This is a genomic window from Paraburkholderia sp. LEh10, assembly GCF_017814945.1.
Lineage (GTDB): Bacteria > Pseudomonadota > Gammaproteobacteria > Burkholderiales > Burkholderiaceae > Paraburkholderia.
Map to the genome: position 1 here is coordinate 1 of NZ_JAGIPX010000062.1, position 47,659 is coordinate 47,659.

Annotated in this window: 46 protein-coding genes and 1 pseudogene; 12 read left to right on the top strand and 35 right to left on the bottom strand. The window is 64.9% G+C overall.

The features are described from left to right. The 10 genes from J8I87_RS34465 to J8I87_RS34510 form a co-directional block, all read right to left on the bottom strand. Positions 1 to 560, bottom strand: a 560-nt coding sequence (locus J8I87_RS34465; protein WP_209936751.1) for a glycosyltransferase family 4 protein, incomplete at its 3' end; no start/stop codon positions are given. Beyond that, positions 557 to 1,846 (bottom strand): glycosyltransferase family 4 protein, encoded by a 1,290-nt coding sequence (locus tag J8I87_RS34470; RefSeq protein ID WP_209936752.1) that lies wholly within the window; start codon positions 1,844 to 1,846, stop codon positions 557 to 559. The genes J8I87_RS34470 and J8I87_RS34465, both read right to left, overlap by 4 nt. Then, positions 1,847 to 3,307, bottom strand: coding sequence for a glucose-6-phosphate isomerase (locus tag J8I87_RS34475; RefSeq protein ID WP_209936753.1), 1,461 nt, complete (start codon positions 3,305 to 3,307; stop codon positions 1,847 to 1,849). Positions 3,308 to 3,310: 3 nt separating this feature from the next. Next, on the bottom strand, positions 3,311 to 4,543 hold the full coding sequence (locus J8I87_RS34480; protein WP_209936754.1) for a glycosyltransferase family 4 protein: 1,233 nt from the start codon (positions 4,541 to 4,543) through the stop codon (positions 3,311 to 3,313). Beyond that, positions 4,540 to 5,502 carry a glycosyltransferase family 2 protein gene (locus tag J8I87_RS34485; RefSeq protein WP_209936755.1) on the bottom strand — a complete coding sequence of 321 codons (963 nt, stop codon included), beginning with the start codon at positions 5,500 to 5,502 and terminating at the stop codon, positions 4,540 to 4,542. The genes J8I87_RS34480 and J8I87_RS34485 overlap by 4 nt, the downstream gene beginning before the upstream one ends. A 72-nt stretch (positions 5,503 to 5,574) precedes the next feature. Continuing rightward, a complete protein-coding gene (locus J8I87_RS34490) occupies positions 5,575 to 7,797 on the bottom strand; it encodes a polysaccharide biosynthesis tyrosine autokinase (RefSeq protein WP_409518861.1) in 2,223 nt (740 codons plus the stop codon). Between the two features lie 146 nt (positions 7,798 to 7,943). Beyond that, the gene (locus J8I87_RS34495) at positions 7,944 to 9,116 is read right to left on the bottom strand and encodes a polysaccharide biosynthesis/export family protein (protein ID WP_209936756.1); all 1,173 of its coding nucleotides are present in this window, start codon (positions 9,114 to 9,116) and stop codon (positions 7,944 to 7,946) included. Then, positions 9,110 to 9,553 (bottom strand): low molecular weight phosphotyrosine protein phosphatase, encoded by a 444-nt coding sequence (locus J8I87_RS34500; protein WP_209936757.1) that lies wholly within the window; start codon positions 9,551 to 9,553, stop codon positions 9,110 to 9,112. The genes J8I87_RS34495 and J8I87_RS34500 overlap by 7 nt, the downstream gene beginning before the upstream one ends. A gap of 35 nt (positions 9,554 to 9,588) precedes the next feature. Next, complete coding sequence (locus J8I87_RS34505; RefSeq protein WP_209936758.1) at positions 9,589 to 11,001, bottom strand: UDP-glucose/GDP-mannose dehydrogenase family protein; 1,413 nt, start codon at positions 10,999 to 11,001, stop codon at positions 9,589 to 9,591. A 77-nt stretch (positions 11,002 to 11,078) separates the two neighbouring features. Further along, positions 11,079 to 12,476, bottom strand: coding sequence for an undecaprenyl-phosphate glucose phosphotransferase (locus J8I87_RS34510; RefSeq protein ID WP_209936759.1), 1,398 nt, complete (start codon positions 12,474 to 12,476; stop codon positions 11,079 to 11,081). Between the two features lie 561 nt (positions 12,477 to 13,037). On the opposite strand from J8I87_RS34510, the gene J8I87_RS34515 reads away from it, so the two are divergent. Next, positions 13,038 to 14,567, top strand: a complete 1,530-nt coding sequence (locus J8I87_RS34515) for a mannose-1-phosphate guanylyltransferase/mannose-6-phosphate isomerase (protein ID WP_209936760.1) — start codon at positions 13,038 to 13,040, stop codon at positions 14,565 to 14,567. Between the two features lie 249 nt (positions 14,568 to 14,816). Here the strand turns inward: J8I87_RS34515 and J8I87_RS46095 are convergent, their stop codons facing one another. Both J8I87_RS46095 and J8I87_RS34525 read right to left on the bottom strand, forming a co-directional pair. Beyond that, positions 14,817 to 16,001 (bottom strand): transposase, encoded by a 1,185-nt coding sequence (locus tag J8I87_RS46095; RefSeq protein ID WP_209936761.1) that lies wholly within the window; start codon positions 15,999 to 16,001, stop codon positions 14,817 to 14,819. A 545-nt stretch (positions 16,002 to 16,546) separates the two neighbouring features. Further along, positions 16,547 to 16,843: a YciI-like protein gene (locus tag J8I87_RS34525; RefSeq protein ID WP_209936762.1), complete on the bottom strand. Its 297-nt coding sequence runs from the start codon at positions 16,841 to 16,843 to the stop codon at positions 16,547 to 16,549. A 247-nt stretch (positions 16,844 to 17,090) separates the two neighbouring features. On the opposite strand from J8I87_RS34525, the gene J8I87_RS34530 reads away from it, so the two are divergent. The 3 genes from J8I87_RS34530 (at position 17,091) to J8I87_RS34540 (ending at position 19,065) form a co-directional block, all read left to right on the top strand. Continuing rightward, positions 17,091 to 17,387 carry a PsiF family protein gene (locus J8I87_RS34530; protein WP_209936763.1) on the top strand — a complete coding sequence of 99 codons (297 nt, stop codon included), beginning with the start codon at positions 17,091 to 17,093 and terminating at the stop codon, positions 17,385 to 17,387. Between the two features lie 272 nt (positions 17,388 to 17,659). Next, positions 17,660 to 18,106 (top strand): hypothetical protein, encoded by a 447-nt coding sequence (locus tag J8I87_RS34535; RefSeq protein WP_209936765.1) that lies wholly within the window; start codon positions 17,660 to 17,662, stop codon positions 18,104 to 18,106. A gap of 371 nt (positions 18,107 to 18,477) precedes the next feature. Further along, on the top strand, positions 18,478 to 19,065 hold the full coding sequence (locus J8I87_RS34540) for a YSC84-related protein (RefSeq protein WP_209936766.1): 588 nt from the start codon (positions 18,478 to 18,480) through the stop codon (positions 19,063 to 19,065). A gap of 270 nt (positions 19,066 to 19,335) precedes the next feature. On the opposite strand, the gene J8I87_RS34545 is transcribed toward J8I87_RS34540, so the two are convergent. From J8I87_RS34545 to mltG, 10 genes and pseudogenes are all read right to left on the bottom strand, one after another. Continuing rightward, positions 19,336 to 20,406, bottom strand: a complete 1,071-nt coding sequence (locus J8I87_RS34545; protein WP_209936767.1) for a glycosyltransferase family 4 protein — start codon at positions 20,404 to 20,406, stop codon at positions 19,336 to 19,338. 355 nt (positions 20,407 to 20,761) lie between these two features. Further along, positions 20,762 to 21,001: pseudogene (locus J8I87_RS45170) on the bottom strand (AAA family ATPase); the annotation flags it as partial. A 77-nt stretch (positions 21,002 to 21,078) separates the two neighbouring features. Further along, entirely contained in the window at positions 21,079 to 22,512 is a 1,434-nt protein-coding gene (gene otsA, locus J8I87_RS34550; protein ID WP_209936768.1) for an alpha,alpha-trehalose-phosphate synthase (UDP-forming), read from the bottom strand. Between the two features lie 320 nt (positions 22,513 to 22,832). Further along, positions 22,833 to 23,189 carry a Rap1a/Tai family immunity protein gene (locus J8I87_RS34555; RefSeq protein ID WP_087735719.1) on the bottom strand — a complete coding sequence of 119 codons (357 nt, stop codon included), beginning with the start codon at positions 23,187 to 23,189 and terminating at the stop codon, positions 22,833 to 22,835. Between the two features lie 96 nt (positions 23,190 to 23,285). After that, positions 23,286 to 24,071, bottom strand: a complete 786-nt coding sequence (locus J8I87_RS34560; protein WP_209936769.1) for an ankyrin repeat domain-containing protein — start codon at positions 24,069 to 24,071, stop codon at positions 23,286 to 23,288. A 50-nt stretch (positions 24,072 to 24,121) separates the two neighbouring features. Next, the gene (locus J8I87_RS34565) at positions 24,122 to 24,913 is read right to left on the bottom strand and encodes a TatD family hydrolase (protein WP_209936771.1); all 792 of its coding nucleotides are present in this window, start codon (positions 24,911 to 24,913) and stop codon (positions 24,122 to 24,124) included. A 39-nt stretch (positions 24,914 to 24,952) separates the two neighbouring features. After that, positions 24,953 to 25,459, bottom strand: a complete 507-nt coding sequence (locus J8I87_RS34570; protein WP_209936772.1) for a GNAT family N-acetyltransferase — start codon at positions 25,457 to 25,459, stop codon at positions 24,953 to 24,955. 75 nt (positions 25,460 to 25,534) lie between these two features. Then, positions 25,535 to 26,575, bottom strand: a complete 1,041-nt coding sequence (locus J8I87_RS34575; protein ID WP_209936773.1) for a DNA polymerase III subunit delta' — start codon at positions 26,573 to 26,575, stop codon at positions 25,535 to 25,537. A 93-nt stretch (positions 26,576 to 26,668) separates the two neighbouring features. Then, positions 26,669 to 27,289 (bottom strand): dTMP kinase, encoded by a 621-nt coding sequence (gene tmk / locus J8I87_RS34580; RefSeq protein ID WP_209936774.1) that lies wholly within the window; start codon positions 27,287 to 27,289, stop codon positions 26,669 to 26,671. Further along, positions 27,289 to 28,299, bottom strand: a complete 1,011-nt coding sequence (gene mltG, locus J8I87_RS34585) for an endolytic transglycosylase MltG (RefSeq protein WP_209936776.1) — start codon at positions 28,297 to 28,299, stop codon at positions 27,289 to 27,291. The genes tmk and mltG overlap by 1 nt, the downstream gene beginning before the upstream one ends. Positions 28,300 to 28,377: 78 nt before the next feature. Here mltG and J8I87_RS34590 point away from each other — a divergent pair, with 78 nt between their 5' ends. Both J8I87_RS34590 and J8I87_RS34595 read left to right on the top strand, forming a co-directional pair. Then, complete coding sequence (locus J8I87_RS34590; RefSeq protein WP_209936777.1) at positions 28,378 to 29,427, top strand: YgfZ/GcvT domain-containing protein; 1,050 nt, start codon at positions 28,378 to 28,380, stop codon at positions 29,425 to 29,427. Between the two features lie 97 nt (positions 29,428 to 29,524). After that, positions 29,525 to 30,346 (top strand): NRDE family protein, encoded by an 822-nt coding sequence (locus J8I87_RS34595; protein ID WP_209936778.1) that lies wholly within the window; start codon positions 29,525 to 29,527, stop codon positions 30,344 to 30,346. A gap of 31 nt (positions 30,347 to 30,377) precedes the next feature. Here J8I87_RS34595 and J8I87_RS34600 read toward each other — a convergent pair whose 3' ends face one another. The 5 genes from J8I87_RS34600 to J8I87_RS34620 all read right to left on the bottom strand — a co-directional run bounded on the left by J8I87_RS34600 (position 30,378) and on the right by J8I87_RS34620 (position 34,269). Further along, a complete protein-coding gene (locus J8I87_RS34600) occupies positions 30,378 to 31,337 on the bottom strand; it encodes an alpha/beta hydrolase (protein WP_209936779.1) in 960 nt (319 codons plus the stop codon). An 88-nt stretch (positions 31,338 to 31,425) separates the two neighbouring features. Beyond that, complete coding sequence (locus J8I87_RS34605; protein WP_209936780.1) at positions 31,426 to 32,295, bottom strand: SDR family oxidoreductase; 870 nt, start codon at positions 32,293 to 32,295, stop codon at positions 31,426 to 31,428. A 112-nt stretch (positions 32,296 to 32,407) separates the two neighbouring features. Beyond that, complete coding sequence (locus J8I87_RS34610) at positions 32,408 to 33,406, bottom strand: NADP-dependent oxidoreductase (protein WP_209936781.1); 999 nt, start codon at positions 33,404 to 33,406, stop codon at positions 32,408 to 32,410. A gap of 71 nt (positions 33,407 to 33,477) precedes the next feature. Beyond that, a complete protein-coding gene (locus J8I87_RS34615; RefSeq protein ID WP_209936783.1) occupies positions 33,478 to 33,963 on the bottom strand; it encodes a PaaI family thioesterase in 486 nt (161 codons plus the stop codon). Positions 33,964 to 33,969: 6 nt separating this feature from the next. Continuing rightward, positions 33,970 to 34,269 carry a Dabb family protein gene (locus J8I87_RS34620; RefSeq protein ID WP_245254368.1) on the bottom strand — a complete coding sequence of 100 codons (300 nt, stop codon included), beginning with the start codon at positions 34,267 to 34,269 and terminating at the stop codon, positions 33,970 to 33,972. Positions 34,270 to 34,693: 424 nt separating this feature from the next. Here J8I87_RS34620 and J8I87_RS34625 point away from each other — a divergent pair, with 424 nt between their 5' ends. Continuing rightward, a complete protein-coding gene (locus J8I87_RS34625; RefSeq protein WP_209936784.1) occupies positions 34,694 to 34,987 on the top strand; it encodes a GYD domain-containing protein in 294 nt (97 codons plus the stop codon). A gap of 127 nt (positions 34,988 to 35,114) precedes the next feature. On the opposite strand, the gene J8I87_RS34630 is transcribed toward J8I87_RS34625, so the two are convergent. Then, positions 35,115 to 35,738: a trimeric intracellular cation channel family protein gene (locus tag J8I87_RS34630; protein WP_209936785.1), complete on the bottom strand. Its 624-nt coding sequence runs from the start codon at positions 35,736 to 35,738 to the stop codon at positions 35,115 to 35,117. A gap of 294 nt (positions 35,739 to 36,032) precedes the next feature. On the opposite strand from J8I87_RS34630, the gene J8I87_RS34635 reads away from it, so the two are divergent. After that, positions 36,033 to 36,524, top strand: a complete 492-nt coding sequence (locus tag J8I87_RS34635; RefSeq protein WP_209936801.1) for an LEA type 2 family protein — start codon at positions 36,033 to 36,035, stop codon at positions 36,522 to 36,524. A gap of 198 nt (positions 36,525 to 36,722) precedes the next feature. On the opposite strand, the gene J8I87_RS34640 is transcribed toward J8I87_RS34635, so the two are convergent. The 6 genes from J8I87_RS34640 to J8I87_RS34665 all read right to left on the bottom strand — a co-directional run bounded on the left by J8I87_RS34640 (position 36,723) and on the right by J8I87_RS34665 (position 43,920). Next, on the bottom strand, positions 36,723 to 37,571 hold the full coding sequence (locus J8I87_RS34640; protein ID WP_209936786.1) for an SH3 domain-containing protein: 849 nt from the start codon (positions 37,569 to 37,571) through the stop codon (positions 36,723 to 36,725). 227 nt (positions 37,572 to 37,798) lie between these two features. Continuing rightward, the gene (locus tag J8I87_RS34645) at positions 37,799 to 38,977 is read right to left on the bottom strand and encodes an acetyl-CoA C-acyltransferase (RefSeq protein ID WP_209936787.1); all 1,179 of its coding nucleotides are present in this window, start codon (positions 38,975 to 38,977) and stop codon (positions 37,799 to 37,801) included. 124 nt (positions 38,978 to 39,101) lie between these two features. Then, a complete protein-coding gene (gene pncA / locus J8I87_RS34650) occupies positions 39,102 to 39,728 on the bottom strand; it encodes a bifunctional nicotinamidase/pyrazinamidase (RefSeq protein WP_209936789.1) in 627 nt (208 codons plus the stop codon). Between the two features lie 38 nt (positions 39,729 to 39,766). Then, entirely contained in the window at positions 39,767 to 41,851 is a 2,085-nt protein-coding gene (locus J8I87_RS34655) for a 3-hydroxyacyl-CoA dehydrogenase NAD-binding domain-containing protein (protein ID WP_209936790.1), read from the bottom strand. Positions 41,852 to 42,022: 171 nt separating this feature from the next. Next, complete coding sequence (locus J8I87_RS34660) at positions 42,023 to 43,732, bottom strand: 3-(methylthio)propionyl-CoA ligase (protein WP_209936791.1); 1,710 nt, start codon at positions 43,730 to 43,732, stop codon at positions 42,023 to 42,025. Next, a complete protein-coding gene (locus J8I87_RS34665; protein ID WP_209936792.1) occupies positions 43,729 to 43,920 on the bottom strand; it encodes a hypothetical protein in 192 nt (63 codons plus the stop codon). Before J8I87_RS34665 ends, J8I87_RS34660 begins: the two co-directional genes overlap by 4 nt. A 37-nt stretch (positions 43,921 to 43,957) precedes the next feature. Between J8I87_RS34665 and J8I87_RS34670 the strand changes: the two genes are divergently transcribed. The 4 genes from J8I87_RS34670 to J8I87_RS34685 all read left to right on the top strand — a co-directional run bounded on the left by J8I87_RS34670 (position 43,958) and on the right by J8I87_RS34685 (position 47,399). After that, the gene (locus J8I87_RS34670; RefSeq protein ID WP_245254369.1) at positions 43,958 to 45,475 is read left to right on the top strand and encodes a protein adenylyltransferase SelO; all 1,518 of its coding nucleotides are present in this window, start codon (positions 43,958 to 43,960) and stop codon (positions 45,473 to 45,475) included. Positions 45,476 to 45,765: 290 nt separating this feature from the next. Next, positions 45,766 to 46,296, top strand: a complete 531-nt coding sequence (locus tag J8I87_RS34675) for a septation protein A (RefSeq protein ID WP_209936795.1) — start codon at positions 45,766 to 45,768, stop codon at positions 46,294 to 46,296. A gap of 1 nt (position 46,297) precedes the next feature. Continuing rightward, positions 46,298 to 46,609 carry a BolA family transcriptional regulator gene (locus J8I87_RS34680; RefSeq protein WP_209936796.1) on the top strand — a complete coding sequence of 104 codons (312 nt, stop codon included), beginning with the start codon at positions 46,298 to 46,300 and terminating at the stop codon, positions 46,607 to 46,609. Between the two features lie 10 nt (positions 46,610 to 46,619). After that, complete coding sequence (locus J8I87_RS34685; RefSeq protein ID WP_209936797.1) at positions 46,620 to 47,399, top strand: peptidylprolyl isomerase; 780 nt, start codon at positions 46,620 to 46,622, stop codon at positions 47,397 to 47,399. On the opposite strand, the gene J8I87_RS34690 is transcribed toward J8I87_RS34685, so the two are convergent. After that, positions 47,386 to 47,659 (bottom strand): hypothetical protein (locus tag J8I87_RS34690; protein ID WP_209936798.1); only part of this gene is annotated, 274 nt, incomplete at its 5' end. The genes J8I87_RS34685 and J8I87_RS34690 overlap by 14 nt on opposite strands.

Sequence of the window (47,659 nt, forward strand, 5' to 3'; positions counted from 1 at the left end):
AGATTGAACTGGTCGACGTTCACGCAGCCCGGCACGACGCGGATGCGCTCGGCGGGAATGCCGTAGCGTGATGTGAGGATCCTGCCGAATGCATCCGACAGCACGATCAGCCGCGACGAACGCGCATACACGGCCTGCTCCAGGTAACGCTTCGCGCGCTGACCAAGCGAATCGGCGCCCTCGACATGGCTCTCGTCGGCCCACGGCCCCTGAAAATGCGAGACCTGTGGAATGCCGCGCGTCACGTCGAGCCCCGGAAACGTGTAGAGCGCGAAATGCGACGAGATCACGTCGGGACGCCGCTCGCGAATCTCGCGGCGCAACGCGCGGCGCGCGGCCATCAGGCGCAGCGGCAGCGATTGCGCGGCGGAACCGAAGCCCTGGATCGCGCCGTTGGTGTCCTGCGCGACACGCTCCGAGCCCGCGACGACGCCGCGCACTTCGACGCCCGCGCCCGGCAGCGCGCCGATCAGCGAGTAGTACATGCGGTCGAGGCCGCCCGCGCGCTCGGGAAACCAGTGCATGCCGATTTGCAGCGACTTGATGGAACGAGTGGTCATGGGTGTGCCTTCCTTGTCGTTGTCGATTGCGCAGTGACGCCTTGCGTCACGCGGTCCGCGCGTTGCGGACGGGTCAATGCATTCGAGATGTTCGAGACGTTCGACGCCAGCGTGTCGTTGTCGTTGCGCCTGTTCGCGCGGCGCCCGTCTTCACGCTCGTCCATGAGCTGGCGATACAGCGCGATGTACTGCTGCGCCATGCGCGCCCAGCCGAAGCCCGTCGCGAGCTCGTTGGCCGCGCGGCCCATCGCGCGGCGTGCTTCATCGTTCGATGCGAGCTGCGCGACGGCTTGCGCGAGCGCCTTCGGATCGTCGGGATCGTCGAGCACGATGCCGCACTCGGGCGTGATGATCTCCGCCCCACCCGCCGTGCGCGCCGTCACGACAGGCAAACCCGCCGCCATCGCTTCGAGCAGCGACAGGCTCATCGCTTCGTAGCGCGACGGGAACACGAATGCATCGACGGAATGCATCAGCACGGGCATTTCCTTGACGAGCCCCAGAAAATGCACGCGATGCGCAATGCCGAGCGCCTTCGCTTCATCGGGATACGGACTGCCCGGCAGATAGCCCGCCACCGCGATATGCACGTGCTCGGGCAAATGCTGCAATGCGCGCAGCACCGTGCCGAGGTTCTTGCGCGGCGTGCGCAGATCGCCGACGAAGAGCAGCAGGAACGTGTCCTCGGGCAGCCTGAAGCGCAGACGGTCGCCCTGCGCCGCCGCAAAGCCCTGCGTATCGACGCCGTTGTAGATCACATCGAGCCGGTTGCGCGGCGTGAGCCCGATCGCGGCGATCTCGGCGGCGACCTTCTGCGACACGGCCGTGATCACGCGCGAACGTCGATACGCCCAGCCTTCGAGCACGGCATTCGCGCGCGTATAGACGAACTGATACGCGGACCACAAACCCTTGCTCAGGCCGAACGGGTAGTACTTGCTCCTGTACCAGCCGCTATGGACGAAGTGCGCGGTGTTGACGTCCGCTGACATCCACGTGATGAAGCCGTTCACGTGCAGCACGTCGTATTCCGCGCGATGCGTGCGCAGCCACCACGCGCTTTTCAATGCGAACACCTGCTGGCGCAGCAGATTGGTCGGCCAGAAGCGGCCAATCCTGATGGGCGCCCAATGCACGAGAGGATGCGCGAGCAACTCGGGCGCGACATGCGAGGCAACCAGCGTGACCTCGATGTTTTCTTCGAGCGCCGCGCGCGCGATTTCGTGATTGACACGGCCCTGCCCGTCGTTATGACGCACGACATGCGTGACGATGGCGACTCTCAATCAGTGGCCTCCATGAAAGAATGAATGGCGGCGCCCGTTCAGCTTCTGCCAGTGCGCCGCGGAAAGAATCGAAAACGCGCCCATGAAGAGCAGCAGGCCGCCCGTGCCGACGAGCGAATTGGTGAACACGAGCATCGCGAAGATCGCGAGCGACAGCGACAGCGAAGCCGACGCGAACTTGTCGTCGCGCAGCCGGAACGACGCGCGCAGCGCGCGCACGAGCAGCCAGATCACGCCTGACATGTAGAGCAGTGTCCCCGGCCAGCCGAGCACGAACGGAATGTTCATCACGCCGCTGTCGAAGTTGCCGTACTGGCCGAGCTGGCCGCCGTCGTTCGACAGCTTCGTCGACGTGCCCGTCGCGCCCAGCCCCTCGCCCGTCACGTCGGTGAACGCGGTCTTCGCGAAGCTCGCGTAGAACTCGTTGCGCGCGGCGTAGCTCTGGTCGTCGTGCAGATTGACGATGGTATCGAGGCGCGCCTGCATCCGTTGCGCGACAGGGCCGATGGCGAGCAGCGGCACGCACAGGCCCGCGAGCACGATCGCGCTCGCGACGATGCGGATGCGCACCTTGTTGTTCGACTTCACCAGTTGAATCAGCATCGCGATCACCCAGCCGCCCCACGTCGAGCGCACGAGCGAAAGGCAAAAAGACAGGAAGCCGAATGCGCCCGCCATCCAGCGCACGCGATGGTTCGCGGCCATCACGTAGACCATCGCGCCCATCATCGCGAGCGCGAACGGGCCTGACGAGTTCATCGTGCTGAACACGCGCACGCCGAACGGCACAGGGTCGCCCTGCGAGTTCATCTGCGAGCCGAGCATCCACAGCGCGTCCCACTGCGGCATGATGAAGAACTGCACGAGCCCGTAGCCGCCCATCAGCAGCATGCCCCAGATGAACGTGTTGACGATGGTCTCGCGGTAGTCCGGGTACTGCCGCGAGTGCGCCATGATGTGAAAGCCGATCAGGATCGGATAGACCCAGTTCGCGAGGTCGTACAGGGCGGCCAGCGGGCCGCTGGAGACGACGCCGATCATGAATGCATACCCGAGCCCCGCCAGCATCAGCAGGACGGGCAAACCGCGTTTTTGCGCGAGCACGGGGTAGAAGCGGATCAGCGAAAGCCCGCTGATCATCGTGACCGCGAGAGGCGCGACCTGGATCAGGCTGGTCGGCGTGAACGCGCCCTTCGACCAGTCGGCGAGACGCCGCACCTCCGGGCTCAAAAACCACAGCCACCACATATAGCCGACGTATTTCGCCGGGCTCTTGAAGTACAGCCAGAAGCCGACGGCGATCGACAGCACCGGGAACGCGAGCGTGAGCACCGTGCCCTGGTGCGCGACGATCAGCATCGCCGTGATGAGCCACAGCAGCGCGGGCGGCAGCCACTCCTTGCGCTCGCGTTTGACGTCGCGTGCGGCGCTGTCGATGCCGGCTCGTGCAATCGACGACATCGCTTACATCCCTCCGCGGCTTTGCGACGGCACCCGCGCGCGGGCGTTCGCGTTGGCCTTGGCCTGCGGCGCGGCGTCGCCCTGACGCTGGCCGCGGAGGGTCGTTTGCGCTGTATGCGTCGTTTGCGTCGTGTGCGCCGTTTGCGCCGCTTGCATCGTTTGCGCGCGGCGGCGCAGCAGATCACGCGTGATCTTCACATGCTGTTGCGCGTAGTGCTGCGTCGTGTGATCGCGCGACAGGAGCTGCGTCGCGGCCGCCTGCGCCTGTTGCAGCGCCTTGTCGGGCGACGTCGCGAGACCTAGCAGCGCATCGCGCAGTGCGCCGGCGTCGAACGGCGGCACATAGGCGGCTGCACGCGCCGAGAAATAGTCCTGCAGTCCGCCGACGTTCGTGACGACCATTGGCTTGCCGACAGCCGCAGCCTCGAGCATCACCGTGATGCCGGACGCGTGCGAGTTCGGCCGCAGCGGCACGACGATCACATCGGCCCAGTCGTACAGCTCGCGCTGCTTCTCGAGGCCGGCCGCGGGCGCCACATGCACGTTCAGCGAGCGCAGCGAACGCGCAATGCGCCTCCGCGTCGCGAGCCGCACGGCAAAGCGTGGATCGTTGCCGACGGCCTTGACGAGCGTTTCCCAGTCGCGGTCGCGATCGTTGCCGATGGCCGCGATGCGCAGCGGCGTGTGCGGCTGCCATTCCTGCGGCGGCTGCACGGGAAAGTCGCGCGTGTTCAGGCCATAGAAAAGCTGTGTCGCGTCGCGTCCGAAGAATTCGCGGCACAACTGGGCGTTGTCGCGCGCGAGCGTCGTCAGCAGATCGGCGCGTGCGACCAGCTTGCGATAGAACCAGCGGCGCATGAGACCGTAGTCCCGCCACTTGTCGAGCAGCCACACGCTTTGCGCGAGCAGCAGCGGCGGCGCTTCGCGCCTGCCGCTCATCAGCAGCAGGAGCGCCACGGACAGCCATTCCTGTTCCGTATGCGTCCAGATCACGTCAGAGCACAAGATCGCGTCGCGGTTGCGCAGCGTATGCAGCAGATCGAAGCCGAGCATTGCCTTCAGCGCGCGGCGCACGAGGCGCACGGGCCGGCTTTCCTTCACATCCTGCGAATACGTCAGCTGGAACTCGTCCGATTCGGCATGGTGATAGCCGTACAGGCAGCCGATGTTCTCGCCCTTGCGATAGAAGCGCGGATCGGCGCCATAGAAGAGGTGCACGTGGACCTTCGTCGTCATGCGTGCACCCCTTTGCCCGTACCCGTGCTGCCATTGCGCGCGAACGCGCGGCGCGCCTCGCGCGCGCCCATGCGCACGGCGCGCCAGCGTGCGAGCCGAGTGAGTCCCTGTTTCGATGTCAGCGCGAGCAGCGCATGCGCGGCGCCCGGATAGACGCGCGTGCCGACGAGGGCATACCACCACCACGCTACCTCCCGATGCACGGGCGGCAACTGCTCGCGCAAGATCAGATGCAGGTTGTACGCGGCGTTGCGCACGGCCATCATCGACTGCGCGTCGCGGCCGTCGTCGTCGAAACGCTCGGCGGGGAAATGATCGACGGCCACGCGCGGATCGTAGACGAGCTTCCAGCCCGCGTTCTTCACGCTCATGCTGAACGCCATGTCGTTGTGGACCTGCGCGCCGGCGCCGCGCAGGCGGCCGTCAAAGCGGATCGTGCGGATCGCGTCGCGCCGGTAGCTCATGTTGGCGCCCTTGAGCATATCGACTTCGCGTGCTTCGCCCACGCCCAGATGATGATTGCCGATGATCTTGCCCGACGCCGTCATCTTGCCGACCAGAAAGCGCGAGCCGTCGAGCACGCCGCCCTTCTCGTGCACCCAGTCGCGTCCGCCGAGCGCGCCAAGCCTCGGGTCGCTTTCGAACGCCGCGCCGATGCGGCGCAGCCAGTCCGCGTGCGGCGCCGCGTCGTCGTCGGTGATCGCGACCACGTCGCCCGTCGCGGCATCGAGCCCGCGGTTGAGCGCGGCCACCTGGCCGGGCACCTCGACGGGCGCGAGGTTCAGCGGCAATGCGCCCGTCACGAGGGGATCGCGCAGACACGCATGCGTTGCTTCATCGTCGGGGCGCGCGACCACCACGACCTCGTCGGGCGTGCGCTCCTGCCTCTGCAAGGCCGCGAGACAGCGCGCAAGATCCTGCGGGCGGCGATATGTCGGCACCAGTACCGTTATTTTCATCCTGTACTCTCCGTAGCTTGATTGACGGCGCATGGGCGTTGCGTGCGTCGCAGGCAAGGCCCGACGCGCCAGTCAGGTGCTCAGGTATTCCTGCACGGCCGCGTAGCTGCGGTCGTAGTTGCCGCGCGCGCGCGGCGGCATCGCGTTGAAGATCGCGCCCTGCACGTGCACGCCCGCCGAATGCAGGCGCTTGAGCGCATCGGCGATCTCGCCTTCGCTGTGCATGCCCGAGCGCACCACGAAGAACGTCGAGCCCGCATAGCCGCCGATGATCGACGCATCGGTGACGGCGAGCACGGGCGGCGTGTCGATCAGGATCACGTCGTAGCGCTTCGCGAGGGCTTCGAGGTATTGCGGCAGGCGCGGCGACATCAGCAGTTCGGATGGGTTCGGCGGACGGCGGCCGCACGAGATGAACGACAGGTTGTCGATCTCCGTCGCGCGCACGGCTTGTTCGAGTGAAACCTGGCCGCTCAGCAGTTCCGACAGGCCGTTATCGAGCGAGCCGCCCAGATGTTTTTCGAGCGCGCCGCGCCGCATGTCGCCGTCGATCATCAGCACGCGCTTGCCCGAATTGGCGAGCAGCACGCCAAGATTGATCGTCAGGAAGCTCTTGCCGACGCCGGGCATCGGGCCCGTGAACATCACGATGCGGTTGCGCGCGTCCTGCAGCGTGAACTGCATCGACGTGCGCAGGCTGCGCAGGCTTTCGATGCACACGTCCTTCGGCTTCGCGTTCGCGAGCACCGCGCGCTGGCGCGTGCCGCCGCGCAGCGCGGCGTTTTCGAGCAGCGCCTGCTCGGCCGACAGCGGCACGAGACCGTAGACGGGCAGATGGAACGCCCGCTCGACCGTCTCGGGGTCGTCGATGCCCTTGAACATATTGCGGCGCAGGAATACCAAGCCCGTGCCGACGATCAAGCCGAGAATCGTCGCAGCCGACAGGATCAGCGCCTTCTTCGGCTTGATGGGCGAGCCGGGACGCAGCGCGGCGTCGATGATATGCACGTTGCCGCCCGTGCCCGCCTTCTGCACCGAGAGCTCCTGCACGCGGTTGAGCAGCAGCACGTAGATGTCTTCCGCGACCTTCGCGTCGCGCTGCAGCTGCACGGCCTTCACTTCCGTCGCGGGCAGATCGCGAAAGCGCTCCGCGTACCTGGTGCGCTGCGCCTGCAGCTCGGACATCTGCTGCTGCGCGGCCTTGATCATCGGGTGATCGTCGCCGTAGCGCTGTTCGAGCTGCGCGATCTGCAAGCGCAGCGCCGAGATCTGCTGCTCGTATTGCACGCTGCCTTCCAGATAGACCTTGGCCTCGTCGCTCGCGTTGATCGAGCCGCTCTTGCTCTGATACGCGGTGAGCGCGGCTTCCGCGCGTTCGAGATCGCCCTTCAGGCGCGGCTCTTCGCTCTTCAGGAAGTCGAGCATCTTGCTTGCGTCGGCCTGCTTCGTCTTGATGTGCTCGTGCAGGTACGACTGCGCGAGCGCGTTGGCGACGACGGCCGCATGCTCGGGGTTCTGGTCTTCGAGGGAGATCGAGATCACGCCCGTCTGCTTGCCCTGCTCCTGCACATTGATCGCCGCCTGGAACGCGCCGATCGCATCGAGGTCGTTCGCGCGCATCACGGTGAACTGCGTGCCCGGCCGCGCGACGAGCCTGTTGACGAGCAGCGTCACGCCGCCGCCCTGCGCGGGCGCGCCGGCCTGGCCGCGCAGCAGCAGATCGCCGTCGGGCGACATCAGCGTATAGCGTTCGTTGTCGAGCGCGGTGAGGATCAGCTTCTTGCCTTCGAGCGCGGGCGTCACATCGATCGAATCGACGTCGGCCACTTCGCCGCCCCATGCATACGAGCCGAGGCCGAGCCACGGCTTCGCGGGCCGGCCCGGCGTCGCGACGCGCGCGGCGAGGCTGCCGAGAATGGGGATCGTCTTCGGCGTCACCGAGAAGTTCAGCTTCAGGTCCTGAACCACGGGCGCGACGACGCCCCGGCTCTTGATCATTTCGATCTCGGCGTCGGTCGGGATGGTCGTCTGCCCCGTCGAGATCGTCGCGCCCGTCTGCGTCTGCGTGAGCGCCTGCGACGTGTTATCCGACGTTTCCACGCGCACGTGCGCATCGGCCGAATAGACGGGCTTCGCGACATAGCAGTAGAAGCCGGCGATCGCGACGATGGTCGCGGCGATGCCGATCAGCCACCAGACGTCGTCGATGATCACCTGCAGCAGTTGGCCGAGGACCACGTCCTCTTCTTCGGTTCTGGTCTTGATGGCCAGATGGGGATTCGCTTGAGTGCTCACTTGGGTACTCGCTTGGGTGCTCGCTTGCATGCTCAGGGTTCTGACCCGGACAGGGCCGCCGACGGCCCCGGCGCGTTGCATCGGCTCGTGTTCCCGATGCGAAGCGCCGGATGGCCAGCGGCGGTTCGGGTATTTCAATCGCGGGCTTAGCGCGTCAACTGCTTCAGGTAGAACAGGGTCTGCACCGTCGGCAGCACTTGCTGTAGCACGCGGTTGAACGTCGTCGATGCAGCCGTGCCCACGTACACGACGTCCATCGGCTGCAACTGGAATTGCGACGACAGCATGATCGCGTCGGGCTGCGTCAGGTCGAGGCGATACACGTCAGGCGTGGTCGGCTTCTCTTTCATGCCGCGCATCACGTAGATCTGGCGCGGATTCGCGTCGGTATCGAGAATGCCGCCCGCCTGCGTGAGCGCATCGGCGATCGTCAGGCGGCCCTTCATCATCGTCACGGGCGCCGGCGTCTTCACCTCGCCCATCACGAAGATGCGGCTGTCCGAGCGGTCCGGCACGTTGATGATGTCGCCCGGCTGCAGCATCACGTTCTGCGTGGTGTCGCCCTCATCGAGCATGCGGTTCGCGTCGAGCACATAGAGCTTGTTGTTGCGCGTGAGGCGCACGCGCTGCAGGTCGGCGGAGTCCGTCGAGCCGCCCGAGCGCGTGATCGCGTCGACGAGCGTGAGCGGCACGTCGGACAGCGCAAGCGGCCCCGGCGTCTTCACGTCGCCCGTCACCTGCACCTTCTGGCTGCGGTACGACAGCACGCGCACATCGACCTGCGGATTGCGGATGTACGGCACGAGCTTCGTGGCCAGTTCGTCGCGGATCTGCGCCGTCGTCTTGCCCGCCGCGCGGATGCGGCCGACGAACGGGAAATAGATCGTGCCGTCGTGCGCGACCGTCTGCCCGTAAGGGTCGGCCTGGCCCGGCAGCGCCTGCGTATACGGCTGCTGCAGCGCGCCGCCGAGCGTCTGCGTCGTGTTGCCGCCCGACGACAGCGTGCTGCCGTTGGGTGTCGTCAGCTCCGGGTGATCCCAGACGGTGATGCCGAGAATGTCCTGCGGCGCGATGCGATAGACGTACTGCGTCGGATCGGCGAACGGACCCGGCGGCGGCAATACCTGCGGCGCGGCTTGCGCCTGTGCCTGCTGCGCGACGAGCGCGCCGTCGATCAGCTTGACGGGATAAGTCTCCGTCGGCTTGTTCTGCTGGTCTTCCTTCAGGCGCGACGTGTCGAGGTAATTCCCCGGCGCGCTCGCGCATGCCGACAGAAAAGTCGTCAGCACAATAGATAACGTGATATTTCGCTTCAGCATATTTTGTTCAGCCATCCCATGACCAGATGTTCGATGTGCGCGAGGCTGTCGCGGTAGACGTCAAGCTCCTGTCCATGTGGATCGACGACATCCGTGTTCTCCCACTTGCCGAGCGGATAGACCTTGCCGCGCGAAGTGGGATCGAGCGCTTCCACGTCTTTCACTTGCCGCTGTTCGGTGACGAGGATCAGATCGGCATCGCGCACGCTCTGGCCGTCGAGCCGCCGTGCGCGATGCGCGCCGCTTTCCACGCCGCGCTCTTCGAGCAGGCGCCGCATCACGGGGTCCATGCCGTAGCCGTCGATCGCGCGCAAGCCCGCCGAGCGAAACGCGATGCGCTGTACGCCGCGCGCCTGCTGACGCGAGCGGAACAGCCACTCGGCAGCGGGCGAGCGGCACACGTTGGCGTGGCAGACGATCAGGACGTTCGCGAACATGGGCGGTCTCGTTCGACTCGATGAGGCCTTGGGGATCAGAGCGCGGCGGCGAGCGATGCAACGCCGGAGCCGAGCGCTTCCAGTGGCGCATGCGGGCGGCCGATCGCGTGATACTCGATGCCGAGCTCGCGCATCGAGTCCGGCTCGTACAGATTGCGGCCGTCGAAGATCAGCGGCGTTTTCAGCAGGGTCTTGAGGCTGTCGAAGTCCGGGCTCTTGAAGACCTTCCAGTCGGTGAGGATCACGAGCGCGTCGGCCTGGTCGGCCGCCTGCATTTCCTCGTCGGCGAACGTGAGGCGCGCGAGCTGTTGCGGCTTGCCTTGCAGGTCGAGCGCGAACACGCGCTTCGATTCGTCGACGGCAACCGGGTCGTAGGCGACGACCTTCGCGCCGCGCGAAAGAAGCTCGGCGATCAGCGGACGGCTCGGCGCTTCGCGCATGTCGTCGGTGTTCGGCTTGAACGCGAGGCCCCAGACAGCGAACGTGCGGTCCGACAGGTCTTCGCCAAGACGCGCGACGATCTTCTGCGCGAGGATCTTCTTCTGCGTCTCGTTGACGGCTTCGACGGCTTCGAGAATGCGCAGGCCGTGACCCATTTCGCTACCCGTGCGGATCAGCGCCTGCACATCCTTCGGGAAGCACGAGCCGCCGTATCCGCAACCCGCATACAGGAAGTGGTAGCCGATGCGCGGATCGGAGCCCATTCCGCGGCGCACGGCTTCGATATCGGCGCCGACGCGGTCGGCGAGATTCGCGAGGTCGTTCATGAACGAGATGCGCGTCGCGAGCATCGCGTTGGCCGCGTACTTCGTGAACTCGGCGGAACGCACGTCCATGTGCAGCGTGCGCTCGTGATTGCGATTGAACGGCGCGTAGAGGCGCTTCATCAGCTCGCGCGCCTTTTCGCCGGGCACGTCGTCGTCGCAGCCCAGGATGATGCGGTCGGGCCGCGTGAAGTCTTCGACGGCCGCACCCTCTTTCAGGAACTCGGGGTTCGAGACGACCGAGAACATCTGCTTCAGGCCGCGCGCATCCAGCTCTTCCTGCACGGCTTGCGCGACGCGGCGCGCCGTGCCGACGGGCACCGTCGACTTGTCGACGATCACCTTGAAGCCCTTCATGTGGCGGCCGATGTTGCGCGCGGCCGCGAGCACGTATTGCAGGTCGGCGGAACCATCCTCGTCGGGCGGCGTGCCGACGGCGATGAACTGGATGTCGCCGTGCGCGACGGCCGCTTCGATATCCGTCGAAAACTTCAGCCGCCCGGCCTTGCGGTTGCGCGCGATGATTTCCAGCAGACCGGGCTCATGGATGGGCACGCCGCCGTTGTTCAGCACGTCGATCTTGCGCTGATCGACGTCGAGGCAGAATACGTCGTGGCCGATGTCTGCCAGACAGGCGCCCGTCACGAGGCCCACGTATCCGGTTCCAACGATCGTCAGGTTCATGAATTACACCTCGGAGATTGAATGGTTCAGTGAATGCGGAACGCCCGGCGTTCCGCCTGGTTGGCGCGCCGCGTCGTTCAGTACGCGTTGCTGCCGACGAAGCCCTTCCAGAACGTCAGGCCCACGATCTTGATGTCGAGCCAGAAGCTCCAGTGCTGCATGTAGTACAGATCGAGCTTCACGCGGCCCATCATCTTTTCGACGCGGTCGGTTTCGCCGCGATAGCCGTTGATCTGCGCCCAGCCGGTGATGCCCGGCTTGATCCGGTAGCGGTGCATATAGCCCTTCACCAGATCCTTGTAGATGTCGTCGTGTTCGAGCGCGTGCGGACGCGGGCCGACCACGGACATCTCACCGCGCAGCACGTTGATGAACTGCGGCAGTTCGTCGAGGCTCGTGCGGCGCAGGAACGCGCCGACGGGCGTGATGCGCGGGTCGCGGCGCGTGGCCTGCGTGAGCTTGCCCGCTTCTTCCGTGTGGACCTTCATCGAGCGGAACTTGAAGATCTCGAACTCGCGACCGTCGATGCCCTTGCGCCGCTGCCGGAAGAACACGGGCCCCGGCGACGACAGCTTGACGGCGGCCGCGATCGCGAGCATCAGCGGCGCGAGCGCCGTCAGCGCGGCGAGCGCGAACAGACGATCGAACACGCGCTTGGGCAGCACGCGCAGATCGGTGATCGGCGACGCGGCGAGATTGATCGCGGGCACGCCGAGCAGATCGACCATGGGCTGATTGAAGAGCGTGAGGCTTCTCACATCCGGAATGAAGCGGATGTTCACGAAGTCGTTGCGGAACTCCATCACGAAGCGATGGATGACCTTCTCTTTCGACATCGGCAGCGCCATCCACAGCTCGCGCACCGAGCGGCGGCGCATCTCGTCGATCATCGCCGCGTAGTCGCGCTGCACGGGCACGCCTTCGATCGCTTCGGGCCCGTCGGTGTCCTCATAGTGGCTGCGGTTATCGTCCTCGTCGTAGACGACGACAGGGCTGAAGCCCGCTTCGGGACGGCTGCGCATCTGCTCGATCAGAAACTTGCCATACGGCGCGCCGCCGACGATGGCCACCCTCTTCTGGTTGTAGCCTTCGCGGCGCAGGCCGCGCAGCACCGCGTGCACGCCCGCCTTCGTGACGATCAGCAGCACGACGGTCGCGCTCGCCCAGTACGCGAGCCACAGCCGCGACAGCATGTCCGCGCGGTGCAGGCTGAAGCTCATCAGGATGCCCGTCACCTCGACCATCAGCCAGCCCATCGACACGCGCCACAACAGGTCGTACAGCGGCTTGCCGCGCCACGACTGATAAATGCCGAGCGCCGGAAAGAACAGGATCACGAGCAGGCAGTCGAATGCCAACGACACGCTCTGCATGTCGTCGAGCCACACGAAGCGCCCGTCATGCACGGCCGACGCGATGAGCGCGCCGAGCGCGACCACGCCGATGTCGATGATTCTCGATAGAACGCTCAGCATCTGCTGCACCTCGCCTTGTCTGTCAGTTCAATCAAGTTCTATCCACGGTTCATTGAAAAATGCGCGCTGTTTGCCTGCCGGTACTTCGCGCGATCGCTATTCGGGCATTCGCCGTTTTTACGCCGATGGGTGAATACCCTTCTACAAGCCTAGATAAGGCGGCATTAAAATTCAGGCTGCAATACGGCAAAAAATATCAAAATGTTTCGACGCTAATTACGTCATTTTTTCTGCTTTTATTCGGTAATTCTTGCCGAATTATGCGGCTTGCACTGGTTCGCGGGCTCTGCGAGCGACCATTTGCGTGTGTGCCTGCCGCTTACCACGGCGAATATTTTTTCGCGTAGTCCGCACAGGACATCGCATTCGACGCATCGCATAGTGTCATGTCAATTTTTATCCGATTTATTTTTTAATTTTTCATGACTTGCGAAAGTCGTCTTTGTGGTTTTTATGGAATTTGCTATTCGAATTATTCGATAGAAATTCAATGCTGATTTATTGACGCATTACGACGTGATAAAAACGAAGCCATTCCCCCCGCTTCGAGGAGTTATCACCATGACTGCTACGGCGTCCGCCGTCGACCATCGACAGGCGAACCAGAACCGTCTGAACGTCAAGCTCAAGGTTCATCCCGTGATACTGGCCGGCGGCTCAGGCACGCGTCTGTGGCCGATGTCGCGCGAACAGCATCCGAAGCAGCTGATCGGCCTGCTCGGCGAGGACTCGCTGCTGCAATCGACCACGCGCCGGCTCGACGGACTCGATGCCGGCTACCCGGTTGCGGAGCAGCTGGTCGTCGTCTGCAATGAAGAGCATCGTTTCACGACGGCCGAACAGTTGCGCGTATGCGGCAAGCCAAGCCGGCTGATTCTTGAGCCGTGCGCGCGCGACACGGCGCCCGCGCTAACCGTCGCGGCGCTGTCGGTGCTCGCCGAAGACCAGGACGGCATCATGGTCGTGATGCCCGCCGATCATGCCGTCGCCGACGCGCAAGGTTTTCATGCAGCCGTCGCGGCAGGCGTGCAGCACGCGGCGAGCGGCCATATCGTGACGATGGGCATCGTGCCGTCACGCGCGGAAACGGGCTACGGCTATATCCGCATCGGTGCATCGCTGGCCGCCGGCGACACGGCGAGCGAGCACACGATCGACGCGCATCAGCTCGACCGCTTCGTCGAAAAGCCGCACTATGAGCTCGCGCAGCACTACGTCGAGTCGAAAGAGTACTGGTGGAACAGCGGCATTTTCATTCTGCGCGCATCGACGTGGATCAAGGCCGTGCGCCACTTTGAGCCGGCGATCCATGAAGCCTGTGAAGCCGCGCATACGCAAGGCACGGCCGACGGCGACTTCTTCCGCGTGCAGCGCGACGCATTCGGCGCGTGTCCGTCCAATTCGATCGACTACGCGGTGATGGAAAAGCTCGGCAACGACACGTCGGTGTGCTCGGGCGTCGTCGTGCCGCTCGATGCGGGCTGGTCGGATGTCGGCTCGTGGGATGCGATCTGGGACATCCTGCCGAAGGACGATGACGACAACGTCGGCCGCGGCAACGTGATGTTCGAAGGCGCCGCCTCGACGTTCGCACATTCGGAGGGCCGTCTGATCGCGTGCGTGGGCACGCAGGACCTCGTCGTCGTTGAAACGGACGACGCGATACTCGTCGCCGACAAGAACAGCGTGCAGGACGTGAAGAAAGTGGTCGGCCGTATCCGCGACGCGCATGGCGCGCAAGCCGTAAACCACCGCAAGGTGCACCGTCCCTGGGGCCACTACGATTCCGTCGATACGGGCGAGCGCTTTCAGGTGAAGCGCATCGTCGTGAAGCCGGGCGCGCAACTGTCGCTGCAAATGCATCATCATCGCGCCGAGCACTGGATCGTCGTGCGCGGCACCGCGCTCGTCACGCGCGGCGAAGAGCGCTTTATCGTTTCCGAAAACGAGTCGGCTTATATTCCCCTCGGCGTCACGCATCGACTCGAGAATCCGGGCAAGATGCCGCTCGAAATCATCGAGGTGCAGTCGGGCTCGTATCTCGGCGAAGACGACATCGTGCGCTTCGACGATACGTACGGACGCCGCTAGCCACGAACGCAAACGGCGGGCGCTGCCCGCCTTGTTCGCGGCTCTTCGATGCGGTTTGCTCGTGCTTCGGGGGTCGACGTGTCTGATGGCCGCAAGCTTGCTCTGGCCACGACGTTGAACATCGGCGATACGCGCATCGAAAGCCGATGCGGCGCGACAGCGAACAGCATCTCGACGCAGTGACGACGCGCATGCGCAAGCAACCGGTTCCAGGGCGAGCTCAAATGCTCGCGCCTGGAACCGCGGTTGTCACCCTGCGTGCGAAATCACGTGCGACGCCAACGGATAGCGCTCGCCCGACTTGTCCTTGACGACGTCGGACGGATAGCGGCGCAACGGCATCAGCCGCGGATTCAGATGTTGCGGCAAGTGCGGATTGCCCGGCAACGCGGACGCGGCATTCGATGCCGCAAGCGCAGGCGTCGGCGTGAGTTCGGGCATGGCGCGCGTCACGGGACGCACGGCGACCTGCGGTGCATGCACGCCCGCTATCGGGCTCACGTGCAGGCCGGTTGCAGCTTCACGCACGTGGCACGCCCTGTCGATCCACTGACGCGCCCAGTCGAGCGCGAAACGATGCGCCGCGTCGGCGTCGGCGAAACGCGGACCGATCAGCCCCGAGCGTTCGACACGCTTGCCGTCCTTCATGATCTCGGCCCACGCGCGATACTTGTTGTCAGGCACTTGCTCCGCCGCGACGTAGATCGCATAGCCCTGGCGATCGGCGACCTGCAGGCCGCGTGGCGCCGTCAGGCTCATCCACAGCGGCGTGTGCTGGCCGGCGGGCGCGTCGGCGTCGTCGCGCGGCTCGACCTCTGCGCAAACGGCAGCGGCGCGAATCTGCGCGTCGACGCGCTCCAGGCTGCCGAAGGCCGCGCCGGAAACGATCGGACTCGCCGCTTTGGCGCGCGTTTCAAGGCCTGTCTCGACATAGCCCGTCTCGACAGCCGCCGAGCCCGCGAGCTGACGCGTGATGTCGGCCATCGGCGCGAGCGCGCGCCAGCCGCTCGTCACACTCGACTCTTGCGCAGCCGATTGCCACGTTTCCGGGCTCTTCCAGAACACGCCGCGCGCGAGCTCGTCGCGCGGCTTCTGCGCTTCGGCCACGGGTGCGGGCTTCGGCGCGATGGGCGGCGCCGGCTCCGGAATATAGGCGAACGTGCGCCCGTTGCGGGTCAACTGCCGGATCATCTCGGTCAGCGTACCGTTGGCTTGCCACTCTTCGAAGCGACGCCGGCACGTAGGGCCTGACGGATAGCGTCCGGGCAGCTTCGACCACGGCTCGCCAGTAGTCAGGATCCACAAGACGGCGTTGGCCACGATGCGCGGTTCGGCGCGGGGCCGTCCGCGTCGGTTCAGGCGGACGGCTGGCTCGTCGGAAACGAGCGCTGACAGTTGCGCCCATTCGTCATTGCTTAGCTCATCGAAAAACATTCGGCTCTCCACACAGCCTGGCCTGGCTGTGGCTTTGGGCACGCACGAACTTCATTTTGGCGGATCATGTCGTGTCCTCGGTTGCACAATATGCTTATACGTTCTGCGCCAGTATCAGGAATCCGCACATGGATAGTGCGATATTTCACCGGGACGACGCACAAAACGTGGTCTCACTCGTGCATGGGAGAATTTGTGCACGAAGCATACCATTGCTAGGGTTTGTCTGAATATGACTGAGACAAGTGTTACGGATGGAAACAATCTTGTCCTTTTTGCTGCGTCGTTTAGTTCATGGCTGTCACAGAATTGACGTCAGTTGCGACCTCATGAACGGCGCGGGAACGCCCCGCCTCAGCGTCTCAATGCTCTCGCCGCCGCAATGACGAACGTATGCGCGCGTGGAATCCGCACAACATCATTGCGGCGGTTACATTCGATTTGATGAGCAATGCATCAAGCAACTGCGCAGACTGTGTTTCTAATTGCAATGCATATTGGCGGCTGCGCAAGAGGTCCGTCGCATGACGGCGACGGGTGCGGATTCAACGAACAGGTGTCGCGGCTCGCTCGCCGACGACCGTGGTCCACGGACGCACTCGCCATTGCGTGACGAGTCCATTGAGCACATACGGGTCGGCTTTGGCAAACGCCTCGGCGACAGCGGGTGAATCGCCTTCGAACAGCAGCATGGCCGTGTCGACGGGATCGGCCAGCGCGCCTGCCAGATGCAGTTCGCCGCGCTCGGCCGCCGCCCATGCGAGCTTCAGGTGCGCGGCGCGAAATTCGGCGCGGCGCTCGAGATAATCGGACGACACATCGTAGATCAGCAGATAGTGCATGGCGAAAACTCCTCGATAACAATGGCTCAAGCATAACGGTTCGCGTGCTTCGGGTAAGCGATCTTAGGGAAATACCTGTGCTGTCCGAACGTCGCGTGGGTCAACCGATTGAGCCGTCCATTCGTTCTGACAGACACCATGCGCAGCCATGGCGACGGCCGATCACGGCGAAGGCGACCCGCCCGGCCCGATGCCCGTCTGAGAACAACACAATCAACAACATCCACAACCCGTGATGGAGTGTCCCATGAAGATCCAAGCCGCTATCGCCGCCCTCGCCCTGACGGGTCTGCTCGCATCGCCCGCGTTCGCCGCGAACAGCCAGCAAGCGAAGATGGCAGATTGCAACAAGCAGGCGGGCGACAAGAAGGGCGACGACCGCAAGGCGTTCATGAAGAGCTGTCTGTCGGCGTCGTCGGCGATGGCTGCGTCCGCACCGATGTCGCAGCAGGACAAGATGAAGATGTGCAACACGCAGGCCGGTGACAAGAAAGGCGACGACCGCAAGGCGTTCATGAAGACCTGCCTGAGCAACAAGGGCTGAGGTTCCGTCCGCGCGTCGCGGCGTCCGCGCAAGCGGCGCGCGATGGTGCAAGAGCGTGAAGCGGCGTCCAGTGTGTATGGGCGCCGCTTTTTGTTTTGGCGCGCCGCCTGCGATGTCCCGCACACAAGCTGCACATCGGGCTCGCCAACCCCTGCACTTCCCGGGCCATTTTCTTCTATGATGGCGGCACAGACGGCCCACCCCACATAAAACAAGTCCCACGGGCCGCCAGCTTGTCGTTGATGCCGCAAGCGCATCGCACGGAGGCAAGGATGGTTGGGAGACACAAGAACCGCTGGCTGCGTCGCTGGCTGGTGGTGATCGTATTCTGGGCGGTGCCCGTGGCGATCGTCGCCGTGCGCGAAATCCAGGAAGAAATGGCCTATAACCGGGTCGACCTGAACAACGCGCTGACGACGTGGCAACTGACGGACGCGCAACGCGCAGCGGGGGCCGCCGCGCACTGCCGCGGCACGCCCGACGACGCGCGCGCCGCCGGCTGTCCCGCCGACGTGCTCGCGGCCAATGCGCCGCGCCAGCAAGACGCGCTCAACGAGTACGCGATCCGCAAAAGCACGTTGGCGAGCTATCTGTGGCATGCGTTCGTCGGTTACTGGGTCGTGCCCGCGGCGACGATCTTTGCGATCGGCTTCGTCATCGGCATGGTGCGCCGCGCGTTGAGGCGCCCGGCCGTGAACAAGAGCGCGGCGAATCGCTAATGTGCGCCGATGCGGGCGCTGCTGCGGCTTTCCCGTAACACTTTCCAGTTCCTTTCAACGTGATTTTGCGGCGCGCAGAATCGGTAAATTCGACTCGCTGCGGCCGCTGTTGCGGCGGCTCGGAAACGGATTGCAAGGAGACTCGCCGGTTGCCGGAAACGAGCGGCGAATGCGGCGCCGCGGACGTTTTTGAATACGCGAGCGACCGGCCAGAATTACCCGACGAATCGCTGACGATCGCCGGAGTGCCCGTCTCACAAGGGTTTGCGCGATATCCCCAAGACCCTTGCTTTGCTGGATCGTGTGTTATAACTAAGTAGGCAACCCGCGTGAACTGAGGCTGCACCCCGGAACCACGATGGAGAAAAACGATGCAAAGACGAAACTTCATTCTGAAGAGTACCGCCGCGCTCGCTTTCGGAAGCCTTGCACTGGCCGGCTGCACCACCACCAAGAGCAGCGGGGAATCTGCCGCTACCGACATGTCCAAACGCCAGTCGATCGACGCCAGCGTCGACGGCACGATGTCGCGCCTGTACACCACCGTGCAGGGCTCGCGTGAGCTGGTCTCGAAGGCGCGCGGCATCCTGGTGTTTCCGTCCGTGCTGCAAGTCGGCTTCGTGGTCGGCGGCCAGTACGGCGAAGGCTCGCTGCGCGTAGGCGGCAGCACGGTCGGGTACTACAGCACGATCTCCGGCTCGTTCGGCCTGACGGCAGGCGCGCAGTCGAAGGCGATCATTTTCATGTTCATGACGCAGGACTCGCTCGACAAATTCCGCAGCTCGGATGGCTGGTCGGTAGGCGCCGATGCATCGGTTGCGCTCGTCAAGATGGGCGCGAACGGCGCCGTCGATACGACGACGGCCACTGCGCCCGTCGAAGTGTTCATCCTGACGAATGCCGGTCTGATGGCCGACGTGTCGTTGGCGGGCACGAAGGTATCGCGGCTGAAGATTTGACGGCGAGGCGGCCCGCATCGGGGCCGCGTCGCGTAGCGCTACGGGACGCGGACGCGAGTCCGCTACGCGGTTCCGGCAAATCGTCGATCACGCGTGTCGCGCAGCAGCGTCATGCTGCCGACGCCGATCGTGACAAAGGGCAATGCAACCGGTTGGCTGCATTGCCCTTTCTTTTGCGCGTTTGATCTTGCTGGATGACGTGCGTCAAACGGGTTGGCCCGATCGCGACGCGACGGCTTCGGTAACGCTCGCTGACGCTTCAAGGGCGCTTCAAGGACGTGAAGACGCGTCGATCACCTTGAACCGCGAGCGCTTCTGCGCGCGGATCACCGACTGATACGCATCGACGTACTGCTGCGCCATCCGGTGCGACGTGAAGCGCTCTTCGAAGCGTTTGCGCACCGCCGTACGCGGCAGCTTGTGCAGCCGATTGACGGCCGCCACCGCACCGATCTCGTCCTCGACGATGAAGCCCGACATGCCATCGTCGAGCACTTCGGGCACTGAGCCCCGATTGAACGCGATGACGGGCGTGCCGCACGCCATCGCCTCGATCATGACGAGCCCGAACGGTTCCGGCCAGTCGATCGGAAACAGCAACGCGTGCGCGCCCGACAGGAATTCCGCTTTCTCGTGATCGGCAATCTCGCCGATGTATTCGACATATGGCAATTCGAGCAAGGGCTTGATGTCGCGCTCGAAGTATTCGGCGTCGGCGGCGTCGACCTTCGCGGCGATGCGGATCGGCAAGCCGCAGCGGCCCGCGATGCGGATCGCCGTATCGACGCGTTTTTCCGGCGAGATGCGCCCAAGGAAAGCAAGGTATTTCTGCTCGACGGGCTGCGGCGTGTAGAGCATTTCCGGCAGGCCGTGATAGACGGTGCTGAGCCAGCGCGCCTGTGGCAGCGGATGACGCTGCGAGTTCGAGATCGAGATGACGGGCGCCGTGTTGAAGGTGTCGAACACGGGCTGCTGCTCGGGCAAGTCGAGCCGCCCGTGCATCGTCGTCACAAACGGCGTTTCCTGACGCTTGAACACCGAAAACGAGTAGTAGTCCATGTGAAAATGGAGCACATCGAATTCTTCAGCCTGACGGCGCACCAATTCCATCAGCAGCATGTGCGGCGCGATGCGGTCGCGGATGCCGGGGTCGAGGCGCAGCGCGCGCGGCCAAACGGCTTCGAGCTTCGCGCGCGTGACGGAATCGCCACTTGCGAAAAGCGTCACGTCATGGCCCAGGTCGACGAGCGCCTCGGTGATGTACGACACCACGCGCTCCGTCCCGCCATATAGCTTCGGCGGTACCGATTCCGTCAAAGGGGCGATCTGCGCAATTCTCATCTATGTCTCCATGGTCCGCGCCGAAGCGAGCCGCTTGTGGCATATGGTGGCGAACGAGTATGCCAGCACGCAGCCAGCCGATCAAACGCGGCACGACGTTTCGAGCACGTTTTCGTGCACTCTCATGCGCGAGGTCGGGTTTATCCGTAGTTGCCCAGATCGCCCGTCAAGCCAAGGCTGCGTGGCGCGCGCACTCGGCCACGGCCCCTTGTGTCCGTGTGCCGATTATTGCCCGTCGTCTAGCCAAACGCCTCAGGTATTTCATTTCCATTACGCTGTTACAGTCGGGAAACACTCGTTTCGCGCGTTCCCTAATTGCTTTTTTGCGGCGCCTTGCCAGTCATGCAAGCGCCCGCACGTTCGATACAAGCATCGCGCGAAGGGAGCGCTCGAGGCCTGCCCCGAGGATGGACTGCTGAGCGCCCGCGCGCGAGCGACGGAATCAGTTCGCCGCTCGCCGTCGCGGCGAGCAGAGCAACGCGCCATACAAGCCTGGTTTGCGGCTTCCGTTCGGCGCTGCAATGACGTTCAGGCGCGCAAGCGGCACGACCAGATCGCGCAACGATCGATAGTTGGCGTACGAGAGCGTCGTCAGCGTCCGCGCCCCGTTGGCGGACGCGGCGCACGCGTCAAGCAGAATTGATCGGGATCGCGAATGAATGGCGCGCCGGGTTACGAATTCCCCGCTTTTTTCGCCTCGAACGAGCCCTCGGGAAGATCATCGGGGCCAGGCACGCTGCGCAGATCGCGCAGGAACGAATCGCGCCAGACGCCCAGGTCGTTCTTGCGCAAAGCCGCCATGTCCATTTCGTGACGCCGCTTGCGCTCTTCGAGCGGCATCGCGAGCGCGCGCTGCAGCGCTTCGCACATGCCGATCGAATCGTGAGGATTCACGATCAGCGCGCCTTCCAGTTCGGCCGCCGCGCCGGCGAACATCGACAGCACCAGCACGCCGGGATCGTCCGGATTCTGCGCCGCCACGTATTCCTTGGCGACGAGATTCATGCCGTCGTGCAAAGGCGTGACGAAACCGACCTGCGATTCGCGGAACAGCGACATCAGTTTCCAGCGGTCATACCGTTGATTCATATACCGGATCGGCGTGTAGTCGAGACCCGAGTATTTGCCGTTGATCCGCCCTGCTTCGTATTCGAGTTGCTGGCGGATGTCCTGGTAGGTGGTGACGTCGGAGCGTGTTGGCGGCGCGATCTGCACCAGCGTGACGTTGCCGCGCCACTCGGGCGAACGTTCTAGCAGCGCTTCGAATGCGCAGAAACGCTCGACCAGCCCCTTCGAATAGTCGAGCCGGTCCACGCTCATGATGAGTTTGCGCCCTTCGAGGCTCTGTTTCAGATCGAGCACATGCTGACGGCTCTCATAGCGCTTCGCCTGCTCGGCGATTTCGTCGGGGAACACGCCGATCCGGTACACACCCGTGCGCAGCCTGCGGCCGAACGCTTCGGCATGGCCGTCGCCCGACACGACGCCGCGTGCATGACGCTGCAGGTAGTCGTGAAACGCGAGCTGGTCGTTGTCGGTCTGAAAACCCAACAGGTCGTAGCAGCACAGCGACCGCACCAGTTCTTCGTGCGGCGGAATGTTGAGGAGAATTTGCGGCGCCGGAAACGGAATATGCAGGAAGAACCCGATCCGGTTCGCGACGCCCTCGGCCCGCAGCGCCTCGGCAAATGGAATCAGATGGTAGTCGTGGACCCAGATGATGTCATCGGGTTGAAGCAGCTTGACAAGCTTGTGCGCGAGCCATGCGTTGACGCGCCGGTAGCCCGCATATTCGTCGCGCTCGTAGCGCGCCAGATCGTTGCGGTAATGGAAGACGGGCCACAGCGTCGCGTTCGAAAAGCCGCGATAGTACTGGTCGTAGTCCTTGCGCGTGAGGCCCGTCGTGGCGAACGTCACGCTGCCGTCCACTTCGAGCATCGGCCCGGCGTTCGCGACCGTTTCACTGACGACATCCCCGCTCCAGCCGAACCACACGCCGCCCGCGTCCTTCAGCGCACCGAATACGCCCACCGCGAGTCCGCCCGCCGAGCCTTTGGTTTCCGTAGGCGTGGCGACGCGATTCGACACGACGATCAGTCGGCCCATGTTGCTGTCCCTCCACTCTGGTTGGCGCGGCCCGTCCGCCGTGGCCGGCGCGCGTTGTCAGTGGTAGTTCGACCGCGGTTGCACCCGATCAGTTGCACATTTACGCATGTGCGAACGGCATAGGCGAAAAGACCGAACGCGCTCGCGCGCCGCCATGAAATCGCAAGAGATCAGATGAAGTGTGACGCATGCGCGCGAATCAGGTGCGCGCCTCAGTCGGAAAAAGCAGAAAAACGCGGAACAAAACGGGAAAAACGCGCGCCGTGCATAAAGCACGGCGCGCGTCGAGAGAAGGCAGATCAGGCAGCGGCGCTTGCCGTTCAGCTGCCCGACTTGCAGGGAAACGCCTTGCCGAGCCCGAGCGAGACGGCCGTGCTCGCGTTGTAGCCCGCGACGTTCGGATTGTCGGCAATGTACTTGCGCACGGCATCCGTGAGCTGTTGCGAGCGTGCGTCAGGCGGCAGGCAGAAATACTGGCCGACGCGCGGACCCGTCGTTCCGCCGATCGCGTCGATGGTGTTGAAGACGCCGTCCGCGGCGCCTTCGATATACGCCGCACACGCACTACGCGACGCAACGTCGGTCTTCGTGCACAGCTTGTTGAGGTCGCCCCCCGTGAACGCGGCAGCCGTCAACGGCACAGCAAGCGCGCTGGCGCAAATCAAAACCCGCAGCATGTTATTCCTTCCTGGTATGAGCCCGGCATTGTGTCCGGCGGTCTTCGCCGCCGGCCTGGCTACATCGCCCGCGCGTGATGGCCCGCGGCGAAGACGCTATTTTGCACTGTTTTGCGGCGTTGCTGGGGCTCCCGCGGGCGCCTGGATCTGCATTTGCTGCATGCGCGCCGTCAGGCCTTCGACGACATCCGGTTCCTTGTACTGTTTCGCGAAATCGAGCGCCGTCAGGCCGAGCTGGTTTTTCACGTTCAGGTCCGCGCCGCTGTCGAGCAGCAGCTTGACGGTCGAGACATGGCCGCCGCGCGAGGCCATCATCAGCGGCGTCGTGCCGTTCGGCGAGCTGGTATCGATGTATGCGTCGTGATCGAGCAGCAGCTTGACGATGTCGTCGTGACCGTTCGCGGCCGCGTAGTGCAGCGGCGCCCAGCCCTTCTTGTTCACTTCCGCGTCCTTCGCGATCAGCATCTTCACGATATCGATGTCGCCGTTCAGCGCGGCCATCATCATCGCGTTCTCGCCCGCCTTGTCGAGAATCTCGATGTCCGTCTTCGGGTTGTCGATCAGCGCGGCCACCACCTTGTCCGATTTCTCGCGCGCGGCGATCACCAGCAGCGGCATGCCCTGGTTGTCGGTCATGTTCGGGTCCATGCCGTTCGACAATTGCTTCTTCACTTCCTTCACGTCGTCGAACTTGACCGCCTTGATCATCGTGTCGGCGGGCGCCGCGTGCGCGGGCAGCGCGCCGAGCGTGGCGAACGCAATACCCGCCGCCAGCGACACGCGCACGGACAGGTGCGCGAAACCGCGGCGCAGGCCGCCCGCGCGCGAAGAAGCGTGACGCGATGGATTGCCGCAATGGCCGTCAGCCGGGTAATTTTTCATGTGGTACTTTAGGAAAATTTCCTATCCTCTTGATAATGCTTGATTTTCACTCAGGCGTTCGTCGCCGCCGGAATCTTGAAAAGGCGGAAGAAGTTTTCGCTCGTCGCGACGGCGAGCGCCTCGTCGGACATCCCGCGCTGCTGCGCGATGAAGCGTCCGACATAACTCACGTACGCAGGTTCATTCGGCTTGCCGCGATACGGCACGGGCGCGAGATAGGGCGAATCGGTTTCGATCAGCAGGCGCTCGAGCGGCACGCGGCGGGCGACGTCCTGCACGTCGGTGGCATTCTTGAACGTGACGATGCCCGACAGCGAAATATGGAAATTCTGCGCGAGCGCCTGTTCGGCGACGGCCCATGGCTCCGTGAAGCAGTGCATCACGCCGCCGGGCTCGCTCGCGCGCTCCTCGGCCATGATCTTCAACGTGTCTTCCGACGACGCGCGCGTGTGGATGATGAGCGGCTTGCCCGTCTGATGCGCGGCGCGGATATGCACGCGAAAGCGTTCGCGCTGCCATTCCATGTCGGCGATCGAGCGGCCTTCGAGGCGGTAGTAGTCGAGCCCCGTCTCGCCGATGGCGACGACCTTCGGATGCTGCGCCAGTTCGACCAGCTCGGCGAGCGTCGGCTCCCTCGCGTCCTCGTGATCGGGATGCACGCCGACCGACGCATACACGTTGTCGTACGTGCGCGCGATGTCCAGCACGGACGGCAGCGTTTCGAAGTCGACGCAGACGCACAGCGCGTGCGTCACGGAATGCGCGCGCATGTTTTCAAGCACTTGCGGCAGACGGTCGCCGAGTCCTTCGAAGTTGATATGGCAGTGTGAGTCGACAAACATGATGAAGTCCTGCGAAGTGTCTGATTGCGCGACAGACGGTTACGCGGCGCCGTCCAGACGCTTGCCGAGTATGACCAGATCGCGCTCGACGCCATCCAGCACCGCGACGCGCGGCAGCGTGCCCCAGGCCGCAAAGCCAAACGACCGAAACAGTCGCACGCTAGGCTCATTGTGACCGAACACAAAGCCCAGGACCGTATCGATACCGAGCTTCGGCGCCGCTTCCAGCGACGCGGCGAGCAACTTCCTGCCCAAGCCTTTGCCGCGTGCGGCTTCATCCAGATAGATGCTGACTTCGGCTGTACGCTGGTAGGCCGGGCGGCCGTAGAAATCAGAAAAGCTGAGCCACGCAATCACCCGCCCCTGATCTTCGACCACCCACAGCGGACGCGTTGCCGGAGCGTGCGCGTCGAACCACGCACGGCGGCTTTCGATGCTCACGGGCTCCAGATCGGCCGTGACCTGGCGCGACGGCACGGTCGAATTGTAGATGGCGACGATCGCGGGAAGGTCGTCGAGCGTGGCGTCGCGGTAACGGAAAGTCATGTCGGTGTCGTTGATCGAGTGAGCCAGAATGCGTGGCTGTCGCGCCCGGGAGAGGCGCAGGCGGATTCCCACCCGCTAGACGAACAGGTCGCGATAGCCGAGAAACAGTTCTTCGAACACCAGCCGCGGGTTGAGCGGATGGTTCTCGACGGCGCGCTGCCGCGTGACCATCCGCATGAAGCGCGCGAATGCATTCGCGTCGGCTTGCGACGCGCATCGCGCGAGCGCCGCCGATGCGTCCGGAAAATAACGCGGCGTGCCCGCCACGCGCTGCGCGAGCAGATCGTACATCCAGCGCTGCAGCCAGCCGAGCACGAGCGGCACGGGCAGCTTCTGCAGCGTCTCGCCACAGGCGAACGCGTCGCAATTCGGGCCGGCCGCCAGTTGCTTGAGCGTCCAGTCGCGCAGCGGCCGGTTCTCGTCGCCGGCGAGCGCGAGCGCCGCGAGCGGCGCGCCGCCCGCTTCCGCGAGCAGGCCCGGCGCATCGCCGACGCCCTGCGCCACGAGCCAGGCCGTGGCGGCTTCCGATGACGGCGTAGTCATCGGCCATTGGCGGCAGCGGCTGACGATGGTCGGCAGTAAACGGTCGATGCGTGCCGACGCCAGCAGGAACACGACGCCCGCGGGCGGTTCTTCGAGCGTTTTCAGCAGCGCGTTGGCGGCCGCGACGTTCAGCGCTTCGGCGGGATACAGCACGACGACGCGTACGCCGCCCCGATGCGAGCCCACCCCGCAAAAGTCCAGCAGCGCCCGCACCTGCTCGATCTTGATTTCCTTGCTCGGCGTGCGCGTTTTCTTGCCGCCTTCGTCGGCATCGGCCTTGTCGGCTTTTTCATCGGCGGCCGCGCTGGCGAAGCCCGCCTCGGCGGCGAGCGCTTCCGGCAGCACGATCCGGTAGTCGGGATGATTACCCTGCGTGAACCAGTTGCAGGCCGCGCAGGCGCCGCACGGCTCGCCGTTCGGGGACGCCGATTCGCACAGCAGCCCCTGCGCGAGGTGTTGGGCGAAGCGCAGCTTGCCGATACCGGCCTGGCCGTGAAGCAGCAGCGCGTGCGGCCAGTGGGCGCGCAATTGCTGCAGGCGGTTCCAGTCATCGGTTTGCCACGGATAGATCATTGTTTGTCTTTCAATTCAATGGGTTGAAGCGCATGCTTGATGTATCGGCCGAGCCTTGCCGCCCGTCGTATTGGCGGCTTATTGCTTTATAAATCAAAGCGATACGATCAATTTATCAAGTTGTTTCTGAATCTCGGCGATGCTGCGCGTGGAGTCGATGATAGCGAACCGGTAAGGCGCTTCCTCTGCACGGCGCAAATATTCGGCGCGCGTGCGCGTGAAGAACGCATCCGATTCGCTCTCGAAGCGGTCCGGCGCGCGCGCTGCGCCGCGGCGCTCGCTCGCCGTATCGGTCGGCACGTCGAACAGCACGGTCATGTCCGGCTGAAAGCCGCCCTGCACCCACCGCTCGAGCGCTTCCAGCTTGTCGCGCGGCAGGCCGCGCCCGCCGCCCTGATAGGCGAAGGTCGCATCGGTGAAACGGTCCGAGAGCACCCAGTCGCCGCGCGCTAGCGCAGGCTCGATCACCTGTGCCAGATGCTCCCGGCGCGCGGCGAACATCAACAGCGCCTCGGTTTCGAGGTCCATTGCCTGATGCAGCAGGATGTCGCGCAGCGACTCGCCGAGCGCCGTGCCGCCCGGCTCGCGCGTCATGACGACGGAGCGGCCCGTCGGCGCGAGCTTCTGCTCCAGCCGGTCACGGAACCAGCCGAGATGCGTGGTCTTGCCCGCGCCGTCGATGCCCTCGAACGTGATGAATTTTCCCCGCGCCATTATTGCCCTCGAATGTATTTGTCGACGGCCTTGTTATGATCGCCGAGCGTGTCAGAAAAGATGCTGCTGCCGTCGCCGCGCGACACGAAATACAACGCGCTGGTCTGCGCCGGATTGAGCGCCGCCTGCAGCGACGCGATGCCCGGCAGCGCGATCGGCGAAGGCGGCAGACCCATCCGCGTGTACGTATTGTAGGGAGTGTCCGTCTGCAGGTCCTTTTTGCGCAGATGGCCCGTGTAACTGTCGCCCATTCCGTAGATGACGGTCGGGTCCGTCTGCAGCGGCATCCCCACGCGCAGCCGGTTCGCGAACACGCCCGCGACCATCGCCCGGTCCGAGGCCTTGCCCGTTTCCTTTTCGACGATCGACGCCATCGTCAGCGCGTCGTACGGCGTCTTGTACGGCAGGCCCGGCGCGCGCGTCGCCCACGCTTCGTCGATGCGCAGCTTCATCAGCCGGTAGGCGCGGCGGTAGACATCGAGATCGCTCGTGTCCTTGTCGAACAGATAGGTATCCGGGAAGAACAGGCCCTCGCCGCTGCCCGTCGGCGTTTCCGGCGCGCCGATGGACTTGAGGATATCCGCGTCGGACATGCCCGCCGTATCGTGTTTCAGCGCCGGGTTCGCGTCCAGCTCGGCGCGCATGTGCTTGAACGTCCAGCCTTCGATGATCGTCGCCACGTATTCGTTGACGTCGCCGCGCGCCATTTTCTGCAGCACTTCGTACGGCGTGATGCCCTGCTTGAACTCATAGTTCCCCGACTTGAGCGCCGCCTGCAGCCCGAGCACGCGCGTCATCAGGACGAACAGCTCGGGCTCGACGGGCACGCCGCCGCGGTTGAGCTGCGCCGTGACGCTGCGCAGGCTGCTGTGCGGCTTGATCGTGACGTCGAGTTGCGGGGTGGCGAGTTGGACGGGCGTCGTGGCCCAGTGGTACGCGCCGAAGGCGGCGGCGGCGATCAGCATCGCGAGCACGACGCAGGCGATGAGACACTTCTTGAGGAGGGTCATGCGAAACATGGCTTGAGTGAAGCCAATATAATACTTGCTTGCCTCCGCCAAAGTCAGAATTGACTGCTCCCCGAATCCATGAACGCACCGCTTGCTTCTGCTCCTGGCACCGCTGTCCCCGCTCCCGTATCGCTTCCCGTGTTGCCGCGCCCCGCACGCGACGAGTTCGACGCCGTGCTGTCGCGCGGCGCATTCATGCCGCTGCCGCAATTCGGCGTGATCGACGTGACGGGCGACGACGCCGCTTCCTTCCTGCACTCGCAGCTCACCAACGATACCCAGCATCTCGACGCCGCCACGGCGCGCCTTGCGGGCTACTGCTCGCCGAAGGGCCGCCTGCTCGCGTCGCTCCTCGTGTGGTGCAGCGCCGAATCCATCCGGATGCTGGTGTCGAAGGACTTGCAGGCTGCTGTGCAAAAGCGTCTGTCGATGTTCGTGCTGCGGGCGAAAGCGAAGCTCGCCGACGCGACGGGCGATACGCTCGCCATCGGTCTCGCGGGCGATGTGCGCGCCGCGCTGTCGGGCGCGTTCGACGCGATCCCCGACGGTGTGCACGTGAAGGTGGATGGCCCGGCGGGATCGCTCATACGCGTGCCGGATGCGGCAGGCCGCCTGCGCTACGTGTGGGTCGGCCCGAAAGCGGAAGTCGAAGCGCGGCTGCCCGCGCTGGAGGCGAAACTGCCGCGCGTATCGCCTGCCGTGTGGGACTGGCTCGACATCCGCGCTGGCGAGCCGCGCATCACGCAACGCGTGGTCGAGCAGTTCGTCCCGCAGATGATCAACTTCGACGTGCTCGGCGGCGTGAACTTCCGCAAGGGCTGCTATCCGGGCCAGGAAGTGGTGGCGCGCAGCCAGTATCGCGGCACCATCAAGCGCCGCATGGCGCTGGCCAACGTCGCGGGCGAAGCCGACAGCGTCGTGCCGGGCCTTGAACTATTCCATTCGGACGATCCGGGCCAGCCGTGCGGGATGCTCGTCAACACGGCGGCCGCGCCCGACGGCGGCGTCGATGCGCTCGTTGAAATCAAGCTGGCCTCGCTCTCGAATGGCACGGTGCATCTGGGCGCTGCTGACGGCCCCGCGCTGAACTTCCTGCCGTTGCCCTACGCGTTGCCGACGGAAGCCTGACACCGCTCACGCTGCATGTCCAAGGCGCCGCGCCCTTCCCTTCAGGCGCGGCGCGATCCCGCTGTCATCCGATTCTCTCGTAGCGAGACTTCTTCCGATGTGTCTGATCGTGTTCGACTGGCGCCCCGAGGCGTCCGACGGTCCGCTGTTCACGCTGGCGGCAAATCGCGACGAATTCTTGAAACGCACAGCCGAACCAATGCACTGGTGGGACGACGCACCCGGACTGCTGGCGGGGCGCGATCTGGTCGGCGGCGGCACGTGGCTCGGCATGACGCGCGACGGACGCTTCGCCGCGCTCACCAACTATCGCGCGCCGAGCGAAATGCGCGCCGATGCGCCGACGCGCGGCACGCTGGTCAGCAACTGGCTGTCGGGTGCTCACGGCGCCGATAGTGGCGCGCCGCTCAACTATCTGCTGCAGGTCGCGCAGGACGGCGACATGTACAACGGCTTCAACCTGCTGGTCGGCGACTGGACGCGGCGCGAGCTCGCCTGGTACTGCAACCGCTCGCCCGCCGCGCCGACGCTGCTCGCGCCCGGTACGCACGGCATCTCGAACGCGGTGCTCGACACGCCCTGGCCGAAGCTCGTGCGCAAGCGCGCCGAACTCGCGCAGGCACTCGCCGACGACGCCCGCGCACCACTTGGAACGCTGATCGAGCTGATGCGCGATCCACATGTCGCGCGCGACGACGAACTTCCCGCGACGGGCATTTCTCTCGAACGCGAACGCGCGCTGTCGGCGGCCTTCATCGATACGCCTGACTACGGGACGCGCGGCACCACCGCATTGCAGGTGATCGCGCGGGACGCACGGCTGAGCGTCGCTGCGCGCGAACGCAGCGACGACAACGGTTCGCACCGGGTCGTGCGCCCCGGCGACTACGAGCGCAGTTTCACGTTCGATATCGCCTAGCGGACCAACGCAAGAACGATCCGGCGCCTTCTCATTCGACGCCGAATGCCGTACGCAATGCGGCTGCCGCATCGGCATGAGCGGCGGCTACTTCGGGCACGTAACCGCCCATCTTGAAGAATTCGTGGATCATGCCCGCGTAGCAGACGAACGCGACGTCATTGCCCGCTTCACGCAGCTTGTGCGCGTACGCTTCGCCTTCATCGCTCAACGGATCGTATTCGGCCGTCGCGATCCACGCGGGCGCCACGCGACGAAAATCGGGCGCGCCGCGCGCGCCGTCGAGCGGCGCGAAGCGCCAGTCGTCACGGTCACCGGCGTCGCGCACGTATTGCTCGAAGAACCATTGAATCGTATCGCCCGACAGCAGATAGCCGTCCGAAAGGCGTTCGTGCGAGTCCGTCTGCTGATGCCCCGTCGTACCCGGATAGATCAGCAGTTGCAGCACGAGCGCAATGCCTGCGTCGCGCGCGAGCACGGCGCACACGGTCGCCAGCGTGCCGCCCGCGCTGTCGCCGCCGACAGCGATGCGATCCGCGTCGATGCCGTACAGCGGCGCATTGTCGTGCAGCCACTGGAGCGCGTCGAACGCATCGTCGACGGCGGTCGGAAACCTGTGCTCCGGCGCGAGCCGGTAATCGACGGACATCACGACGCATCGGGCATCGCGCGCGAACATCCGGCAGATCGTGTCGTGCGTGTTCACGCTGCCGACGGTAAAGCCGCCGCCGTGATAGTAGACGAGGGCTGGCGCGGGGTCCGCCCAGTTCGGCTCCGCAGGGTGATAGAGACGCACGCGCACGGGTACGCCGTCGCGCATCGGCACGTCGATGTTCTCGACGGAAAACATCGGCGCCGCAGGCACTTCGAGGATGGGCGCGCTCTTTTCGTACGACGCGCGCGCGGCTCGCGGCGTCATGTCGTGGTACGCCGGGCGCTTCGCGCGCGCGATCATGTCGAGCACCTGCTCGATCTTGGGATTCAACGGCATGTTGGGACGGTGGCGCACACGCGCCGGACGGTAGATTGAGCGCCGAATGATGCCACGAAGAGACGGCGCTGCGCTCGCAAACCCGACGTCAGCGCGCCTGCTTCACCTCGGGCTTGAGCGACAGTGGATCGGTCGGATTGCGCTGCTGTTCGATGTCTTCGTGCCGCAGCCTCACGGTCGCGAGAATGGCGGGATGCGTGATGATATAGAAACGCCGCTCGGCGATGGCCTCGAACGTCAGCTTCGCGACATCCTCCGCGCTCAGCTTGCCGGAGCGTACGGCCCGCTGCAGTTGCTTGTCGGCGGCAAGCTGCGAGCGCGTCGGCCCGCCGCTGTTGCGCAGCGACTCGGGCCGCGCGCGCTCGGCGTCCGCGATGCCCGTCGGCACGAACGCGGGGCACAGCAGCGAGCAGCCGACCTCGCCGCCCGCATTGCGCAGATCGTGGTAGAGCGTCTCCGTCAACGACACGACGGCGTGCTTGGACGCGTTGTAAACGCCCATCGACGGCGGCGACAGCAAGCCCGCCACCGATGCCGTATTGACGATATGCGCCGGCTCGTTCTGTTTAAGCATGATCGGCGTGAACACGCGCACGGCATGCGCGACGCCCATCACGTTGACGCCGAAGACCCATGCCCAGTCGTTCGCCGAGCTTTCCCACAGAAAGCCGCCGGAGCCGACACCTGCGTTGTTGAAAAGCAGATGGACCTTGCCGAATGCTTCGAGCGCGCCATCCGCGAGCGCCTGCACCTGCGCTGCGTCGGACACGTCCGTGCGCACGCCGATGACCTCGGCGCCCGTTGCGCGCAATGCGTCGACGGTTTGCGCAAGCGCGGTGGAATCGACATCCGCGAGCACGAGCTTCATCCCGAGCGATGCGCCCCGCTGCGCGAACGCGCGGCCGAAGCCGCTCGCCGCGCCGGTGATCACGGCCACCTTGCCGTCAAACTGGAACATGCTGACTCCCGTAGGGGCTGCGCGCTTCAGACGCGCTTCAGGACGCCTCAAGCGCGCTTTGGTTCACCCTGTTTCGCCGATGCCGTGTCGGCCCGCGCCGATCCGCGTCCGTTCAGATCAGCTTGACCAACTGCTTGCCGAAGTTGCGTCCCTTGAGCATGCCGAGAAACGCTTCGGGCGCGTTTTCGAGGCCTTGCGCAACGGTCTCGCGATACTGCAACTTCTTCTGCGCGACGAGCGCGCCAAGCTCTTTCAATGCAGTGGGCCACACGTCCGGGTGCTCGGAGACGATGAAGCCTTGCACCAGCAGACGCTGCGTGAGGATCAGCGACGGATGTTTGAGCGGCAGCGGCTCGCCGTCGTATCCGGCGATGAAGCCGCACAAGGCGATCCGGCCATGCGCGTTCATCCGCGCGAGCGTCGCGTCGAGCCCCTCGCCGCCGACGTTCTCGAAGCAGCCGTCCACGCCGGCAGGCGTCGCGGCCTTGAGATCCTGGTAGAGATTACCCGCCTTGTAGTCGACGCACGCATCGAAGCCGAGTGTCTCGACCACATAGCGGCACTTGTCGGCGCCGCCCGCAATGCCGACGGCGCGCGCGCCCGCCTGCTTCGCCAGCTGTCCGACCACGCTGCCGACGGCCCCGCTCGCCGCGCTGACGACGACCGTTTCGCCCGCCTTCGGCGCGACGATCCCGTTCAGGCCGTACCACGCCGTCACGCCCGGCATGCCGACGGGGCCGAGATACGCGGACAACGGCACATGCGTCGCATCGACCTTGTGCAGGCCATTGCCGTTCGAGGTGCCGAACTCCTGCCAGCCGAACATGCCGATCACGTTGTCGCCCGGCTTGAACGCGGCGTTCTTCGACTCGATCACTTCGCCCACGGTGCCGCCGATCATCACCTCGTTCAACGGCTGCGGCGCCGCGTACGACTTGCTGTCGTTCATGCGGCCGCGCATGTACGGATCGAGCGACAGGTAATGATTGCGCACGCGCACTTCGCCGTCCGCGAGCGGCGCGAGCGGCGTTTCGACGAGCTTGAAGTTATCGACGGATGCCGCGCCCTGAGGGCGCGACACGAGCAGAATCTGGCGATTGAGTTCGGTCATGACGGATGTCTCCGCAAATGTTGGTGTCGTGGAAGACGCGCGCTTTCGCGCCGCGTCGCGCAATGCAGGCTTCAGGCGTCGCTCGGGCCGGGCTTCGCCGATGGGTCGCTGCGCAGCCGTTGCTGCCGCACTTCGCGGCCGACGGCCAGACGCCGCATGTACTTGAACGTGCCGAGCGCCTTCGCGACGAAGTGCCCTTCGCTGTCGCGGATTTCGCCTTCGCAATAGGCCATCGTGGTCGAGCGATGCAGCACGCGGCCCGTCGCGCGCAATTCGCCGCTGCCGGGCTGCATGAAATTCACCTTCATTTCGACCGTCACGACGCCCACACCGTCTCCCGCGAGACTGCGCGCGGCCATTGCGAGCGCGACGTCAGCGAGCGTCATGGTGATGCCGCCATGCGCGACGGCCCAGGTATTCAGATGCTCGGGACGCAACGCGAGCAGGACTTCGCTGACGCCGTCCGCCGCCGAGAGGAGCTGCGCGCCCAGATGATCGATGAACGGACTTTCGATGACGAGCGGGTTGTCCGGTTGGTCTGTGGATGGAACTGTCATGGGCGTTCAGATTTCGTAGTCGACGGCCTGGCGCGCTTCGCGCACGGGCGCGAGAAATGCCTTCACGTGCTGGTGCGCGGGATGGACCTGATAGCCATCCAGCGCAGCCTTGTCGGTGAAATCGGCGACGAGCACGACGTCGTAAGTCGAGTCAAGACCGGGCGCCGCGATGCCCACCTCCAGATGCACGATGCCCGGCACGGCATCGCGGCAGGCCTCGAGTTTCTCTTTCAGCTGCAACGCGGATCGCTCGCGCGTCGCGCCTTGCGTCTCCTTCAACTTCCACATCACGATATGACGAATCAAGTGGGCCACCTTTGCTGTTGACTGTGCGCGATGGCGTCTGCGCCAACGCTGCGGGCAAACCATGAAAAACCGCATCGCCAGATGATACCCGCACTGCGCATGCCGATGAATTGAGCTGCACCGCGTAGGAAAAATGCACATCGCGATGCAGGCGCCCCCCGTCGGCGCGCGCGAGGTCGCCTATACTTTTCTGGCAGTGAGCCCGGCCATGCGCGGCAGCGTCGACAGCGCGCGAATCCGAAACCGGGCGGTGCCATCCTGCGGCCGTGTCTCTCATGAGCGCGCAACGCTGACGTGCTGCGGCCGCCTTGTCTTCTTTCTCTTTGCCTCTTTTCCGCGCATCGAAACGGCCCGCGCCGTGCCCGCGTTCGACCGACGAATGCGGCGCGCGCGGCAGATCCGCCTTTCACATCACGAGGACAACATGGCCACTTACATCATGCTGGTCAACTGGACCGAACAGGGTGCACGCAACGCGAAGGACACGGTCAACCGGGCGCGCGCGTTCCGCGAGACCAGCAAGGCGATGGGCGTCACCGTCGGCACGGTGAACTGGACGCTCGGCGCATATGATCTGGTGATTTCATTCGACTCGCCCGATGACGAAACCACCACCCGTCTCGGCCTCGCGCTCGCGTCGCTGGGCAACGTGCGCACCGCGACGATGCGCGCGTTCGGCGAGGAGGAGATGGAGCGGATCGTCGGCGGCCTGAAATAGGCGCATCGAGCGCGATCTGCGCCAATCGCGCGGCACTGCGCGCGTCTGTCATGCGCAGCGCCGCGCGTCCGGGCGCACCCGTGCACAACGCCCCTACGCCACCTGGAAGCCAGCCGGAAGACGCCCGTCAGATTTGCGCGCGCGGCAGATGCCAGCCGTTCGTCGCCGCGACCACGCGCAGCACGAAGCACGCGACGCCGCCCGCGATGCCCGCCATCGCGGGCGACAGTCCGAAACGGCGCGCGATCAGCACGACGGCCGCGCCGAAAAGCGCCGCCGTCGCGTAGATGTCGGCGACGAGCACGGACGGAATGCGCGCCAGCAGCACGTCCCTGATGACGCCGCCGCCGACGCCCGTCACCGTGCCCATCAACGCGGCGACGAAACTGCGGATCCTGAACAGCATCGCCTTTTCCGCACCCGCGACTGCGAACAGCGACAAACCCGCCGCGTCCAGCACCATCAGCCAGAACGCGGGGAACCCTTGCGCGTCGGCATGAAACACGAAGGTGAGCAGCCCGGCGACGAACGTCAGTGCGGGATAACGCCAGTCGCGGATCGCGTTCGGCGGAGTCGCGCCGATCAGCAGATCGCGCGTCACGCCGCCGCCGAGCGCCGCGACGAACGCGATGACCATCACGCCGAGCAGATCGAGGCCGCTGTGCATGGCCGATACGGCGCCCTCGATGGCGAAGATGAAAGTGCCCGCGAGATCGGCGGCCAGAACGATGGTTTCGGTTTTTGGTTTCATGCGGTCGTTGCGTTTGAGACGACCCGAACGGTATGACGAAGCGCGCTTTCGCGGCACCCGCCGGGCCTGTGCGCTGCGTGCAGCTTGCGCTGCGTCGGCGGGCGCCGCGATTGTCGCATCGGTGCGCGGAAATCGGCAAAGCGCGTGCGCACATAACGATCGACCTTGCCACGCTTTCGCCGCCGCGCGGCCGTCGCGATGGCGTCGCGGCCCGCGCTCGTATCGATCGCACGCGCGGTTAGAATTCATGGCACGCGCGCCACTTTGCGCGCGCTCTTCATGAGGTACACGACCATGCCCACTCATCGCGCGTCGCTCGTCGTCCGCCTGCTGCTCTTCGTCGTCGCGATGCTGTCGATTGGCGGCTGCGCGGGAATGCTCGGCCAGCAGCCGCTGCGCGTGAATGTCGCCGGTATCGAGCCGCTTGCAGGCCAGGGCATGGAGATGCGCTTCACGCTGAAACTGCGCGTGCAGAACCCCAACGAAGCCGCGATCGACTACAACGGCGTATCCGTCGAACTCGACCTGAACGGCAAGCCCTTCGCGAGCGGCGTCAGCGATCAGAGCGGCAGCGTGCCGCGCTTCGGCGAAACCGTCATCAGCGTTCCGCTGACGGTCCCCGCGTTCGCCGCCGTGCGTCAAGCGTTCGCGTTCGCCGACAGCGCGCAGTCCGGCCAGTTGCCGTACGTGTTGCGCGGCCGCCTCGCGGGCGGTATCACAGGCGGTACGCGCTTCATCGACCAGGGCACGCTCTCGCTGCCGATGAACGATATGAGCGGGACGTAGACGGGCTGACGGCTGTCTCAGGCTGGCGTGATGTCCGCAGCCCGCTCCTGGCCGCCGCATGGCGCGATTGACGGGCGCCGTGTCCCGGTCGCGCAGATGGGGCGACCCGAACGAATGGACAGCGCAGCGCGATCGACTGACGTTGCGTCCTGCTGCGAAGGGTGGCCACCCGGCCCAAACGCCCGCATCAATGGCCCCTCAATGATTCGACCCCAGTCCTTGTGGCGGCGCTGACGGCCTTGCCGCCTGGTTGCCGCCCTGTCCCGGTGGCGGCCCGGACGGATGCCCGCCACCCGGCGCGGGCGGCGGTCCCGACGGACGCGCGACGGCCTGCGGCGGCGGTGCTGGCGGGTGTGCGCCGCCCTGATCGCGCGGCTGACCCGATGGCGGAGCGGCGCCCTGCATAGGCGGCTGGCCGCGGGGCGGGCCCGCGCTTTGCCCGGGCGGCGGCCCGGACGGCCGCGCGTCGTGCGCGGGCGGCTGACCCGGCGGCGGCCCGCCGCCCTGAACGGGCGGTTGCCGCGGGCCCGACCGATGCCCGTGCTCAGCCCCAAGGGGCTGGGGCGTCGGACCGTTGGCGCCCGGCGGCGGAGGCGGGTGGGCGGGCGGCGGCAGCCGTGAAGGTGGCCCGGATGGCGGCGGCCGATGATGTTCCCAACGCGTGCGATCGGGATACCACGGCCGCTCGCGGTAGTAGTGCCCCCAATACGTGCCGAGCGAAAATGTGATGAGCGGCAGACCGATCGCCGTGCCATACGTCATGACGGGGACGCTGCTGCCCTGATACGGATACGTCAGATCGCCGCCGTACACCCAGCCTCGCGCCTGTGGGATCGCGACGTCGCACCACGTATAGCCGCCCACGCAGCCATAGACGGTCACGGGCTGCCCGGCCGGCAGCTGAGCGACGACGGGATAATCGTCCGCCGGTCCCGCGTACATGTAGACAGCCGTGCTCGTATAGGCCTCGCTTTGCGCCGAAGCAGCACCCGATCCCATCGACAGCACCAACGCCACGGCAGCGACGTATGCAACCCGCACTCGCATGTAGTTCTCCTCGCGACCCGGCTGTTCCGATTGTGAACCCGACCGGTCCGAACGGCCTCCAGGTGCACATTAGCGAATACTGTGCCCGACAGGCGCGGTGCGATGGCGCTCCATCGCGCGGCAGCTTTACACAACGCGCGCAATCACTGACGAGACCAACGCGCACACAAAAAAAGCCCGCGTGCTTCTGACACGCGAGCTTTCTCAACCGGCTAGGACAACCTGAATCAAACGACTTCGAACAGCCCCGCCGCGCCCTGGCCGCCGCCGATGCACATCGTCACCACGACGAACTTCGCGCCGCGCCGCTTGCCTTCGATCAGCGCGTGCCCCGTCAGCCGCGCGCCCGACACGCCGTACGGATGCCCGACGGCAATTGCGCCGCCGTTCACGTTCAGGCGTTCGTTCGGAATACCGAGCTTGTCGCGGCAATACAGCACCTGAACGGCGAACGCTTCGTTCAGTTCCCACAGGTCGATATCGCTGACCTTCAGGCCCGCCTGCTTGAGCAGCTTCGGCACGGCGAACACCGGGCCGATGCCCATTTCGTCCGGCTCGCAGCCCGCGACCGCAAAGCCACGGAAGATCCCGAGCGGCTGAAGTCCTTCGCGTTGCGCAACCTTCGCGTTCATCACGACGCATGCCGACGCGCCGTCCGAGAACTGGCTCGCGTTGCCCGCCGTGATGACACCGCCCGGCAGCGCCGTGCGAATCTTCGACACGCCTTCGAGCGTCGTATCGGCGCGGATACCTTCGTCGGCGGCAATCGTCACTTCCTTCGTGAACATGCGGCCGCTCGCCTTGTCGGCGACGCCGGCGAGCACCGTCATCGGCACGATCTCGTCCGTAAAGCGCCCCGCTTCCTGCGCTGCTGCCGCGCGCTGCTGCGACTGCACGCCGTATTCGTCCTGGCGGTCCTTCGAGATCGAATAGCGCTTCGCGACGGTCTCCGCCGTCTGCAGCATCGACCAGTAGATTTCCGGCTTGTGCTCCATCAGCCAGCCGTCGCGCAGCATGTGCAGATTCATTTCGTTCTGCACGCACGAGATCGACTCGACGCCGCCCGCGACGAACACCTCGCCTTCACCCGCGATTACGCGTTGCGCCGCGAGCGCGATGGTTTGCAGGCCCGACGAGCAGAAGCGGTTCACCGTCATGCCCGGCACCGACACGGGCAGCCCGGCGCGCAGCGCGATCTGCCGCGCGATGTTCGAGCCCGTCGCGCCTTCCGGATTCGCGCAGCCCATGATTACGTCTTCGACACGCGCCGGGTCGATCTTCGCGCGTTCGACGGCGGCTTTCGTCGCGTGCCCGCCGAGCGTCGCGCCATGCGTCATGTTGAACGCGCCGCGCCACGATTTGGCGAGACCCGTGCGGGCAGTCGATACGATTACGGCGTCAGTCATGCAAGTCTCCTGTTTCGATGGGAGTGAGCGCCCTGGCGCTGACTCCCGTCCCATCCAGCATGGGTTGCGTTTCAATGAGTGCGTGTGGTTCGCGCGGGCAAAAGCGCGATGAAAGGCGCATCGCTCAGGCGAGCAGATCGGCCGATTGCACGCGTTCGACACCCGCGGCGCGCATGTCGCGCCACGCGTTGTCGAGCGAACCGTTCAGATCGATCGCGCGGGTCGCATCCTCGATCACGGCGAACTCGAAACCCGCTGCGCGCGCGTCGAGTGCGGACCACGCGACGCAATAGTCGGTCGCGAGGCCGCAGCACCACACGCGCGTCACGCCCGTATCGCGCAGATAGCCCGCGAGCCCCGTCGGCGTCTTGCGGTCGGCTTCGAGAAACGCCGAGTAGCTGTCGACGTCCGCGTGATGTCCCTTGCGGATCACGGCGCGCGCGTGCGGTATGTCGAGATCCGCATGCAACGCGGCACCCGGCGTGTTTTGCACGCAATGCGTCGGCCACAGCACCTGCTCGCCGTACGGCAGCGTGATCGTCTCGAACGGCTGACGGCCCGCGTGATTCGCGGCGAACGAAACATGCGACGGCGGATGCCAGTCCTGGGTCAGCACGACATGGCTGAAACGGCGCGCGAGCCGGTTCACGAGCGGCACGATCTCGTCGCCGCGCGCGACCGCGAGCGCGCCACCCGGCATGAAGTCGTACTGCACGTCGACGACGAGCAGAACTTCGTTGGCACCTTTCATCGCTGTTTCCTTGCGCTTACACGACAGGCCGCGTGCGTTCAGCTGGTGAACCCGCGTCCTTGCTCAGCCCTTTCGGCGATACCCGAAGCAAGCTGCCACGCGTCGCCGTTCGGCTGTGCGGCGTAGCGGCGGATCGCGCGCGCCACGTTATAGAGGCCGACGGTATCCGCGTACAGCATCGGGCCGCCGCGCCACAGCGGGAAACCATAGCCCGTCAGATAGACCATGTCGATGTCCGACGCCTTCGACGCAATGCCCTCTTCGAGGATCTTCGCGCCTTCGTTGACGAGCGCGAACACGAGCCGCTCGACGATCTCCTCGTCTGAAATCTTGCGCCGCTCGACGCCGCGCTCCTTCGAAAACGCGACGATCATTTCGTCGATCTGCTTCGACGGATACGCGTTGCGATCGCCCGCCTTGTAGTCGTACCAGCCGCCGCCCGTCTTCTGCCCGAAGCGGCCCGCCTCGCACAGACGGTCGGCGATCTTCGAATAGTGCATGCCGGGGCATTCCTGGTAACGGCGCTTGCGGATCGCCCAGCCGATATCGTTGCCCGCGAGGTCGCTCATGCGGAACGGACCCATCGCGAAGCCGAACTTCTCGATCGCCTTGTCGACCTGCGCGGGGAGCGCGCCTTCTTCGAGCATGAAGAGCGCCTGACGGATGTACTGCTCGACCATCCGGTTGCCGATGAAGCCGTCGCACACGCCCGACACCACGGCCGTCTTCCTGATCTTCTTTGCGACCTTCATCACGGTGGCGAGCACGTCCTTCGCGGTGTCCTTGCCGCGCACGACCTCGAGCAGCTTCATCACGTTCGCGGGGCTGAAGAAGTGCATGCCGACCACGTCCTGCGGACGCTTCGTGAACGCGGCGATCCGGTTCAGATCGAGCGTCGACGTGTTCGATGCGAGGATTGCACCCGGCTTCGCGACTTCGTCGAGACGCTTGAACACCTGCTCTTTCACGCCGAGTTCTTCGAACACGGCTTCGATGATGAGGTCGGCGTCTTTCAGGTCGTCATACGAGAGCGTCGGCGTGATGAGCGCCATCCGCTGCTCGAGCGCTTCCATCGACAGCTTGCCCTTCTTGACGGTCGCCTCGTAGTTCTTGCGGATCGTCGCGAGGCCACGGTCGAGCGCGTCCTGCTTCGTTTCCAGCAGCCTCACGGGCACGCCCGCGTTGACGAAGTTCATCGCGATGCCGCCGCCCATCGTGCCCGCGCCGATCACGGCCACCTGTTTGACGTCGCGCATGGGCGTATCGGACGGCACATCGGGAATCTTGCTCGCCGCACGCTCGCCGAAGAACGCATGACGCAATGCCTTGCTCTCGGGTGTCTGCACGAGTGCGAGGAAGCACTCGCGCTCGACCTTCATGCCGTGATCGAAGCCCTTGAGCACGCCCGCTTCGATTGCATCGATGCACTTGTGCGGCGCCGGGAAATTTTTCGCGACGGCAGCGACGCTATTGCGCGCGAACTGGATGAAACCCGCCGCATTCGGATGCTCGATCTTGCGATCGCGAATCTTCGGATGCGGGCCGTTCTGCGCCCCCACCTTGCGTGCGAACGCGAGCGCGCCTTCCATCAGATCGCCTTCGACCAGTTGGTCGAAGAGCGGCGTGCCCGCAAGCTTCTCCGACATTACGGGCGCACCCGACACGATCATGTTGAGCGCCGCTTCCAGTCCGAGCGCGCGCGGCAGCCGCTGCGTGCCGCCCGCGCCCGGCAGGATGCCGAGCTTCACTTCCGGCAGCGCGATCTGCGCACCCGGCGCCGCCACGCGATAATGCGCGCCGAGCGCGAGTTCCAGGCCGCCGCCCATCGCGACGCTGTGAATCGCGGCGACCACCGGCTTCGCGCTGCCTTCGACGGCCTTGATGACTGTCATGAGCGTCGGTTCCTGCAGCGCTTTCGGCGTGTTGAATTCGGTGATGTCGGCGCCGCCCGAAAAGGCCTTGCCTGCGCCCGTCAGCACGATCGCCTTGACGGCGGGATCGTTCTGCGCGCGCTCGACGCCTTCGATGATGCCCGTGCGTGTCGACAGGCCGAGGCCGTTGACGGGGGGATTGTCTAGCGTGATGACGGCGACGCCGTCCTGTGTCCTGTAGTCCACTGCCATCTGCCTGCCTCCATGCGATGAAGCCGCGCGTCGAGCGTGCGGCTCAGACGGGAACATCCGAACTATTGTCCGCTGTTTCACCGTTCTTTAACGATAGACGGCAGAATACACAAAAAAGCACGCCCGTTCAATTCGGGTGATCCGCTTCTGCGGTCGGCGTAAACCCGAGGTCTACAAAGGATTGGCTTTATTGCCTCTAGCGTGTCGTTCGGCGAGCGCTTCCTCGTCGAACGGACAGTCGTCGACGGCCAGCGCCGACGGCAGCACGTGATCGCGGAACCGCTCGCGCAGCTTGAGCTTTTGCAGCTTGCCCGTCGCCGTGTGCGGCAGTTCGTCGACGAACACGACGTCATCGGGAATCCACCATTTCGCGACCTTGCCCTCGTAGAACGCGAGCAGTGCGTCGCGCGTCACGTCGGCGTCAGGGCGTCTCACGACGACGAGCAGCGGCCGCTCGGTCCACTTCGGATGCGCGCATGCGATGCACGCCGCTTCCGCCACGCCCGGATGCGCGATCGCGACGTTCTCCACGTCGATCGAGCTGATCCACTCGCCGCCCGACTTGATCACGTCCTTGCTGCGGTCAGTGATGTTCAGGAAGCTGTCGTTGTCGATCGTCGCGACATCGCCCGTCGGAAACCAGCCGTCGACGAGCGGCGACGCGTCGTTGCGGAAATACCGGTCGATCACCCACGGCCCGCGCACGTGCAGGTCGCCGAATGTGACACCATCCCACGGCAGCTCGCAACCGTCTTCGCCGACGATCTTCATGTCGACGCCGTATATGACGTGCCCCTGCTTTTCGCGCAGCTTGCGCTGCTCGTCGGGCGAGCGCTGCGTCTGCTCCCAGGTGAGTTTCGACAGCGTGCCGAGCGGCGACATCTCCGTCATGCCCCACGCGTGGATCACCTCGACGCCGTAGACGTCCTGGAACGTCTTGAGCATTGCGGGCGGACACGCCGAGCCGCCAATCACCGTGCGCTCCAGCGACGAAAACCGCACGCCCGCTTCGCGCAGATGGTTGAGCAGGCCGAGCCACACGGTCGGCACGCCCGCGGAATACGTGACGCGCTCCGCTTCCATCAGTTCGTACAGCGACTTGCCGTCGAGATCCTTGCCCGGAAACACGAGCTTGGCGCCCGTCAGCGGCGCGGCGTGCGGAATGCCCCATGCGTTCACGTGGAACATCGGCACGACGGGCAGCACGCAATCGCGCGCGGATAAGCCCATCGCGTCCGGCAGCGATGCGCCGAACGCGTGCAGCACCGTCGAGCGATGCGAGTACAGCGCACCCTTCGGATTGCCCGTCGTGCCCGACGTATAGCAAAGGTTGGACGCGCTGCGCTCGTCGATGGGCGGCCAGTCGAAAGCGCCGTCCTGCTGCGCGAGCAGCGCTTCGTAGCTCGATGCCGCCGTCGACATGCGCGGCATGTGCGCCACGTCCGTCAGCGCGATCCAGCCGCGCACGTTCGGGCACTGCGGCGCGAGCACATCGACGAGCGGCGCAAACGTGATGTCGAACAGCACGTAGCGGTCGTCGGCGTGGTTGACGATATAGGCGATCTGATCGGGAAAGAGCCGCGGGTTGATCGTGTGGCACACGGCGCCGAAGCCTGTCGTGCCGTAGTACGCCTCCAGATGCCGGTAACCGTTCCATGCGAGCGTGCCGATCCGCTCGCCCGCTTCGACGCCCAGCGCGATCAGCGCCTGCGCGAGCTGCTTCGCGCGCTTTTCGCAGTCGCGGTACGTGTAGCGATGCACGTCGCCCTCGATGCGCTTCGACACAATCTCCGTTGTCCCGAAGTGGCGTGACGCATGCGCCAGCAACGAAGGAACCGTCAGCGGCACGTCCATCATCTGTCCATAGAGCGGCGTCGTCATACGCAGGTGTCTCCCAGTGGTTTGTGCTGGCTGGTGTTGTCGTTCGAATGCAGTTTTGACCTTTGTGTGCACCCTTGAGCAAGGCCGCGCATCGGATCGAAGCGCGTTCGATGCGCGCGGCGGATGCGCGCGCTGCAGCGCGGCAGGCGCGGAATTACAATATCGGTTAATAAAGAGGCGCTCAACATGTCGTTTTCCCCATGCAATGCAGGGTTATCCGGTCCGATGTCGACGGCGGCAGGCGCCATCGACAGCCAGCGCGGCGGCAGCTTCGCGGCGCTCGGCAACGTCTTTCTGACACGCCTGCCGGCCGCGCCGCTGCCCGCGCCGTATGTGGTTGGCTTTGCGCCCGATGTCGCCGCGATGCTCGGTTTCGATGCATCGCTGGCAAGCGCGCCAGGCTTCGCCGAGTTCTTCTCGGGCAACACGACGCGCGACTGGCCGTCGGCATCGCTGCCGTATGCGTCGGTGTACTCGGGGCATCAGTTCGGCGTGTGGGCGGGGCAGCTCGGCGACGGACGCGCGCTGACGCTCGGCGAAGTCGAGCATGACGGCCAGCGCTTCGAATTGCAGCTCAAAGGCGGCGGACGCACACCCTATTCGCGCATGGGCGATGGACGCGCGGTGCTGCGTTCGTCGATTCGCGAGTATCTGTGCTCCGAGGCGATGCATCATCTCGGCATCCCGACGACGCGCGCGCTCTGTGTGATCGGCTCCGATCACCCCGTGCGCCGCGAAGAGATCGAGACGGCGGGCGTGGTCACGCGCGTGTCGCCGAGCTTCGTACGCTTCGGCCATTTCGAGCATTTCTACGCGAACGATCGCGTCGATGCGCTGCGCGCGCTGGCCGATCACGTGATCGACGGCTTCTATCCGGCGTGCCGCCAGGCGGAAGACCCGTATCTCGCGCTGCTTGAAGAAGCCGTGCTGTCGACGGCCGACCTGATCGCGCAATGGCAGGCTGTCGGCTTCTGTCATGGCGTGATGAACACCGACAACATGTCGATCCTCGGCCTCACCATCGACTACGGCCCGTTCGGCTTCATGGACGGCTTCGACGCGAATCACATCTGCAATCACTCGGACTCGCAGGGCCGATACGCATACCGGATGCAGCCGCAGATCGCGTACTGGAATCTTTTTTGTCTGGCGCAGGGCTTGCTGCCGCTGCTTGGCGAGCGTTACGCCGACGCGCAGCGCAGCGAGCGCGCCGTGCAGGACGCGCAGCGGGTGCTCGAAGGCTTCAAGACGCGTTTCGCGCCGGCCCTCGAAGCGCGCATGCGCGCGAAACTCGGACTCGAAACCGGGCGCGAAGGCGACGATGCCCTTGCGAACAAGCTGTTCGAGATCATGCACGCCAACCGGGCCGACTTCACGCTGACGTTCCGGAATCTGTCGAAACTGTCGAAGCACGATGCAAGCGGCGACGCGGGCGTGCGCGACCTGTTTCTCGACCGCGCGGCTTTCGACGCCTGGGCGAACGACTACCGCGCGCGGCTGTCGCATGAAACGCGTGACGACGCCGCGCGCGCCGAAGCGATGAACCGCGTGAATCCCAAGTACGTGCTGCGCAATCACCTCGCCGAGACGGCGATCCAAAAGGCGAAGGAAAAGGATTTCTCCGAGGTCGAGCGGCTCGCCGCCGTGCTGCGCCGCCCGTTCGACGAGCAGCCCGAGCACGAAGCGTATGCGGGACTGCCGCCCGACTGGGCTTCGTCGCTGGAAGTGAGCTGCTCGTCGTAAGTGCAGCGAGAAATCAGGGCGTCCGGCGGCGGCCTTTTGCGGGTCGTTCGCACGCCGGCCGGCTACCCGGACCGCATCGAGCGGGCTGCGCTACAATTCGAGCCCAGATAGCGTCACTCGCGCTCCGGTTTGCCGTCGGCGCGGGCGAAGGCTGGACGAAAGCGCCGGCGCCCGAGGACGTCTGCCGGCGTCTTTCAGCCCGGGGTTCGCCGTGATTCGACAGCCGTCCTCCCGACCTCACAGACCGCGCGCACGATGCGCCCAACCCTCTCCGGATTCCCGACCCGACAATGAAATTTCTGTTCGATCTGTTCCCGATCATCCTGTTCTTCGTTGCGTACAAGGTGTGGGGCATTTTCACGGCGACGGCCGTCGCGATCGCCGCGACGCTGGTCCAGATCGCGTGGGTTGCGTTCCGTCACCGCAAGGTCGATCCGATGCTGTGGGTGAGTCTCGGCGTCGTCACGGTGTTTGGCGGCGCGACGCTCGTGCTGCACAACGATACGTTCATCAAATGGAAGCCGACCGTGCTCTACTGGGCGTTCTCCGTCGCGCTGGTGGTCTCCGCGCTCGCATTCAACAAGAATCTGATCGAGGCGATGATGGGCAAGCAGATCCAGTTGCCGCATCGCATCTGGGGCCAGCTGAACTACGTATGGGCGATCTTTTTCGTGCTGCTCGGCGTCCTCAACCTGTTCGTCGCATACAACTTTTCCACTGATGCGTGGGTCAACTTCAAGCTGTTCGGCGCGACGGGCTGCCTCGTCGTGTTCATCGTCGGGCAGAGCCTGTGGCTGTCGAAGTATATGAAGGAGGAATGACATGAGCGACGTTTTCCTTCACGCCAGCCCTGCCGAGCGCATCGCGCTGATCGAGGCGGGCATCAGATCGGCGCTCGCGCCCGTCGATTCAATCACCGTGCGCGACGACAGCGCGCTGCATGCGGGCCATGCGGGCGCTTCGGCGGGCGGCCACTACGCGGTGACGATCGTGGCCGCCGCCTTCGCCGGCAAGGCTCGCGTGGCGCGGCACCGCATGGTGTATGATGCGCTGGCCGATGCCATGCAACGCGGCATTCACGCTCTCGCCATCACGGCTTACACGCCAGAAGAATTCAATTCGCTGTCCCGTTAGGAAACTTCCGATGACCTTGAAACACACCCGCTACGGGGTCTTGCTGGCTGCATTCGCAGCAGCGCCTGCATTCGCACAGAACATCGCCGTCGTCAACGGCACGCCGATTCCGAAGTCGCGCGCCGATGCGCTGATCCAGCAACTCGTGCAGCAGGGTCAACAGGATTCGCCGAAGCTGCAACAGGCCGTGCGCGAAGAGCTGGTGAATCGCGAAATCCTGATGCAGGAAGCGATTCGCGAAGGCATTCCTTCGAAGCCCGAAGTCAAGGCGCAGGTGGCTGTTGCGCAGCAGACGGTGGTGCTGCGCGCGCTGATCGAGAACTACCTGAAGAAGAACCAGCCGACTGACGCCGAAGTGAAGGCGAAGTATGACGAGCTGGTCAAGCAGATCGGCGGCAAGGAATATCACCTGCACCATATCCTCGTTGACAACGAGCAGCAGGCGAAAGACCTGATCGCGAAGATCAAGGGCGGCGCGAGCTTCGAAGACCTTGCGAAGCAGTTCTCGAAGGACCCGGGCTCGGGCAAGAACGGCGGCGACCTCGACTGGTCGGACCCGAAGGCTTATGTGCCGGAATTCGCCGCGGCGGCGGAGAAGCTGCAGAAAGGCCAGATGACGGATGAGCCGGTGCATACACAGTTCGGCTGGCACGTCATTCGAGTGGACGACGTGCGCCAGACGCCGCCGCCGCCGTTCGAGCAGGTGAAGGCTCAGATCGCGCAGCAGATGCAGCAGGAGAAGCTGCAGGCGTTTGAGGAGGACCTGCGGTCCAAGGCTAAGATTCAGTAAAGTTTTTTGCTGTATCGCGAGGAAGGCCGCCTGCGGGCGGCTTTTTCTTTTTGGGTTGGAGTGTTTTTGTTGTCTGCGCGACGGCGTTTGTATTGGGGTTTGCTTTGCCCTCTGCACGGGCTTGACGCGATGCGGTTCGCTTTGCCCCTTTGCGGGCATGCGCGATGTGGTTCGCCTCGCCCTTCGCTGGCATCCGCGATAGCGCCTCGCGGCGCAGGTGTTGCCCCTGTGCGGGGCGGCACTTACTTTCTTTGCCGCGG

Bases quoted from the DNA above. Each gene is read 5' to 3' on its own strand.
- J8I87_RS34475 (WP_209936753.1), bottom strand. From the start codon at position 3,307: ATGTCGTCGATTGCACGAGCCGGCATCGACAGCGCCGCACGCGACGTC.
- J8I87_RS34480 (WP_209936754.1), bottom strand. From the start codon at position 4,543: ATGACGACGAAGGTCCACGTGCACCTCTTCTATGGCGCCGATCCGCGC.
- J8I87_RS34485 (WP_209936755.1), bottom strand. From the start codon at position 5,502: ATGAAAATAACGGTACTGGTGCCGACATATCGCCGCCCGCAGGATCTT.
- J8I87_RS34495 (WP_209936756.1), bottom strand. From the start codon at position 9,116: ATGCTGAAGCGAAATATCACGTTATCTATTGTGCTGACGACTTTTCTG.
- J8I87_RS34500 (WP_209936757.1), bottom strand. From the start codon at position 9,553: ATGTTCGCGAACGTCCTGATCGTCTGCCACGCCAACGTGTGCCGCTCG.
- J8I87_RS34505 (WP_209936758.1), bottom strand. From the start codon at position 11,001: ATGAACCTGACGATCGTTGGAACCGGATACGTGGGCCTCGTGACGGGC.
- J8I87_RS34510 (WP_209936759.1), bottom strand. From the start codon at position 12,476: ATGCTGAGCGTTCTATCGAGAATCATCGACATCGGCGTGGTCGCGCTC.
- J8I87_RS34515 (WP_209936760.1), top strand. From the start codon at position 13,038: ATGACTGCTACGGCGTCCGCCGTCGACCATCGACAGGCGAACCAGAAC.
- J8I87_RS46095 (WP_209936761.1), bottom strand. From the start codon at position 16,001: ATGTTTTTCGATGAGCTAAGCAATGACGAATGGGCGCAACTGTCAGCG.
- J8I87_RS34525 (WP_209936762.1), bottom strand. From the start codon at position 16,843: ATGCACTATCTGCTGATCTACGATGTGTCGTCCGATTATCTCGAGCGC.
- J8I87_RS34530 (WP_209936763.1), top strand. From the start codon at position 17,091: ATGAAGATCCAAGCCGCTATCGCCGCCCTCGCCCTGACGGGTCTGCTC.
- J8I87_RS34535 (WP_209936765.1), top strand. From the start codon at position 17,660: ATGGTTGGGAGACACAAGAACCGCTGGCTGCGTCGCTGGCTGGTGGTG.
- J8I87_RS34540 (WP_209936766.1), top strand. From the start codon at position 18,478: ATGCAAAGACGAAACTTCATTCTGAAGAGTACCGCCGCGCTCGCTTTC.
- J8I87_RS34545 (WP_209936767.1), bottom strand. From the start codon at position 20,406: ATGAGAATTGCGCAGATCGCCCCTTTGACGGAATCGGTACCGCCGAAG.
- otsA (WP_209936768.1), bottom strand. From the start codon at position 22,512: ATGGGCCGACTGATCGTCGTGTCGAATCGCGTCGCCACGCCTACGGAA.
- J8I87_RS34555 (WP_087735719.1), bottom strand. From the start codon at position 23,189: ATGCTGCGGGTTTTGATTTGCGCCAGCGCGCTTGCTGTGCCGTTGACG.
- J8I87_RS34560 (WP_209936769.1), bottom strand. From the start codon at position 24,071: ATGAAAAATTACCCGGCTGACGGCCATTGCGGCAATCCATCGCGTCAC.
- J8I87_RS34565 (WP_209936771.1), bottom strand. From the start codon at position 24,913: ATGTTTGTCGACTCACACTGCCATATCAACTTCGAAGGACTCGGCGAC.
- J8I87_RS34570 (WP_209936772.1), bottom strand. From the start codon at position 25,459: ATGACTTTCCGTTACCGCGACGCCACGCTCGACGACCTTCCCGCGATC.
- J8I87_RS34575 (WP_209936773.1), bottom strand. From the start codon at position 26,575: ATGATCTATCCGTGGCAAACCGATGACTGGAACCGCCTGCAGCAATTG.
- tmk (WP_209936774.1), bottom strand. From the start codon at position 27,289: ATGGCGCGGGGAAAATTCATCACGTTCGAGGGCATCGACGGCGCGGGC.
- mltG (WP_209936776.1), bottom strand. From the start codon at position 28,299: ATGACCCTCCTCAAGAAGTGTCTCATCGCCTGCGTCGTGCTCGCGATG.
- J8I87_RS34590 (WP_209936777.1), top strand. From the start codon at position 28,378: ATGAACGCACCGCTTGCTTCTGCTCCTGGCACCGCTGTCCCCGCTCCC.
- J8I87_RS34595 (WP_209936778.1), top strand. From the start codon at position 29,525: ATGTGTCTGATCGTGTTCGACTGGCGCCCCGAGGCGTCCGACGGTCCG.
- J8I87_RS34600 (WP_209936779.1), bottom strand. From the start codon at position 31,337: ATGCCGTTGAATCCCAAGATCGAGCAGGTGCTCGACATGATCGCGCGC.
- J8I87_RS34605 (WP_209936780.1), bottom strand. From the start codon at position 32,295: ATGTTCCAGTTTGACGGCAAGGTGGCCGTGATCACCGGCGCGGCGAGC.
- J8I87_RS34610 (WP_209936781.1), bottom strand. From the start codon at position 33,406: ATGACCGAACTCAATCGCCAGATTCTGCTCGTGTCGCGCCCTCAGGGC.
- J8I87_RS34615 (WP_209936783.1), bottom strand. From the start codon at position 33,963: ATGACAGTTCCATCCACAGACCAACCGGACAACCCGCTCGTCATCGAA.
- J8I87_RS34625 (WP_209936784.1), top strand. From the start codon at position 34,694: ATGGCCACTTACATCATGCTGGTCAACTGGACCGAACAGGGTGCACGC.
- J8I87_RS34630 (WP_209936785.1), bottom strand. From the start codon at position 35,738: ATGAAACCAAAAACCGAAACCATCGTTCTGGCCGCCGATCTCGCGGGC.
- J8I87_RS34635 (WP_209936801.1), top strand. From the start codon at position 36,033: ATGCCCACTCATCGCGCGTCGCTCGTCGTCCGCCTGCTGCTCTTCGTC.
- J8I87_RS34640 (WP_209936786.1), bottom strand. From the start codon at position 37,571: ATGCGAGTGCGGGTTGCATACGTCGCTGCCGTGGCGTTGGTGCTGTCG.
- J8I87_RS34645 (WP_209936787.1), bottom strand. From the start codon at position 38,977: ATGACTGACGCCGTAATCGTATCGACTGCCCGCACGGGTCTCGCCAAA.
- pncA (WP_209936789.1), bottom strand. From the start codon at position 39,728: ATGAAAGGTGCCAACGAAGTTCTGCTCGTCGTCGACGTGCAGTACGAC.
- J8I87_RS34655 (WP_209936790.1), bottom strand. From the start codon at position 41,851: ATGGCAGTGGACTACAGGACACAGGACGGCGTCGCCGTCATCACGCTA.
- J8I87_RS34660 (WP_209936791.1), bottom strand. From the start codon at position 43,732: ATGACGACGCCGCTCTATGGACAGATGATGGACGTGCCGCTGACGGTT.
- J8I87_RS34665 (WP_209936792.1), bottom strand. From the start codon at position 43,920: ATGTTGAGCGCCTCTTTATTAACCGATATTGTAATTCCGCGCCTGCCG.
- J8I87_RS34670 (WP_245254369.1), top strand. From the start codon at position 43,958: ATGTCGACGGCGGCAGGCGCCATCGACAGCCAGCGCGGCGGCAGCTTC.
- J8I87_RS34675 (WP_209936795.1), top strand. From the start codon at position 45,766: ATGAAATTTCTGTTCGATCTGTTCCCGATCATCCTGTTCTTCGTTGCG.
- J8I87_RS34680 (WP_209936796.1), top strand. From the start codon at position 46,298: ATGAGCGACGTTTTCCTTCACGCCAGCCCTGCCGAGCGCATCGCGCTG.
- J8I87_RS34685 (WP_209936797.1), top strand. From the start codon at position 46,620: ATGACCTTGAAACACACCCGCTACGGGGTCTTGCTGGCTGCATTCGCA.